The following is a 57671-nucleotide window of genomic DNA, read 5'->3' on the forward strand; positions in this document are numbered from 1 at the left end:
AACTGGTGTGGGACGAGACGGGCCGGCTGCGTACCCATGCCCCCAGCACCTACAAGATCCCGGCCTGTTCCGATCGGCCGCGTATCTTCAATGTCGCGCTGCTGGAGCGCGGGCCCAATCGCGAGGAGACGATCTTTCGGTCCAAGGCGGTGGGCGAGCCGCCGTTTGTGCATGGCGTGGCGGTGCTGCACGCGATCTCTGACGCGCTGGCCAGCCTGGATGGCTATCGGTCCTGCCCCGGGCTGGATGCGCCGGCAACGCCCGAGGCGATCCTGCGCGCGGCCGAGCGGATGCGCGGAGCGACGGTCTAAGCCCATGTCCCGGCTCGCCGACATGATCGCCCGTGCCCGCGCCACCGGATCTGCCGTCGCGCGTGTGACGCTCGTGCAGGCGCGCGGGTCTACGCCGCGCGAGGCGGGGGCGTTCATGCTGGTGACGGCGGGTGCCCTGGCGGGGACGATCGGCGGCGGCCGGCTGGAATGGGACTGCGTGCAGGACGCGCGCGCGCTGCTGGCTTCGGGCGGGGCTTCCGTGGATCGCGTCATCGCCCTGGGCCCCGAGATCGGGCAATGCTGCGGCGGCGCCGTGACGGCCCGTATCGAGCGGCTGGATGACGCGTCCATGGACGCTCTTCTATGCGCGGAGGCGCGCGCGCGTCAGGATCGTCCCGCCCTGCTGCTGTTTGGCGCGGGCCATGTGGGGCGGGCACTGGCGCGGACGCTGGCCCTGTTGCCGCTGCGGCTGATCTGGATCGACGCGCGCGCGGAGGAATTCGGCGACGATGTGCCCGACGGTGTGGAGGTCCGGATCAGCGTCGACTGGGAAGGTGCGATTGCCTCGGCACCGGCTGGCGCGGGGACTCTGGTCCTGACACAGAGTCACGCGCTGGATGCTCTGATCGTGGCCGCCGCGCTGGAGCGGGGCGATTTCCGCTATGTCGGGCTGATCGGCTCGAAGACCAAACGGCGCCGTTTCGAGGCTGGCTTTCGCGATCTGGGCATTGCCGAGGATCGGATCGCGACCCTGGTCTGCCCGATCGGGGATCGCGGCATCCGCGACAAACGGCCGGAAATCATTGCGGCGCTGGTGGCGGCGGAAATCGTCGAACGCCTGTTGCACCCTGCGCAGAGTGAACCATCATGAAAAAGGAAGCGGAACATCGCATGAGCAAACATGATCGGAGTGGGTGGCACGTGGCGCGAGTCGCCTCCGTCCTTCTTGCAGGAGCGGCGTGCCTGTCAGCCTGTGCGGCACCGGCGCGCGCGGCGGAGGAGGTGAAGTTCGTTGTTGTTGCCAACTGGGAGAATGGCGCGGATCGCGGCGACGCGCCGGGCGAGTATCAGAACTGGGTGGAACGGGAGCATCTTGACGAGAAGGTACCGGTTCGGGGGGCGCCGGATGTCGTTCGACGCAACAAGGCGGGACTGTATGGGGTCGTCCTGCGCCATGGGGTGACGGACCTTGCGGCCTTCGTTATCGATCCACGCTTCGATTTTCATCACACCTATTGGCTGTTTACCGGAATTTCGGGCGTCAATCCGAATGCCGCCTCGGTCGGCAGCGTCGCCTGGGCGCGCTGGGTGGTCGACGGCGACGCACTGCGTGAGATCGACGACCGCACGATCCCGAAGGACTGGCCCTATGGCCTGTATGCGATCGGTGCCTCACGCCCCGACACGTTGCCCGCGAATCCCAATCATTACGGGTCGGTGACCGATGTTGCGGAACTGAGCAAGGCCTATACGCTGAACCAGGGGCTGGCACGCTGGGCCTATCAGATCAGCCGCACCGTCGTGCTGGCCGACGATCCGGAGGTTGCGGCACGGCGCAAGGCGTGGGTGGGCTTCCCCGCGGCGCAGAGGCCGCCATCCATCCTGATGGGCGAGACGCTGGGGGCGGAACGCTACTGGCATGGCGCGCCGCGCAATCTCTGGGCCGAGAACTGGGTGAAACTATGGACGAAGGGGCAGGGCCTGTTCGTGATGACGAACGAGGAAAGCCAGACCTACCAGCGTGAAATGCGGACCCTGGCGTCACTGGGCTTCGTGGATGCGAACCGGATCATGCTGCTGCGATCGGGCAGCAATTTTTCCATGCCGCCGCCGGGGGGCGACGTGACCCAGTCCATGGGGGATGAGGGCCCGGGGCAGGCGGTCGCGTTCGATAATAATGAACGGGCCGGCGCGCCGGTGGTCGCGGAAATCCTCGATCATTGGGGGCGGTATCGCGATCATATTCCTTCGGCGCCGTTCTGAGGGGGATTCGGGCGCTGCCCGGATCGCAAGGGGCCTTGAGCCCCTTGACCCCGCTTTGTCTGGAGATCCCGCGGCACCGGACGCCTATCTTCCCTGAATCTGGCTTTCAAGGATCAGGAACACCGAAAATACCATATCGAGGCCGATCAGCATGGGTGTCAGCCGCTGCCACCTGCGTGTCACGATGATGAGGCCAGTATAAAGGAGCAGCCCGAAGGCGAGGCTGACCATGAAATTGCCGGTCATGACGGTGACGAGTACCATCAGGATTGGCGGTAAAACATCGTCCGTCGTCTTGCGGGGCAGAGACGTCAGACCGGCAAGCATGTTCAATCCGACGATCATCAAAGCTGGTGCTGTGGCGATCGCCGGGATCGCCGTGATGAGTGGCCAGAAGAAAGCCGATAGCCCGAATAGCACGCCAACGACAACGCTCGACAAGCCGGTGCGGCCACCGGCTTCAACACCAACCAGCGATTCCAGGTAGGCCGACACGGTGCAGGTTCCGAGTGTCGCACCGACGACGCTGGCGATGCCGTCACTGACGAACGCCGCACGCCCAGGCACGATACGGCCGTCTTCTCGCGCCAGTTGTGCCTGCTGCGTAACGGCCATCATCGTTCCGGTGGCATCGAAGAAATCGCTGAGAAAGAAATAGGCCAGAATTGGAAGAATGATCGGCAATTCTGTCAGAAGGCCGCCGAAATCGAATGGAAACAGGAGGTGTGCCGGATAGGTCGGCCATTCCACGATTCGCGCCGGAAGGTGCATAATGACGTCTCCGTCCGGCTTGTGAAGGAAACATCCCGCGACGGTCAGGGCCAGGATGACGATGAGCATCGCCGCCGGAATGCGCAGTCTCATCAGGAGCGCGGTCGCCAGGAGCCCGGCGGCAACCAATTGGGTCGATGCATTCGCCAACGATCCGAATGTCAGGCCTTCATGTGAGGGTACAGCCAGACCGCCTGTCGTCATGCCGATGCGCGCGATGAAGGCGCCGATGGCAAAACGAATGCCGTGGGCGATGGGTTCGGGAAATCCCAGTACGATTTTCTGCCGCCATTGCGTGAGCGAGAGCAGCGTGAAGATCAGACCGCTGAGAAACACCGCGGCAAAGGCGACGCGCGGCGCGATGCCCATATGGACCACCACGATCTGCGCAAAGACGATGTTGCTGCTCATTGTCGGAGCAAGGGCGATCGGAAGGTTGGCGAACAGTGCCATCAGCAGCGTTCCAAAAGCGGCCGCGGCGATCGTCGTCATGACCATGTCGTGGCGATCCAGGCCGGCTGTCGCCATGATGGCCGGATTGACTGCCAGGATGTAGGCCATCGCGCCAAATGTGCTGAGACCGGCGATGAACTCCCGCATTGCCGTTGTGCGGCGTACGGACAGATGAAAGGTTCGGTCCAGCCGGCTATTATTCCTGGAGATGTGGTCTATCTGATCAATTCGATTCATTATGCGCCGGTCATCGTTCGGGCGATAACCCCTTCCAGGAATTCATGAAGTGGTTCAGTGGTCGCGACAGATCGCCACAACACCCTCTCGCGCGGTATTAAGCGAATTCGGACGCTACGGAAATGCACTGGGCGTAGCCTTTAACGCAACGGCTTGCTGAGTTTTTTCTGCTTCTAAATTGCCGTCCACATCCGCATATTTCGCTAACGAACCGTGTGATGGCTTTTTGCGCTCGTAATTCAATGGATTACAGCATTGGAGAGAGTCGCAGGCATGTCAGATACTCATGGTAATTCCTGGGACACTGTTGCCGATTGACCGGGGGGTGGTCGGGGCAGCTTTCGGCATGCGGGGCGCATCGCCCGGCTGTGCTCTAGAATCTTGAAATATTGGGGGACAGAATGGTGGATCAGAGATTTCGTGTGTGTTTGCTTGCGGCAACAATGCTCGGAAGTTGTGCGATTATGGTGCCTGTGGCGTCGCAGGCGGACGCACCTCAGGTGCGGCGACCTGCCGCGCCGAGTGCGGATAAGAGCGCACACGCAGCGCCGGCACCCAAGTCCGGTGAAGAAATCAATGTTTCCGCCTTCCATTCCGGCGGTGGCGGCATGATGCGTCACGAAACCGCACCGCATTCAGTGCAGACCGTGACCAAACAATATATCGAAATGCAGAGCCCGACGAATACGGCGCTGGATCTTGTCAAGAATCTGCCGAGCATCAGCGTCTCGACCGTTGATTCCTCGGGTATTCTGGGTGGCCAGATCAACAGCCGCAGCCTGACCGATTCCGACATGGGCATCCTGCTCAACGGTGTCCCGGTCGCAACCGCCTATTATCTGAACCAGAATGTCGATTCCGAAAATCTGGATCATGTGACGGTGACTCCGGGATCGGCAGCGATTGAACTGCCCGTGACGTCTGCCGCCGTCGGCGTCATGGATGCGCAGACCTACACGCCGGGGCACAAGTTCGGTGGGCTGATGGATTTTGCGTATGGCACGAACAATCTGTCGCGTGAATTCATGCGTGTCGAAAGCGGTGATATCGGCAATAGCGGCATCCGTGGCTATTTCTCGTTCTCGCATGAGCATGCGCGAAACTGGACCGGCCCATGGACCAACGAGCGGCGTCATCTGGATTTCGGCGCGGTAAAGGATTTCGATAACGGCTCTTCCGTCAACCTGTTCGTTTCCTGGAATCATCAGTTTACCGCAGCGCCGAAATATCCGACGGCTACCCAGTTCTTTAACAAGAAGCACGGGCTTGGAACCTACAATTACCAGGCGACCTACGACCCGTCGAACCCTTCGATGTACGGCGGCCTGGATGGAAACATGTGGGACCAGGTGTTCATCACCACGCCGGTTCACCTGCATCTGCCGGATAATTTCTCGTTCGATTTCAAGCCTTATTACGTCTATAACGGCGGCTACACCTACAATGGCACGTTGTTCAACGCCAATGTCACGCCTGTGACGCTGGGGCCGGATGGCAGTGCCCTGAGTGGCAAGGTGCCGGCGGCGTCCTATTACAGCGTCTTCCGTCCGCATGCGGGGGCCGTCGCCAAGCTCAATTACGATGTCGGCAGGCAGCATCACATCGAACTCGGATACTGGTTCGACTATCAGGACAATCAGGTGGTCAATCGCTATTCGGTCCTGTCCGCGACCGGGCAGCAGGCATTTCCGTACGCGGCGTCCACCGGGCTCTTTCAGGCCGGCTCTCGCTATATGCCCTACCAGGGTGATTCCGGATGGAAGAATCATTCCCTGTTCCTTCAGGATACGTCCAAATTCCTCGACAACAGGCTGGTCGTGAATGCCGGCTTCAAGGTCTCGATGATCAACCGCTGGAGCCAGAATTTCGCGTCCACGGCGCCGAAGGTCCAGAGCAACTTCGTCGTGCCGCTGCCGCAGCTTTCCATCGGCTATCAGATCGACACGCATAACCAGATCTATGTGAATGCCGAAGGCGATTATCGCATGCCAGATCCGGGATCGCTGTCACAGGTCTTCGACGCGGAAGCCGGCCGATATGTCGGAAATCCCTATAACGCGAAACCCCAATATTCCATCAAGGAAGAGCTGGGTTGGCGTTATGACAACCGCTATTTCATGACCGACCTGGAATTCTTTAATTATGCGATCACCGATCGTCTGGTTTCGACAAGTGTCTATGTGAACAACCAGTCCATCGGCACCACGATCAACGCCGGCAACCAGACGGCGCGCGGCTTCGATGCGATGATTTCCGGACACCCGTTCCATCACTGGAGCCCTTATGCGTCGGTCGAATATCTCGACGCGACCATGGATTCCAATTTGCCGGCGACAGGGATGCTCGCGAACGGCCAGACGATTGGCGATTACCTGCCCACCAAGGGGAAGACGGCTGTCCAGGCGCCGCACGTGCTGGCGAATTTCGGATTGACCTATGACGACGGAAAATTCTTCGGGAATGTCGGCGTTCATTACACGTCGTCTCAGTATGCGACCTTCATGAACGACCAGAAAATGCCGGGTTTCGTCACCGATTCGCTGTCGGTCGGCTACCACTTCCCGTCCTTCCGCTTCGTCAAGGCGCCTACGTTCCGGCTGAACTTCAACAATCTGGCCGGTGGGTTCGTCCGGACCGGTGTCAACGGGCTGGTCAATAATGCTGTCGCGGTGCGCGGCGTTCGTGGCAGCATGATCTCCGCCAGCGGTTCGCCGACCTATTATCTCTATCCCCGCTTCAACGTGACCGCGACGCTCTCCATGGCGTTCTGACCCTCCCTGGACCCGGCAGAGCCCGAGACCCTGCCACCCCGGTCATTGGATAACGATCGGGTTTTGGCAGGGATATCCCGGCGCATGCCCTGAAAACCATGCAGGCGGGCAATCTGGCGCATTTTCGCACATGCATGACTCGCACATTCCGGTGTCCGTTCGAAGGAAACGATAGATGAATGGATGCCGGGATATTTGCGGCTGGTGTGGTGGACTGGCGCTCACGCTGCTGCTGTCCACATCGCCACTGGCGACGCGCAGCGCATGTGCAGCGGGCGCGTCGGCGCCGGTCGTGGTGCTCGCGTCCGGTGCGCCTGCCTTCCATGCACTGCCGTCGGGTGTCGAATGGCGCCGTGGCGAAACGGTCGTTCGGGTCACGGCACTGAGCGAGACCATCGTGCGGGTGCGCATCGGCCGCGACGGCAGCCTGCCGGAGGACGCGTCCTGGGCAGTGCGGCCTTCCAGTCGGACCACCTCCGTGCCGATACATGGCATCGACACGCCCAATGCGGCAGGCTTTTCCACGCGTGGGCTGACGGTCCTGGTCGCCCGCGCGAATGGCGGGGTCACGGTCGCCGATGCCAAGGGGCATGTCCCTGCTGGCCGACCCGGGCGCGCCCTTTGTCGCGCACGACAAGGCGGGCTTCGAACTGGTAAAGTCCATTCCCGGCGACGGGCATTATTTCGGCCTGGGCGACAAGTTCGGCCCGCTGGACCGGCTGGGCCGGACGTACGCGATGTGGAACAGCGACAGTTACGCCTACCGGGAGGGGCAGGACCCGCTCTACAAGGATATTCCCTTCTTCATCGGCTTTACCGGCGGCGCGTATTTCGGGATGTTCCTGGACAATACGTGGCGGACGACCTTCGATTTCGGCCATCTCGACCCGGGCAGGCTGCGGATTGCCGCGCCGGACGGGCCGATAGATTATTATGTCATGGCCGGACCGACGGCCAGGGATGTCGAGGTGCAATATGCCCAGTTGACCGGAACGCCGGCGATGCCGCCGCGCTGGGCGCTGGGCTTCCAGCAATCGCGCTGGCGTTATCCGACCGAGAAGGATCTGCGTGGAATCGTCGGGCGGCTGCGCAAGGACCGTATTCCGTCCGACGCGGTATGGATGGACATCGACTACCAGCAGAAATTCCGTCCCTTCACGGTCGATCCGCAGGCCTTCCCCACCTTCGGGAAGATGGTCGCGGATTTCACCGCACGGCACATGCACACGGTGGCGATCACCGACCTGCATGTCGCCGAGCTGCCGAACGCGGGCTACGCCCCCTATGACAGCGGCATGGCGCAGGACCGTTTCGTCAGGACAGCGGACGGCAAGCCCTATGTCGGCCCGGTCTGGCCGGGCCCGACGCTCTTTCCGGACTTCACCCAGGCAGCCACGCGGGCCTGGTGGGGTGGACTCTACAAAGGGTTCGTGCAGCAGGGCATTTCCGGCTTCTGGAACGATATGAACGAACCGGCGGTCTTCTCCTACCCGACCAAGACCATGCCGCTGGACAATCGCCATCGCATCGACGAGCCCGGCTTTGCATCAAGGGTCGCAACCCATGCGGAGTTGCACAATCTCTACGGCATGCAGAATCAGCGCGCGACCTACGAGGGCGTGCTGGCGCTGAAGCCCGGCGAGCGCCCCTTCGTCATGACCCGGGCATCCTACGCGGGCGGCCAGCGCTATGGCGTGACATGGACGGGGGACAATGTCTCGACCTGGAATCATCTGGCACTGGCGGTGCCGATGCTGGAAAGTCTCGGACTGGGTGGCTTCGCCTTTGCGGGGGCCGATATCGGCGGGTTCGCCGGCATCGCGTCGCCCGAATTGCTGACGAAATGGTATGAGGTGGCCATGTTCACGCCGATCGCACGCTCGCATGCGGACCCGTGGAGCCATCCGCAGGAGCCCTGGGCGGACGGCAAGCGGCATGAGGACATCCGCCGCCGCTTCATCGAGGCCCGCTATCGCCTGCTGCCCTACAACGACACGCTGGCCGAGGAAGCCGCGCGTACCGGCGTGCCGATGATGCGCCCGCTCTTCATGGAATTCCCGGCGACGCTGATCGACGGGGCACCGATGGATCTGGCATCGGGGTCGGAATTCATGTGGGGGCGTGCCCTGCTGGTGGCCCCGGCCCCGGCACCGGAATCGCCGGGGGCGTACGATGTGACCCTCCCGCCCGGCGAATGGTACGATTACTGGACCGGTCGGAAAGTGACGGGCCTGCAGACGCTGCGGGTATGGGGCGCTGGCGGCTCCGTGATCGACATGAAAGACATGGACGCGACGACGCCGCACCAGGTTTCCGTCACCCCGCGCCTCGACCAGTTGCCCGTCTATGTTCGCGCCGGCAGTATCGTTCCTCACCAGCCGCTGGTGCAAAGCACGGACGAGACCCCGGCGGGGCCGCTGCAATTGGACGTCTATCCCGGCCCCGATTGTCACGGCAGCGTCTATACCGACGACGGGCACAGCTTCGCCTTCCGCACCGGCGCCTATAGTCGCACGGACCTGACCTGCACGACAGGGGCGGACGATCGTGTCACGGTGACGATCGATCGGCCGCAGGGGACCTATCACCCGTGGTGGACGGCCTATCGCGTCGTCGTTCATGGCGTTTCCCCCCTGGAGGGCCACGCGGTGAATCTCGATGGCCACGATATTGGCGCGGCACCCGCCAGGCCGGCAGACCGGTCATCTCTGGCGGTGACGATTCCCGCCGATGGGCACCGTGCAACGTTAATCGTAAGAAAGATATGAGCCGAAGGCGACGGCAATCGTAACGTGACGGGAAAATGCCGGGCGGAGCCGACGACCACCCCAGCGCGCTGATCGCGCTTGCGTCTCCCTACTCCCGCACCCGCTCGATCTGCGCCCCGCACTGCGCCAGCTTCCGCTCCACGGCTTCATAGCCACGATCCAGATGATAAACCCGGCTCAGGATCGTTTCGCCATGCGCCGCCAGCCCCGCCAGGATCAGCGAGAACGAAGCCCGCAGGTCGGTCGCCATCACCGGCGCGCCCGACAGCGAATGCACGCCGCGAATGATGGCAGACGAGCCATGGACGTTGATACGCGCGCCCATGCGGTTCAACTCGGGCACATGCATGAAGCGGTTTTCGAAGATCGTCTCTGTCACCATCGAGGCCCCTTCGGCGACCGACAGCATGGCCATGAACTGGGCCTGCATGTCGGTGGGGAAGCCCGGATAGGGTTCGGTCATGATGTCCACGCCGCGCAGCGCCCCGGTGCGGCGCACGCGCAGGGCGTCGTCCTCCTGGAACACTTCCACGCCGGCTTCCTCCAGCGTGCGGACCACCGCACCCAGATGATCGGCGCGGCCGCCGACGAGGCGCAGTTCGCCGCCGGTGATGGCGGCGGCGCAGGCATAGGTGCCGCATTCGATGCGGTCGGGCATCACGCTGTGCGTGGTGCCGTGCAGGGCTTCCACGCCCTCGATCGTCAGCGTGCCGGAGCCCGAGCCGGTGATGCGTGCGCCCATGCTGTTGAGGCAGGCGACCAGGTCGGCGATTTCCGGCTCACGCGCCGCGTTGATGATCTCGGTCCGGCCGCGCGCCAGGCAGGACGCCATCAGCAGGTTCTCGGTCGCCCCGACCGAGGCGAAGGGCAGGACGATGCGGTCGCCCACCAGCCCGCGCGAGGCACGGGCGTTGATATAGCCGCCTTCCAGCGAGATCTCGGCGCCCAGCGCCTCCAGCCCCTTCAGGTGCATGTCCACCGGGCGGGTGCCGATGGCGCAGCCGCCGGGCAGCGACACGCGGGCCTCGCCGCAGCGGGCCAGCAGCGGGCCCAGCACCAGGATCGAGGCGCGCATCTGCGACACGATGTCGTAGGGTGCCACGGTATTGGTGATGCGGCCGCCGACGGCCAGCGTGCCGCCGTCGCCTTCGATGTCCTCGACCGTCACGCCGTGCTGTTCCAGCAGGCGGCGCATGGTCGTGATGTCGGCGATGCGCGGCACGTTGCGCAGCACCAGCCGCTCCGACGTCAGCAGGCCGGCGACCAGCAGCTTCAGCGCCGCGTTCTTGGCGCCGCCGATGACGATGTCGCCGCGCAGCCGGTGGCCGCCGTGAATGATGAAACGGTCCATGGCGGGGTGTCCTACATCCGGGGGGTGGCGACGCCGCGCTGGCCCATATATTTGCCCGCACGGTCGGCATAGCTGACCTCGCAGGGCGAGGCACCCTGGAAGAACAGGAACTGGCAGATGCCTTCGTTGGCGTAGATGCGCGCCGGCAGCGGGGTGGTGTTGCTGATCTCGATCGTCACCTGGCCTTCCCATTCGGGCTCCAGCGGCGTGACGTTCACGATGATGCCGCAGCGGGCATAGGTCGACTTGCCCAGGCAGACCACCAGCGTATCGCGCGGAATGCGGAAATATTCTACCGTGTGCGCCAGCGCGAAGCTGTTGGGCGGGATGATGCAGGTCGGCCCGGTGCGGGTGACGAAGCTGTTGGACGCGAAATCCTTGGGGTCGACCAGGGCGTTGTCGACATCGGTGAAGATCTTGAATTCCTCGGCCACCCGCGCGTCATAGCCGTAGGAGGACAGGCCGTAGGAAATCACGCCGTCGCGCTTCTGCTGTTCCACGAAGGGTTCGATCATCCCGCCCTCCTGGGCCATGCGTCGAATCCAGCTGTCGGGCATAATAGGCATGTACGGTCCCTTGCGTCGCGTGGGGCGAATATCGTCTCGTATCTGCCCGACCACTAGCGAAGGCCGGGCCCGACCGCAATCAACTCCCGCTGTTTGTCGTCCCGGCGGCGGGGGCAGGCGTCTCGTCGGCGGCCGTGTCGGCGCGGGCGCGGGATTGCTGCTTGCGGCGGCGCAGGTTCGCCCGCAGGGCCGCGGCCTCGCGCGCCAGGCGCTCCTGCCGCGCAATCTCGGCCTTCTCGGCCTTGGTCAGGGGAGGGGGGGAGGAATCGGTCATTGAAACGGGTCCGTATTCGGAAAGATCAGCGGCCGCGGCGTCGGCCGGCCCACAGTATGACGAGGGATGCCGCCATCAGCAGCGCGCCGGCAATGTCCAGCCCCAGGATGGGCCAGCCCCGGCCCAGCAGCGGCCAGTGCCATTGCGATTGCCCGACTTCCAGCAGGATGCTGGCGCCGAAGCAGAACAGGGCGGCACTCTGGGCCCACGACACCAGGCGCGGCGTGGGGTGCTTGCGCGGCGGGGCGGCGCGGAACGGATCATTCGACATCGGTCTGTAGGGTCGCTTCCTGTAGGGGGGGCGTCTCGTGAAGAGCGTCCCCGGCCGGCTGGGCCACCTGCCAGGCGAACCAGTCCGCCAGGCTCGAGCCCAGGATTTCATCATAGACCGCCAGCGTCGCCTGCTGCATCGCCTGGGTGGTATAGCGGGCCAGCACATGGGCGCGGGCGGCGGCCCCCAATGTTTCGGCCTCGTCCGGCGTCAGGCGCAGCATGGCGCCGATCGCCTCCGCCAGCGCATCGGGGTCGCCGGGCGGTACCAGCAGGCCGGTCTGCCCGTCCACCACGGTTTCCATCGCCGCGCCATGGGCGGCGACCACGACCGGGCGGCCCATCGCCTGGGCCTCGACCACCACCCGGCCGAACGGTTCGGGCTCCAGCGAAGGCACGACCACCACGTCCGCCATCGCCAGCGCCGCCGGCATGTCGGCACAATGGCCGGCGAAGAACACCCGCCCGCGCAGGGCCGGGCGAGCCTGCGCCATCTGTTTCAGGCTGTCGCCGAACCGGTCGCGCCGGCGCGACGGGCCCACGAAGACGCACACCCAGGGGCGCCCGCAACCCCCTTCGGCTTCCATCCGCGCCAGGGCTTCCAGCAGCAGCGCCTGGCCCTTCCAGCGCGTGAGCCGGCCCGGCAGCATGATGATCGCGGCATCCTCGGGCAGGCCCCATTGATCGGCCAGCGCCTGGATGCGGGGGCCGCGTACCACGGCCGGGTCGAAGCGGGCGGTATCGGCGCCGCGCGGAATCACGCGCAGCCGGTCGGGCCCTACCCGGTAGTCGCGGGCCAGACGCCGCGCGATGAAGGCGCTGATGGCGATCACCCGCCTGCCGGACGCCATGACGGCATTATAGCGCCGCTTGCCCGGTACATTCTCGCGATAGACGCCATGCCACGTCGTCACCAGCGGCACGCCGGTCAGCCGGCAGGCCAGCGCCGCCGACCAGCCCGGCGCGCGCGAGCGCGCATGGACCAGATGCACGCCGCGCTCGCGGATCACCTGCGCCAGCCGCCGCGCGTTGAGCAGGATCGAGACCGGGTTCTTGGGCCGCAGGTCCAGCGGCACATGGACACCGCCGGCATAGGCCAGGCGCGGCAGCATGCGGCCGCCGGCACAGGCCGCGAGCGCCACGCCCCCGGCCTGCGCAATGGCCTGGGCCATGTCGACCGTGCCCTGTTCGATCCCGCCGGCATCGAGCGCGGGCAGAACCTGAAGAATGACAGGGCGGGCGACAGGCATGTCCATCCTGCCTCTCTAGCACGAACGGACCGGTCACGCATCGGCCGGGGAAGGTGGCTTTTCTGGAATTATCACGATTACGTGATATGTGATCGTGTAACATCGACACGGGCATCGTCCTTGGGTATAGAGAGGGTCAAGGGGCCGAAGCGCCTCCAAGAAGAGAGAAGAACAAGAAGAATCAAGAAGAGACGGAAACCTTCATGAAGAAGGGCCAGCATTTGCTGTCGTCCCTTTTCCCGGTGCCGCCCTGCCTGTGACCGACCTGTGTCGGCTTCCGGGGGCGGCGCCGGGCTATCCCCTGTTTCCTCTCCCGCTCCCATCCCGTTCGCCCTGCCGCCGCCCGGTGCTGTTTGCATCCCGGACGTTCTGGATTAATCAGGGCACATGACGCGCGTTCTCGTGATCAAGCTTGGGGCGCTGGGCGACCTCGTCCTGGCCTTCGCGCCCTTCGCGGCCATCCGCGCGCGCTATCCCGATGCCGACATCACCCTCCTGACCACCGCCCCGTTCGCGGCGCTGATGGAAGCCGCCCCATGGTTCGACCATGTGGTGGTGGATTCGCGTCCTGCCTGGCGCGACCTGCGCGGCCTGCTGCGCCTGCGCCGGCAGATGGCGGGGTTCGACGCGGTGTACGACCTCCAGACCTCCGGCCGCTCCTCGCGCTATTTCCGGCTGGCCGGCCGTCCGCGCTGGTCGGGTATCGCGGCCGGCGCCTGCTGGCCGCACGACAATCCGCAGCGCGACTTCATGCACACCCGGGCCCGCCAGCGCGACCAGTTGCGCCGGGCCGGGATCGATCAAGTCCCCGACCCCGATCTGTCCTGGCTGGCCGAAGGCGGCCCGATGCTGCCCGGCCCATACGCCCTGCTGGTGCCGGGGGCCGCACCCCATCGGCCCGCCAAACGCTGGCCCGCCGAACGGTTCGGCGCCCTGGCCCGCCTGCTGGCGGCGCGTGGGCTGACGCCGGTCGTCGTCGGCACGGGGGGTGAATCCGCCCTGGCCGCCACCATCCGCACAGCCTGTCCCGAAGCCGTGGACCTGACGGGCCGGACCAGCCTGGTCGAACTGGCGGGGCTGGCCGCGCGGGCCGCGCTGGCGGTGGGCAACGATACCGGGCCCATGCACCTGGCCGCCGCCATGGGCTGCCCCAGTACCGTCCTGTTTTCGCGCGACAGCGACCCGGCCCGCACCGCGCCGCAGGGCCGCACGCCCGGCCAGGTGCGGGTGCTGCGCGTTGACGATCTTGCCCTTCTGAGCGTGGATAGGGTTGCGGCCTCGGTCGCCTGACGCCATTACAGGCTCTTCCTGTTTATCGGAGCATCGACATCATGCCTGCCATCACCCTGCCTGACGGATCCGTTCGCCATTTCGACGGGCCGGTGACGGGGACGAGTGTGGCGGCCTCCATCGGGCCCGGCCTGGCCCGCGCGGCCCTGGCGATGGTGGTCGACGGCGCCGAGATGGACCTGTCGCGCGAAATCGCCCATGACGCCTCGGTGCGCTTCATCACCCGCAAGGACGATGCGGCGCTGGAGATGATCCGCCACGACGCCGCCCATGTGCTGGCCGAGGCCGTGCAGTCGCTGTGGCCGGGCACACAGGTCACGATCGGCCCGTCGATCGAAAACGGCTTCTATTACGATTTCTATCGCAACGAGCCCTTCTCGCCCGAGGATTTCGCGGCCATCGAGGCCCGCATGCGCGAGATCGTGGCGGCCAACGCCCCCTTCGAGCGCGAGGAGTGGCCTCGTGAGGAGGCGATCCGCTTCTTCGAGGCCAAGGGCGAGCGCTTCAAGGCGGAGCTGATCCGCGACCTGCCGGAGAGCGAGACGATCTCGATCTACCGCCAGGGCGAGTGGCTGGATCTGTGCCGTGGCCCGCATATGCGCGGCACCGGCGATATCGGCACCGCCTTCAAGCTGATGAAGGTGGCCGGCGCCTACTGGCGCGGCGACCATCGCAACCCGATGCTGACCCGCATCTACGGCACAGCCTGGCGCGACCAGAAGGAGCTGGACGCCCACCTGCACCGGCTGGAAGAGGCCGAGCGCCGCGACCATCGCCGCATCGGCCGTGAGATGGACCTGTTCCATATCCAGGAAGAGGCCGTGGGTTCGATCTTCTGGCACGCCAAGGGCTGGCGGATCTACACCGCGCTGCAGGACTATATGCGCCGCGCCCAGATCCGGGGCGGGTACGAGGAAGTCCGCACCCCGCAGCTCGTCGACCGCGCCCTGTGGGAGGCCTCGGGCCACTGGGACAAATACCGCGAGCACATGTTCATCGCGACCGTCGAGGATGAGGACAAGACCCTCGCCCTGAAGCCGATGAACTGCCCGTGCCACGTGCAGATCTTCCGCCACGGCCTGCGCTCGTATCGCGAACTGCCGCTGCGCATGGCGGAATTCGGCGCCTGCCATCGCTACGAGCCCTCGGGCGCGCTGCACGGCATCATGCGCGTGCGCTCCTTCACCCAGGACGACGCGCACATCTTCTGCACCGACGACCAGATCGCCGGCGAGACCGCGCGCTTCGTGCGCATGCTGGCCGAAGTCTATGCCGATCTGGGCTTCGAGAGCTTCCGCGTGAAGTTCGCCGACCGGCCCGAGGCGCGCGCCGGCAGCGACGAGACCTGGGACAAGGCCGAGGGCGCGCTGATCGAGGCCTGCCGCCTGGCCGGCGTGGAATATGAGCATAATCCCGGCGAGGGCGCCTTCTACGGCCCGAAGCTGGAATTCGTGCTGCGCGACGCCATCGGCCGCGACTGGCAGTGCGGCACGCTGCAGGTCGATTACGTCCTGCCCGAGCGTCTGGACGCCAGCTATGTGGGCGAGGACAGCGCCCGTCATCGGCCAGTGATGCTGCACCGGGCCATCCTGGGCTCGTTCGAACGCTTCCTGGGCATCCTGATCGAGCAATATGCGGGCCGGTTCCCGCTGTGGCTGGCGCCGGTCCAGGTGGTGGTGGCCTCGATCGTCACCGACGCCGCGCCCTATGCCGAGCAGGTGGCGGCGGAACTGCGCGCGGCGGGCCTGACGGTCGAGACCGACACGCGCAGCGACAAGATCAACGCCAAGATCCGCGAGCACAGCCTGGCCCGCGTGCCGGTGATCCTGGTCGTGGGCCGCAAGGAGGCCGAAGACGGCACGGTGGCCATGCGCCGCCTGGGCGGCGCGGCGCAGGAGGTCCTGTCGCTGGACGCGGCGGTCGAAAGCCTGGCGCAGGAAGCCCTGCCGCCCGATCTCCGCCGGGTGGCCGCGCCCGCGGCATAAGCCGGACTTTTCGTCCCGGACGCGGCCCGCCAGGGTCGCATCCAAGGCAAGAGGGAATGGCGGATGCGGGTCGTCTGCTGCCCGCGCATGGCTGAATCGAACGCCCATGCGACGAGAATGCTTGATCTGGATGGCCTCTTTGGGTCAATAACGGCCAGTCCGGAAAGCCATCGCGCCGTTCCGGCCCTATAGCTGGAACAGGTCCCGGGGGTGGATACCGCCCGGGGCGCGCGGGATGCGGTCACGCTTCATCCCGCAGACGCGGACGCGGCAGGCGAACGCGCCGGTCCTGGCGGGCTCGGGCGACAGATGCTCCGGACATGAAGACAAATACAGGAGCCGACCATAGCCAGACCTCCGATGCCCACTCCGCCTAACCGCGAGGGCCCCCGTGTCAATGAGGAAATCCGCGTTCCGCAGGTGCGTCTGATCGACGCGGAGGGCGAGATGCTCGGCGTCATGCCCACGCGTGATGCTCTGGCACGTGCTTATGCCGTTGGCCTCGACCTGCTGGAAATCAGCCCGAACGCCGAACCGCCGGTCGCCAAGATCCTCGACTACGGCAAGTTCAAGTACGAGCAGCAGAAGAAGCGGAACGAGGCCCGCAAGAAGCAGAAGGTCATCGAGATCAAGGAGGTCAAGGTCCGGCCGAACATCGATGAAAACGACTATCAGGTGAAGATGCGCGCCATGAAGTCGTTCATCGGCGAGGGCGACAAGGTCAAGGTGACCCTGCGCTTCCGTGGCCGCGAGATGGCTCACCAGGACCTCGGCATCAAGGTGCTGGAACGCATCCGCACCGAGATGGACGAACAGGCGAAGGTCGAGCAGATGCCCAAGCTCGAAAATCGCCAGATGATCATGGTGCTCTCGCCCCGCTGAGCGGGACGATCCCCTGACCAAAGAAAAAAAGCCCGGACGTTTGTCCGGGCTTTTTTTATGGCGTGTCGGCGTCCGGCAGCGGTCTCCACTGGGGTCGGGCGGCGCCCGCACCGCGCTTTTTGGCCCGGACCACGGCGGTATCCAGCGCCGAGAGGAAGGTCGAGCGATCCGCGCGGGTGAAGCCACGCCCGCCCTGCATGATCGCCCCCGTGGAGCGCAGGTCCTCCATCAGGTTGCGCATCGCCAGCGCCATGCCGATCGCGTCCGCGTCCAGGATCCGTCCGCGCGGGTCCAGCACGCAGGCCCCCCGCGCCACGCACCGCGCGGCCAGCGGAATATCGGCCGAGATGATGATATCGTGCGCACCCGCCTGTTCGGCGATCCAGTCATCGGCGACATCCATCCCCTGGGTCACCACCACCCGCTCGATCAGGGGAGAGGACGGAATGGCGATCATCCGGTTCGACACCACGAATGTGTGCAGCCCATGCCGCAGCGCCACGCGATAGGTCTCGTCCCGGACGGGGCAGGCATCGGCATCGATGAAAATCCGGGTCACATGTAGGGGCAAACGATCGTCAATCCGGTAGCGATGGTTTCAGAAGGGGGCGGGGCACAAGAAACGTGCCCGAACGGCCACGACCATGCCCTCAGGGCGTGAGCATGAAGGTCGCCGAGGCACTGGCCGAGACATCCTGCTCTTCGGCCGGCGCGCCGGGTGCCACGGGTGCCGAGGCGGCGCGGGCCATCATCATCATCGGCATCGGGCGCGGCATGCCATGGTCGGAGAGCGTGATGGAGCGGATCGAGGCGATCTTCAGCCCCAGCACCTTCGCGGCCGCTTCGGCCCGCTGCCGCACATCGGTCAGGGCGCCGGCCTCGGCCTGGCGGGTCAGGCTCTGGCGCCGGTCGGGCGACAGCGACCAGTCGAGCCCGCTCAGGGCCAGCCCCTTGGCCTGAAGCTGCCCGACCAGGGCCAGCAGCGCCGCGCCGTCGGCGCCTGTCAGGCGGACGGTTTGACGGGCCGTCCAGGCCGGTGCCTTGCCCCCTTCATTATGCTCGGCCGAATAATCCTCGGTCACGGTCGTGATGCCGCCGGCCGCCTTGGCAGCGTCGATGGCCATGCCGGCCAGGGCATTCACGCGCTCCTGCGCCGCCGCGGCACTGGCGGCGCTGGCCTCGGCAAACAGCGTGGCCGTCAGCCGGTCGGGCGCGGCATGGACGGTGCCGGTGCCCGACAGGGTCAGCGCGGTGCCGGCCGGGGCGTGGCGGGGCAGCATCTCCGGCATGCCCGGCCCCGGATCGGGCGGCATGTCCTGGGCGGAGGCGGCGAAGGGCAGCAGGGTTGCGGCGGTCAGGGCAAACACCCCAAGGGCAGGAAGGCGGAACTCGGTCATGAATGCGTGTCTTCCTTCAGCGCCATCAGGGCCCGGCGCAGTTGAACGATGCCCGAACGCACCTTGCCTTCATGGCACAGATGCGTGCCCTGGGCGCGCAGATCGTCGACCTCATGCCGCAGGGGCGGCCCATAGGCGTCGATGACGGCAGCCAGCCGGTTGCAGAATGCGCGGCTGTCGCTGGTGATGATGACGGGGTGATTGGGGTCGGCCGCGCCCCGGCCGCCCGTGGCCAGCGACGCATCCATGTCCGGCGGCGGGGCCATGCCGCACAGGCACAGGCCCATGACCGCCAGTGCCGTGATTGAAAGAGGCTGTGAATTCATGGGCTGGAGCCTAGGGTTCGTCATGTGTCGCCCTTGTGGGGCGATCGTGAAGTCTGCGTCACCCGGGTCGGGACCTGCGTGGGGGCGGCGGCGCGCCGGGGCTGCCGGCCGGTCTTGGGGGCTTCGCGCGGCACCGGCATCACCATCCGCACCGCCAGCCCCGGCTGGCGTGGATACAGGCGCAGCGTGCCGCCATGCAGTTGGACGATCGCCTGCACCAGCGACAGGCCCAGCCCGGCACCGGGCGTATTGCGCGCGGCCTCGGCGCGAAAGAACCGTTCCGAGGCACGGGCCAGGTCGGCCTCGTTCATGCCGATCCCCTCGTCGGTGACGGCGATCGAGACCACGTCGCGCGTCGGCGTGCCCAGGGTCAGCCCCGGCAGCGCCGGCCCCAGGGCGGCGGCCAGGGTCACGGTGCCGCCTTCGGGCGAGAATTTGATGGCATTGTCCAGCAGGTTGGCCACCGCCTGCTGCATCATCGCCCGGTCGCCATGGAAGGGCAGGCTGGGCGGCAGGCGCAACACCAGATGGATATGCTGCTCTTCGGCCACGGCTTCGTACAGGTCGCCGATATCGGTCAGCAGCGGCACAAGGTCGAACGGCGCGAAGGCCGACCGGCGGGACCCGGCCTCGATCTGCGCGATGCGCAGCAGGGCCTCGAACACGGCAGTCACATTGTCCAGGTCGCCCACCGCGCGCTCGACGGCCGCACGCAGCTCGTCCGTGTCGCGGGCATGCAGGGCGGCATCTTCAAGCTGGGTCCGGGCACGGGTGATCGGCGTGCGCAGGTCGTGGGCAATGGCGTTGGAGACCTGCCGCACGCCATCCATCAGCCGCACGATGCGGTCCAGCATCTCGTTGATCGCCTCGGCCACCTGGTCCAGCTCGTCGCCATTGCCCACCAGCGGCATGCGGCGCGACAGGTCGCCATGCGCGATGGCCTGCGTGGTCTGGGCCACCGACTTGATCATGCGGCGGAACATGCTGTGGACCAGCGCGGCACCGCTGATCGCCAGCAGCGTGACCATCATCCACGCCCAGATCAGCGAATCCGTCAGCAGCCGGCGCAGCACCGCCCGCGCCCGCACATCGCGCCCCACCAGCAGGCGAAAGCCCCCGGGCAGGCTGAAGGCATGGATCTGCGCCGTATCGCGCATGCCCGCACGCGTGACTTCCAGCGAATACCACCGGTCGTTGCGCACCACCTGCGCCGGCCATTCCGACAGATTGCCCGCCAGGCGGCGGCCGGTCGGGTCGACCATCAGGTAGATCGCGTCGTCGTCCAGATTCTGTTCCAGCCGGTCGTCGATCGTCAGCGCCAGCGTCGGCAGCCCGCCCTCCGCCCAGCGCTGGCTCAGCGCCCGCGCGTCGGCATTGATCGCGGTTTCCACCTGCCGTTCCAGAAAGCCGATCGTGCCCCACCAGATGAAGGACATGAACAGGATCGACGACAGGGCGAACAGCAGCCCATAGCCCAGCGAGAAACGCAGCCCGGCCGAGCGTGGCAGGCGGAATCGCCGCTGTGACCGTTCCGCGCTGCCCTGGGGCTTGGCTGGAAGCGTCTGCGGGGCAGAGGACATGGCCAGTTCGTGCGTTCCCGCCCTAATCCGCCCGCAGCATGTAGCCGGCGTTGCGGATGGTGTGGATCAGCGGCGTGTCGAAGGGCTTGTCCACCTTCTGCCGCAGGCGCGAGACATGGACGTCGATGACGTTGGTCTGCGGGTCGAAATGGTAGTCCCACACGCCTTCCAGCAGCATGGTGCGGGTCACGACCTGGCCCGCATGGCGCATCAGATATTCCAGCAGCCTGAATTCGCGCGGCTGCAGGTCGATCCGCTGGCCGCCGCGCCGCACGCTGCGCGACAGCAGGTCGATCTCCAGGTCCGCCACGGTCAGGCGCGTCTGCGGCGCGTTGTCGCTGCGCCCGCGACGCGACAGCGCCTCGACTCGCGCCAGCAATTCGCTGAAGGCGAAGGGCTTGGTCACGTAATCGTCGCCGCCCGCCTTCAGGCCCTGCACCCGGTCGTCGACATCGGCCAGCGCCGACAGCAGCAGGACCGGGGTGGTGTTGTTCTGCGCGCGGATGGTCTCCAGCAGGCGCAGCCCGTCGATGCCGCCGGGCAGCATGCGATCCAGGATGATCAGGTCGAAATTCTCGCTGACCGCCAGGAACAGCCCGTCCTTGCCGTTGTCCACCGGCTCGACCAGATGCCCGGCCTCGCGCAGGCCCTTGGCGACGAAATTGCGTACGGTCGGATCATCCTCGACGACCAGGATATGCATGTCGGTCCCGCTCCGCTATGGCTTCGCATCGGCACGGTCGAAGCTCGCTTCTCCGCACCAAACGAGGATCTTACCCCGCATGCGGGGGGGCTGGCCAGAGCGGGCAGGTTGCTAGTCGTCCATGTCCGCCGGGCGGTGGCCGACAATGACCGGTACCGTCAGCTCGGTGCCGCGGCGGCGGATATGCACCTGTACGGTCGATCCCGGATGTTCCGCCGCCACCGCGCGGATCAGCGTCCGCGCGCTGTCGACCGGTTCCTCGCCCACGGTCAGCACGATGTCGCCGGTCCGCAGCTTCGCCTTTTCCGCCGGGCCGCCCCGGTCGATGTCGGTGATGCGCACGCCGGCATGCCCGTCGCCATCGGCCAGGGTCACGCCCAGCCAGCCGCGATCGATATGCCCGCTGCGGCGCAGTTCGGCCACGATGGGGGCCACGATTTCCGACGGAATGCCGAAGCCGATCCCCACCGATCCGCCGGTGGGCGAGACGATGGCGGTATTCAGCGCCACCACCTGCCCGCCCAGATTGAAGGACGGCCCCCCCGAATTGCCCGGATTGATCGGGGCGTCGAGCTGCAGGAAATCGTCGAACGGGCTGGCGCCGATATCGCGCCCGCGCGCCGAGACGATGCCCGCCGTCACCGACGAACCGAGCCCGAACGGGTTGCCCGCCGCCATGATCCAGTCGCCGACATTGACCTGCCTACTGTCGCCCCAGGTGACATAGGGCAGCGGATTCGGCGCCTGGATGGAGATGACCGCGATGTCGGTCAGATCGTCGCTGCCCACCAGCCGCGCCGGATATTCGGTGCCGTCGGACAGCGAGACGGTGATGCGGTCGGCCTCGCCCACCACATGGGTATTGGTCACGATCACGCCGCCAGGGTCGATGATGAAGCCCGACCCGGCGCCGATCATCTCTTCACCGCGCGAGCGCATCCGGTCGCGGAACCGGTGCTCGAAGGGCGTGCCCTTCACGCCCGGCGGCACCGGCTGTCGTTTGGCCCGATCGTCCGCATCCTGCGTCACCGCGATGTTGACCACCGCCGGCACCACCTTGCGCACCAGCGGCGCGAAGGTCAGCGGCCCCGAGGTGACGATTGCAGGCACGGGGGGCGCGAGCAGCGCCGTGTCGTCGGCCCGCGCCGGCCCGCCCGGCAGGGCAACGGCCAGGGCGGACGCAGCGAGGAAAAAGAGCCGGCTAGCCGTCCGCCGCATGGGCTGGGAATCCTGATCAGGGCGCATGGTCGGCGCGTTGTGCTAGGCCCACGATACCGCAGGATAATGTCGCCGTCATGATCGTCCGCCCCGCCGCGCGCCTGTCGGCGGCGCGGCCTCGGCCGGGTTCTCGGGCCAGTCGTGCCGCGGGTAGCGGCCGCGCATATCGCGGCGCATGTCCGCCCAGCCCCCGGTCCAGAAACCGGCCAGGTCCGCCGTGATGGCCTGCGGCCGCCCGGCCGGCGACAGCAGGGCGATCAGCAGCTTCACCTGCCCGTCGGCCAGGCGCGGCGTCGCGCGCAGCCCGTAGAAGGTCTGGGCCCGTGCCGAGGCCGTGGGCACCGGCTGCATATAGTCGATCGGCACCCGCCCGCCCGGCAGGTCCAGTGCGGTGGGCAGGGCCCGGTCCAGCCAGGTCAGGCGCTGATGGTCCAGCCGCGCCCGCAGCATGGCCAGCACATCCAGCGCCGCGACCTCGGACAGGCGGCTCAGCCCGCCCAGCCACGGGGCCAGCCACGTCGCGGCCTCTGCCGCCAGCGCGGTATCGGACAGGTCGGGCAGGTCCTCCTGCCCCGGCAGGGCGCGGGCCAGCGCGACACGGGCCTGGAACTGCCGCGCCGCCGGCGTCCAGCCCAGCGTGGTGTCCAGCCGGTCGGCCGTCTGGCGCAGCAGCAGATCCGCCACTTCGTCGGCCGCGGCCGTTACCGTGCGGTCGCGCAGCACCAGCGCCCCCAGCCGCAGGCGGTGCCGGGCCAGCACCGCGCCGGTCACCGGGTCCAGCGTCGTTTCCACCTGTTCGGTGGCGCGGCGGCGGATGGTCTCGGGCAGATTGTCCGGGTCCAGCTTCGCGGCCAGCCGGATTTCGGCCGCCGTGCGCACATGCAGCGTGGCCACCGCCAGCAGGCCGGAATCCGCCAGCCGGTCGGCGCGCCCCAGCTTCGCCCCACCGCCGCCCGACAGGCGAAAGCTGCCGGCCTCACCCCGCCGCTGGGCGATGCGGTCGGGGAAGGCGGCGGCCAGCAGCGCCGCCGCATCGCCCTGTGCGGCGACATTGGCGCGCAGCCCCAGCCGCCGGCGATACTGGTTCGCCGCCTGGCGGATACGCACCAGCGCGCCGCGATCGGCATCCGGATGGTCGCCGCCCGCGATCAGCTCCAGCCGCAGGGCGATGTCGGCGGGCGGCACGGCAGGGGCGCCCCCTCTGCCGCCCGGTGCCGGGCGGGCGCGCAGCGGGTCGCGTTCTTCCAGCAGCGCGGCCAGGTCGGCGGCCAGCGCGGCCTCGTTCGCATCGCGGGCCGACAGCATCATCGCCGCCAGGCGCGGATGCGCGCCAAGGGCTGCCATCCGCTCGCCTTCCTCGGTGACACGCGCATCCTCGTCCATCGCCCCCAACGCCGTCAGCAGCGCGCGCGCGGCCTCGAACGCGCCATTGGGCGGGGCATCGGGCAGGGGCAGTTGCTCGGGTGGCGTGCCCATGGCGGCCTGCCAGGCGGCGCTATCCAGCCGCAGGCCGGTCAGTTCGGCGTCCAGAATCTCCGGCCGGTCATGCGGGGCCATGCCGCGCCCGGTCGCCTCGCTCCACAGCCGTATCCCCACACCCGGCGCCTCGCGCCCGGCACGGCCGGCGCGCTGGGTGGCGGCGGCGCGCGAGATCCGTACCGTATCCAGCCGCGTCAGTCCGGTACCGGGGTCCAGGCGCGGGCTGCGCCGCCAGCCGCCATCCACCACCACCCGCACGCCGGGCACGGTCAGCGAGGTCTCGGCGATCGAGGTCGCGAGGATCACGCGCCGTCCGGTCCCCGGCCGGGGCCGCAGCACGCGGTCCTGCTCGCCCGGCGGCATCTCGCCATACAGGGGCAGGATCTCGGCCGGCGCACCCGCCAGCGCCGTCTGGGCCCGGCGGATCTCGCCCACGCCGGGCAGGAAGGCCAGGATGTCGCCCTCATGCTCGGCCAGGGCGGCGCGGATCGCGCGCGCCATGGCGTCGGGCAATTCGCGCAGATGGGTGATGTCGCGCGGCGCGTGGTGGATGGTGACCGGAAAGGCCCGGCCCGCGCTTTCGATCAGGTTGGCGCCCATCAGCGCGGACAGGGCGGCACCATCCATGGTGGCCGACATCGCCACCAGCCGCAGGTCGGGCCGCAGGCTGCGCTGGGTATCGAGGCAGAAGGCCAGCGCCGCATCGGCATCCAGCGAGCGTTCGTGGATTTCGTCCAGGATCACGCAGGCCACGCCGTCCAGCGTCGGGTCGGACAGCAGGCGCCGCACCATCAGCCCCTCGGTCACCACCTCGATCCGCGTGCGGTCCGAAACGGCGGATTCCAGCCTGGTGCGATAGCCCACCAGCCCGCCCGCCTCCTCGCCGATCAGGGCCGCCATGCGCTGGGCCGCCGCGCGGGCGGCCAACCGGCGCGGCTCCAGCATCACGATCCGCCCGTCGCCGCGCCACGGCGCATCCAGCAGCGCCAGCGGCACGGTGGTGGTCTTGCCCGCGCCCGGTGGGGCCACCAGCACGGCGGACGGGGTCTCCATCAGGCTGGCGCACAGCTCGGGCAGGATCGCGCTCACCGGCAGTTCGGCCGGAATCGAAAGCCGGGGATGGGCGGGGCTTTGCAGGGCGGGGTCGAATTCCATATCCTGCTTATGCGTCCATGGCCTGGAACCGGCAATCCACTGGCTTGCACCGCCGTTCCGCCACTCGCTCTTCCTGATTTTCCGGAGCCTCCGTTCTTGATCCTGTCCCGGTTCATGTCCGCGTTCGCGGCGCCTTGCCAACCCCGCCCGCTGCTGTCGTGGCTGGTGCCGATGCTGGTCGTCCTGTCCCTCGCCCCCGGCGCCGCGACCCACGCCCTGGCGGCCGAAAGCGCCGCGCAGACGAGCGAGCGCGATGTCGCGACCCTGGTGACCGATACCGACCATTATCGCCCCGGCACGAAGCTGCATGTCGGCCTGCGGCTGCGGCTGAAGCCCGGCTGGCACACCTACTGGATCAATCCCGGCGACGCGGGCGAGGCGCCGACCCTGTCGGTACAGGCCAGCGGTGGCGCCTCCGGGGCCTCCGGCGCCATCGCATGGCCGGCGCCGGAGCGCCTGCGCGACGGACCGCTGATGTCCTACGGCTATACGGGCGACGTACTCCTGCCCGCCGAATTGCAGCCCTCGGGCACCGGCGACGCGCCGATGGTGCTGAAGGCAACCGCCGAGTGGCTGGTCTGTGCCGCGGTCTGCGTGCCCGAACAGGGGCAGTTCACCCTGACCCTGCCGGCCGGCGACCCCGCGCCTTCGGCTGAAGCGCCGCTGTTCGCGCATGCGGCGTCGGCGCAGCCCGTGGCCTCGCCCTTCGCCGCCACCATCGCGCCCGACGGCCTGCTGAGCCTGACGGGCGCGGGCCTGACCCCGGCCGCCGTGCGCGAGGCATGGTTCATGCCCCTCACCACCGGCGCCATCGACCAGGACGCCGACCAGCCGCTGAAGATCGCGGACGGCACGCTGACCCTGGCGCTGAAACCCGGCGACGCCTTCCATGCCGCCCCGACGCTGGACGGCGTGCTGATGCTGAAGGACCCGGCGGGCGAGACACGCGCGCTGTCGATCGCGGCCCGCCCGGGCCCGGCGACGGCCGCCCCGGTCGCCCCTGCGGGCGCGCCGGCCGTTGCAATGCCCCTGCCCGCACCGGAAGGCGCGGCGGGCGGCCCGCGCATGCTGCTGCTGGCCTTCGCGGGCGGGCTGATCCTGAACCTGATGCCCTGCGTGTTCCCGGTCCTGATGATGAAAGCAATGGCGCTGACCCGTCTGGCCGGCGCGCAGACCATGGCCCGCCTGGCCGGGGCCGGGGCCTACGCCGCCGGCGTGGTCGGCGCCTTCATGGCGCTGGGCGGCATCATGCTGACCCTGCGCGCCGCCGGGGCGGTGGCCGGCTGGGGCTTCCAGTTCCAGTCCGCCGCCTTCGTCGCCGCCGTGTGCTGGCTGCTGTTCGCCGTGGCGCTCAACCTGCTGGGCGTGTTCGGCATGGGCAACGGCATCGCGGCCCTGGGCGGGGCAGGGGTCACGCGCGGCGGCTATCTGGGCGACGCGATGACCGGCGTGCTGGCGGTGCTGGTGGCTACCCCCTGCACCGCGCCGTTCATGGGGGCGGCCATCGCGGGCGCGCTCACGGCACCGGCCTGGTTGGCCATGGCGGTGTTCATCGCCATGGGCGCGGGGCTGGCCGCGCCTTACCTGGTCCTGGCCGGGGTTCCGGCGCTGGCGCGCCACCTGCCGCGTCCGGGGGCGTGGATGGATATCCTGCGCCAGGGGCTGGCCTTTCCCATCCTCGCCACCTGTGTGTGGCTGATGTGGGTGCTGGCCCTGCAGGCCGGCGCGACCGCCATCGCGGTGCTGGGCGCCGGGCTGGTGCTGGTCGGGCTGGCGGCGTGGCTGACCGGGCTGGCCCAGGGCATGGCCATGCGCGACGGTCCGGCGCGGCAGATCCGGCTGTGCCGCGCCCTGGCCCTGGCGGCGCTGGCGGTGGCCATGGCGATGCTGCCCGGCCTGCGGGCGGGCCGGGCCGGTGCCGATGCGGGCCTGGTCGCCTCCGGCCCGGCGGGCACCGAGGCCTTTTCGCCCACGCGGCTGGCGGCGTTGCGGGCGGAGGGGCGGCCGGTCTTCGTCGACATGACGGCCGCGTGGTGTATTTCCTGCCTGGTGAACGAGCGGGTGGCGTTGTCATCCGCCCCCGTGCAGGCGGCCTTCCGCGACCGGCATGTGGTCTACATGAAGGGCGACTGGACCAATCGCGACGCCACCATCAGCGCCTTCCTGGAGGCGCATGGCAGGGCAGGGGTCCCGTTCTACGTCTATTACGCGCCGGGCGACGCGCAGGGCCATGTCCTGCCGCAGATCCTGACCAGCGGGCTGGTCCTCGACGCGCTGAAAGGATAGGCGCGGCGGGGGCGGATCGTCTCTCCGCCCCGCCCGTCGGCTCAGTAGCCGTTGCTGGTGTTGGGCGCGCTGGTCGCGGCGCCCGTGGTCGCGGTCCCGGGCGGCAGGGTCAGGTAGCCGGGCTGGGGCGATTTCACGCGCGGCGCCGGGGCGGCGCTGCTGTCGGTGGCCGGGCCGCCAGTCGGGAAGATCGCATTGGGCTCGCTGGGAACCACGGCCGGCGCCGGTGTCGCGGGTGCAGGCGCGGCCGGGGCAGCAACGGCCGCGGGCGCGGCGGCAGTCGGGGCGGGCGCGAGGGAAGCCGTGGCCGGAGCCGCCGCCGCCTCGGGGCTGCCGGGCAGACCGAGCTGCTGCTGCTGGATCGCGCTGGGCGTGGTGCCGGCGGTATCGACCAGCCAGTCCGTCAGATGATGCCGGATCTGGAACTCCAGCTCGACATTCATGTCCTTCATCATCTGCGACGTGATCGCATACAGGTTGGCCGGCGAATCCGCATTGCCGTCGCTGTCCGAAGCCGTCGAGCTGAAGGTGCGCCGGACATGGGCCTCGGCATAGCCCTGGCGCTGGCCGTTGGGGCTGGAGACGTCGAGATGCACGTCCATCTGCCCCTCCAGCGTGCCGCCAGGCTGGTGCAGGATCGAGGCCCGGTCGATGGTGAAGACGGCGCCGCCGGTGCTGCCGGCCGCCATCAGCCGGTCGGTGGCCATCTGGTGCAGCGCCTGGTCGGGCGGTGTGGGCGCGCGGCCGGAAATATCGCCCGGCACCGCGCCCGGCTGCCCGTTATCGACAATGTTGATCGTCGCCACATTCAGGCGCAGCACCGGCAGGTAATCGTAGCGCATCGGCGCGAAATTGGGCGGCGGCGCGTCGCTGCACGCCGCAAGCGGCAGGAGCGGGCAGGCGAGCAGAAGCAGCATGGGCAACCGGGCAGCCCGGCGGGACGGACGCATGAAGGAGTTCTCCGACGGTGGGATCGACACAGGACGTCGGAGAAAACTGCCGCTCCAGCCCTGTCCGGTCAATCCGTTACGGGGCCGCCCACCTCGTCGCGACCGAAGCGGAAGCTGATATTGCAGAACGCGCAATGCATGCTGATGGTGCCGTCCTCGGCCATATGGTCCAGATCCTCGCGGCCGAAGGTCTCCAGGATGCCGGACAGCCGCGCCCGGCTGCACCGGCAGCCGAAGGCCAGCGCGCGGGGGCGGTCGGCGCAGACATCCTCGGAATGGAACAGGCGATAGAGCAGGTCGTCGGACGACAGATTATCGTCCAGCAGTTCCGCGTCGGTCACCGTCGCCGCCAGCGTGACGGCGGTGGACCATGTCTCGTCCTCGTCGCTGTCGGGCGGCGTTTCGGCCGCGATGCCGCCTTCGGTCGCGATGCGTTCCAGGATCAGGGCCGACGCGCGCCAGCCGGCATCGGTATGCGCGCAGGCCAGTCGCACCCAGCAGGCATGCTGCTCACTGGTCTCGAAATAATGGGCGGCCATGTCCGACAGCGACGCACCGGCAATCGCGACGATGCCCTGGTGCAGGTCGGTATCCGGCCCCTGGTCGACCGTAAAGGCCAGATAGCCGCTGCCCAGCAGCCGGGCCGCATCGGCATCCGGCTCGCTCACTGCCAGCGCCGCCACCGCATCGTCGTCGGAATGGGCATGGAAACGCAGCGCGCCGGCATTGGTGCAGTCCGCCACCAGCAGCGAGACCGGGCCGTCCCCCTTGGCCTGGAGCGAGAACGAGCCCTGGAATTTCAGCGCCGAGGCCAGGCCGCCCACCAGCGCCAGCGCCTCGCCCGCCAGGCGCAGCACGATGTCGGGATTGTCGTGCCGGCTCAGCAGCGCATCCGCCAGCGCCCCCAGCCGCACCAGCCGCCCGCGCACCGGCCGCCCGGCCAGATAGAACGGCGTCACCCCCTGCGGGATCACCAGGTCGGGTACATCCGGTCGATGGGCGTCGAGAAAGGCAGGGGTATCGATCATATTGAGATCCGGTTGCGGTGGCACGGCGTGGCCGAAACCGACACCGACACGCGTTGGCGATTGCTGTCTGCCAGATCTTATAGGTGATGATGAACGGAACGTGCCACCTTCAATGCCAGCATGACGTCCTGCGGGGCTTTCCCTTGTCATGCGCATTCACCATGCGCATATTGACCGGGTTGCAAGGAGCCATCCCATGCCGCGTTCGACCGATATCCGGCGTGCCACCAATGTCACGCTGCCGGTCCATCTGCTGACCGAAGCGCGCGCGCTGGGCCTCAATATTTCCCAGGCATGCGAGCAGGGTCTGCTTGCCGCGCTTGCGGCGCGCCGGCGCGAGAACTGGCTCGCGAGGAATGAAGGGGCGATCCAGTCCTGGAATGACCATGTCGAGGCACACGGCCTGCCGCTTGCCGCGTATCGGGCCTTCTGATGGCGCGCCTGGATATCTATCCGATGCCGGGCAAGCAGCGCACGGGCTATGTGGTCGACGTCCAGGCGGAACTCCTGTCCAGACTGGCGACCCGCATGGTCATTCCCCTCCTGCCGGTCGCGGACGCACCCCCGCCGATCAGCGAATTGAATCCCGTTATCGCGATCAAGGACGTGCCGCACGTCCTGCTGACACAGGCCCTGGCCAGCATTCCCGTCTCGGAACTCCGCAAACCCGTGGCTTCCATGGACGCGCATCACGACATCATCACCCGCGCACTGGATACGCTGTTCGTCGGGTTCTGACAGGCCGCCGCCAGCGGGGCTTTTGAAACCGCCTCTTAAATACGGGCGCTGATCTCGGCTTCCACCGCTTCCAGCCGGGTTTCGAAGGCGCGCAGCGCCTCGGGGCCGATTTTTTCCCGCGCCGCCAGCGCCTTCAGCAGCGCCTGCCGGCAGCGGTCATGCGCCGCGTCCAGGTCTTCGGTGCGGGGGGCGTTGGCCAGGCAGTCCAGATAGGCGTTGCGCAGCACCATCACCCCCGGCCCGGAGCAGGGCAGGGTGGCGAAGGCGGCCTCGACGCTGCCTTCCACCCAACCGGGGGTGGACGGAACATCCTCGGTTGTCGTCGGGTGGGCGGGCGTCTCGGCCGGTCCGGTCATCGCGACGGTTCCTCTTCTCCGTAATCCTGCCAATGCTCGCCGCCCAGGGCCCAGACCAGCAGGCCCTTCTGCGCGTGCAGGCGGTTCTCGGCTTCGTCGAACACCACCGAACGGGGGCCTTCGAACACGTCCTCGGTCACTTCCTCGCCGATATGGGCCGGCAGGCAGTGCATGAACAGGGCATCGGGTGCGGCCAGCGCCATCAGCCCCGCCGTGACCCGGTAGGGATCGAAATCCAGCAGCCGCTGCGCCGACCCGCTGTCGGACATGCTGACCCAGGTGTCGGTCACCACGCAATCCGCCCCCGCCACGGCCTCGCGCGGGTCGGTGGTCAGGGTGATGTCGGCGCCGCCCTCCCGGGCCCACGCCACGGCCTCGGTCGACGGCGCGTGGCGGTCGGGGGTGGCGAGGCGCAGGCGGAAGCCGAACAGCCGCGCCGCCTCGATGAAGGAGGTGGCGACATTGTTGCCGTCCCCGATCCAGGCGATCGTGCGGCCGGCGATCGGTCCGCGATGCTCCTCGAACGTCATGATGTCGGCCAGGATCTGCACCGGGTGCGAATGCGGCGTCAGGCCGTTGATGACCGGCACGCTCGACCAGTGCGCCAGTTCGCGCAGCGCCGCCGCATTGCCGGTGCGCAGCACGATGGCATCGACGAAGCGCGACAGCACGCGGGCGGTATCGGCGACGGTCTCGCCGCGCCCAAGCTGCATGTCGGCGGGCGACAGCAGGATCACCTCGCCGCCCAACTGACGCATCCCGACCTCGAAGGACACGCGGGTCCGCGTCGAGGGCTTGGACAGCATCAGCCCCAGCGTGCGGCCCAGCAGCGGCAGGCGCGGGTGCAGCGGGCGCGCCCGTCCATGCTGCATCCGCTTGATGCGGCTGCCCAGGTCCAGGATGGCGCGCAGGGTCGCGCCATCGAAATCGCGCAGTTCCAGAAAGTGGCGCGGCGCGGGGTGCGTGACGGGGGTGGCAGGCAGCGCGTTCATGCCGCGTCCTCCGCCGAAGCAGCCAGGTGGGCCCGCACGCGCAGCGCCGCACGGCGCAGCCGGCGTCCGGCCTCGGCGCAATCCTCCTCGGTCAGCACCAGCGGCGGCACCAGGCGCAGCACATTGTCGCCGGCGGTGACGCTTAGCACGCCTTCATGCATCGCCGCGTCCTGCATCAGCGCAACCGGCGCGATGCAGCGCAGGCCCAGCAGCAGGCCGATGCCGCGCCACTGGGCGAACAGGTCGGGGAACTCACCGACCAGCGCATCCAGCACCTGCCCCAGCTGGGTGCCGCGTGTCTGTACCTGGTCCAGGAAGCCCGGGGCCAGAATCACGTCCAGCACCGTGTTCGCGGCGGTGCAGGCCAGCGGGCCGCCGCCGAACGTGGTGCCGTGCGAGCCCGCCGTCAGGTATTTCGCCGTCGCCTCGGTGGCCAGGATGGCCCCCATGGGAAAGCCGCCGGCAATGCCCTTGGCGGTCGACAGCACGTCGGGCGTCACCCCCGACCATTCATGGGCGAACAGCCGGCCGGTCCGGCCCATGCCGCTCTGCACCTCGTCCATGCCCAGGAACAGGCCGAACTCGTTACAGGCGGCGCGCAGCTCCTGCAGAAAGCGCGGATCGGCGACGTTGACGCCGCTTTCACCCTGCACCGGCTCGATCATGATGCCGGCGGTCTCGGGCGTGATCGCGGCGCGCAGGGCGTTCATGTTGTTCATCGGCACATGGTCGAACCCTTCGACCACGGGCCCGAACCCGTCGAGATATTTCGGATTGCCGGTGGCCGACAGCATCGCCAGCGTGCGGCCGTGGAAGGCGCCGTTGAAGCAGATGATCCGCGTGCGCTCCGGATGGCCGCCATGGGCCTGCGCGCGGCGGATGATCTTGACCATGCCTTCGTTCGCCTCGGCGCCCGAATTGCAGAAGAAGACACTGTCGGCAAAGCTGGCGGCGACCAGCCGCGCGGCCAGCCGCTCGGCCTGCGGCACCCGGTACAGGTTCGACACATGCATCACCCGCGCCGCCTGCCCGGCAATGGCCGCGACCAGCTGCGGATGGTCATGCCCCAGGGACGAGGTCGCGATCCCCGCCCCGAGATCCAGGAATCGTCGCCCGTCCGCCGTGTACAGCCAGGAGCCTTCGCCCCGCTCGAAAGCGAGATCGGCACGGTTGTAGGTGGGCATCAGGGCGGGAATCATGGAGGTCGGAACCTTATCGTTTCGTTGTCCGGCTTCGTCGGATGTCGGTAGGGTTGATCATGTCGAACGCGAAATGGCCCACGCGCCGCGGCGGGTGGGCCATTTCGCCTCCACCCGCATGATGTGGGTTGGCACGGCTTCAAGTCAAATTCTCTGTGCATCACAGGCCGCGCAACGGCCATGCGGCAGGCGGCCCACACGCGCCGGGCCGTGCCCGGCGCGCGTTCTCGACGGTCCTTGAGAGCCTGACCGAAAATGTGGGCTGGCGAGCGAGAGCGGCCCGGAACGGGCCGCGCCCGTCGTGTGTTTCCGAGCATCGGAGCGGAGCGGCCTTGATGGCCGCCCGCCGCGAAGCGCAGGAAACGCGCGCCGGATCGCCGCCAGCGCGCATTTTGGTCAGGCTCAGAGCGAGGCGATCACTTTCAGGCCCACCACGGCCGCATTGGGAATATGCGAGGTCTCACCGGGGCGGATCATGTACTGGAATTCGGGCTGGATCAGCAGCCCCGGATAGGCGTCGATTCCGTAATAGGCCTCGATGACGTGGGAGTCGGTCTGCGGTCCCCGCACCGTGCTGCCCAGCGACAGGCCGGCATCCTGGGCGATCATCTGCCCTTCCCGCTTGCGGTCGCTGACATGATACCAGGAATACAGGATGCCCAGCCGGTCGGTCACCCGCCCCGGGATCAGCCCGTTGAACGAAATGCCGCCATAGGCCTCGTCGGAAATCGACGCCACATGCGGCGTGTTGTGGATGTAGCCGGCCATCAGGTAGCCGCCGGCCATCTGGCCGCGCCCACCCATGCGGTAGATCATCTGGTCGCTTTCGAACCAGAACATGTCCATCGGCGCGCTGCGCTCACGCCCCGGCTGCGCGACCAGCGCGGCCGGCTTGGTCCCCAGCGCGTCCGGGTACCGCGTGGTGTCATGCGCATAGCCGACGACATAATGGCCGGGCAGCTTGTCGTGCGTCAGGAAGGGCTCCCACGTGAATTCCGTCGGCAGCATCAGGCCGGTGGGCGTTTCGCTGGCCCACGCCCAGCCGCTGGGACCGTCGGCCAGCGGCTGGACCTCGTAGGCGCCCACTTGGATGGCCGTGTCGCGCGTGGGGCGGAAGCGCGCCCGCGCGCCCCAGGTCGCCTTGGGATACACGGCAAAGCCGGGGTCGACCTTCAGCGCCACGGGCGCCGAACAGGTGACCATGAACGAGCAGATCAGCGGCGAGGTCGCGAAGACGTGGGTCAGCGACATGCGGCCGAACGTGACGTCGAGCCGATTGTTCAGCATCTTCTTCTCGGCATAGAAATCGACAAGATGCGCCACGACATGGCCCGACAGGCCATAGACCTCCATCAGGTTCACATAGTAATCGCCGACCAGATCATGCGAGACCTCGCGTCCGGCGCGGTTCATCACCAGCGTATGGATGGTCCACCCATCCAGGGATCGTGACATCTTTCCCAGGTCGAAATTCATCTGCAGCGTGAATTCGTGCACGTAATCCATGCCGCGACGGATGCCGCCGTCGATGTCGGCCATTCCTTCTCCCTTGTAGGTCAGGGAGAAGGTGAAGCCCTTTTTCTGCAGGCGCTCGCGGAAAGGCATGATCTGCGGCAGCAGATGCCCGGCGGCCCCGGTCGGCACGTAATAGGGGTCCGCCATGTCGGTGCGGCGCTGGGCATCCACCTCCGACGGCAGCAGCCATGACAGGCCTTCCTGGTCGGTCAGCGCGTCCAGTTCGATCGCATGATGATGGTTGGTGCGATCATAGGCATTCGCGGCACTGGTGCCCGTCGCGGTCTGGCCGGCCTTGGTCGTCCGCACGGTGCTGCGCGGCGGAAACACCACGCCCGGACTGGACGGATCGGTGCCGGTGTCGATCCCTGTCTTGGTGGTGGGGGCCGCAACCTGCGTGGCGGCCTGCGCGGCGGAAAGGGCTCCGGCTTCACCGGCCAACCCGACAAGAGCGGCCAGGCAGACACCGCCGACAGTCAACCGGCGGAACGAATGGGGGAATAAAGTTTCGCCGTTTGTTCTGGCAGTGAAAGTTATCACAACGACGAGGCTCCATTATTGTTATATATTAACCTAACTAACGATAACAAGAACACGATGCTCCGCCTTTTTTCAAGGGGAGGTCCCGTTACATGCCTTGTGCAGACTTGTTATTACATAAAAGCGCCCAGTAAGGCCGCAATAATGGCGGCGCAATACGGCCGACAGCCATATGCAGGCCCGATGCAGGCAAGATCGCGGTTTTTTCAGAATGGGGGCAGGCGCGCATGCCCGGATCGAACCGGCATGAAAACGAAATACCGCCGCCGGAATCAAGCCGGGCAGGGGGCTGCCTTGTACGGTTTCAATTAATTTTTATTCATGTTTTATAACCAGAAATGAACTGGGTGTAATGTTCTCTCCCGCCCTCCCGGGCCACGCTCCCATCATGATGCGGGAGGTACCTGACAGGCATGACGCGACGAAAATTGCCCCTGTGAAGCAGAAATCCTGTTTTTCCTGCTCCGAAAACAGAGCAATCCGGCACCGGTGTAAAATACTTAAACCGTCATCCATCAATACCTGATCGGTATCAATGATCGCGGCGGCATCTTGCTGCGACCCGGCATCCGTCCGGAGAAAAACTAAAAAATATTATAAAAACAAGATGATGCGTTGAAATCTCTTGCAGGATGCCGGGCGGCCGGACCATTGACGCGGCTCCGCATGGCACCGGAAAGCTGGCCATCACAAGCATGTGAGAGGGACTCTCTACCCCGTGGATGCCCTCGCCGCGACCGGATGAAGCAACGCGTCACGCGCAAAAGAGGACGATCAGGTATCAATTAAAAAGTTTTAATAAAAATCGTAACAATGTTTCCCTTCCCGTTATGGAAAGAGCGCGGGAACAGGCGTAGACATCCCGGACATTATCGGGTGGAGGATGAAAGCATTCCCATGCGTCTGCTCCCGATCCGGCTTGGCCCGAACGCGATGCGTGTGACAGCGAAGCCTGCAACCTTGGAACGATAGAATGGACAATACAGCAAATCAGCGATCTATGATCAGTGACGGATGCCGGATTGCGTTCGTCCTGATCAGCCTGGCCGTCGGGCTGGCCCTTGTCGCCGGCGGGTTCCAGCTCGTCACTCTTGGCGGCTCCTTCTATTATTTTCTGGCCGGCATCGCCTATGTGGCGCTGGGCGCGCTCTTCCTGGTCAGGAGCCGGGTCTCATGGGCGCTCTCCCTCTCGGTCGCGATCTTCGTCGCAACGGTCCTGTGGGCGCTTTACGACGCGCCGCAGCTTGCCTTCTGGCCGCTGCTGCCGCGCCTGATGGTGCCTGCCATCCTGTTCATGCTCAGCCTGCTGCTGGCGGCGGTGCTGCCCTATGTGCCGTCGTCCACCCGGCGGATCAGCGCGGGCGGCGGCCTGGCGCTGCTGCTCGGGGTGGTCGTCACCCTGGTCGAAATGTTCTCGCCCCATGGCGGAATCCAGGGCGAGGCGCTGGACAAGAATGCGCGCGTCGCCTCCGCCGTGCCGGCCCAGCCGGACGACTGGCAGTTCTACGGGCGCAACGCCAGCGGCACGCGCTACGTGCCCTATACGCAGATCACCCCGCACAACGTCACCGACCTGAAGGTGGCCTGGGTGTATCACACCGGCCGCCGTACCAAGGGTCCCGGTGCCGGCGTCGATGAAAACACGCCCGCGCAGATCGGCTCGGTCCTGTATTCCTGCACGCCGGAAGACGTGATTTCCGCGATCGATGCCGATAGCGGCAAGCAGATCTGGCGCTTCGATCCGCACGCCCATAGCGCCGAGCATGTCTCGTGCCGTGGCGTGGGCTATTACGACATCACCAAGGATGACAGCCTGACCGATGAGGACCGGCAGGCCGCTTCCGACCAGCCCTGCCAGCAGCGTATCCTGGTCTCGGCCATCGATGCCCGCCTGTTCGCGCTGGATGCCCATACCGGCCAGCTCTGCCCGGGCTTCGGCGAAAACGGTTATGTCGACGTCAAGAAGAACATGGGCCCGACGGAAAACGGCAAGCGCTATCACCCGACGGCGGTGCCGGTCGTCATGGGCCATCTGGCCGTGATCGGCGGCTGGGTGCGCGACATCGTGCATGGCGAGCCCTCGGGCGCGGTCCGTGCCTATGACGTGCGCACCGGCGCCCTGGCCTGGGCGTGGGATGTCGGCAACCCCGACAGCCCGGTTCCGCCCGATGCCGACAGGCAGTTCACGCTGGAAACGCCGAATGTCTGGGCCATCCCGACCTATGACAAGGCGCTGAACCAGGTCTACCTGCCCACCGGCAACGGCCCGCCCGACTATTGGGGTGGTGACCGCGACGCGGTGAAGAACAAGTTCGGCGCGGCCGTCGTCGCCGTCGACGCCACGACCGGCAAGACCAAATGGGTCCGCCAGTTGATCCATCATGACGTGTGGGATTTCGACCTGCCGTCGCAGCCGGTGATGTACGATGTGACCAACCCGCAGGGTGAGAAGGTCCCGTCGCTGATCCAGACCACCAAGACCGGCCATATCTTCGTCATCGACCGCCGCACGGGCGAATTCGTGACCCCGGTCGAAGAGCGGCCCGTCCCGACCACGCCGGCCGCGCAGGGTGAACATCTGTCGCCGACGCAGCCCTTCTCGGTCGGTATGCCCACCATCGGCGCCGATCCGCTGTCCGAGCAGGCGATGTGGGGCGTCAGCACCTTCGACCAGCTCTATTGCCGGATCATGTTCAAGAACTCGGTCTATGAGGGCCCCTTCACGCCGCCCGGCGAGAAGCCCTATATCGAGTGGCCCAGCCTGCTGGGCGGCATGAACTGGGGCGGCATTTCGATCGACGAGGCGAACGACATCATGTTCGTCAATGACATGCGCATGCCGCTGCGGATGATGCTGGTGAACCATGAGGACGCCAAGCATTACAAGATCTCGACCGACGAGGTCCCGGGCTTCATGGGCACGCTGCGTCCGCAGATCGCCGGCCCCTATTCCGGCGTGCGCATCGACATCCTCCAGTCGCCGCTGCAGGTGCCATGCAACACGCCGCCCTTCGGCACCATGAGCGCCATCGACCTGCGCACCAAGAAGCTGCTGTGGCAGGTGCCGATGGGAACGGCCGAGCAGCTCGGGCCGATGGGGATCAAGAGCCACCTGCCGATGCCGATGGGCATGCCCACCCTGGGCGGCCCGACGACGACGGCCTCCGGCCTGCTCTTCTTCGCCGGCACGCAGGATTACTATCTGCGCGCGCTGGACAGCATGACCGGCAAGGAACTGTGGAAGGCCCCGCTGCCCGCCGGCGCGGTCGCGGCTCCGCTGATCTACAAATCTCCCAAGACGGGCAAGGAATATGTCGTGATCTCGGTCGGCGGCGCCAGCCATTCGCCCGACGTGGCCGACGACGTGATCGCCTACGCCCTTCCCGAAGGGACCACTGCCCAGTAAGGCGAGAACAATCGCGCCTTGATCTGAAAGGGTACAGACTTCGCCCCGCCGCACTTGCGGCGGGGTTTTTTTGTCGACGATACCGTTGCGGGCAGAACAAATTGCGGCTCAGTTGCCGCCTTTTTCAAAGTCGAAGCCTCATTGAATGAAAAATCGCAACAAAAGGGTGCGATAACCCGTTAGCCTTGCATGCAGGGAGCGGGCAGGAACGCATCATGAGAACACGGCGTCTCATCTTACTGTTTCTCTGCCTCGCCCTGATTCTCCTCGCCATGTTCCACCGGCGCTGGCTGCCGGCGGCCTACGATCCCACCCGGCCGCTCGATCTCAGGGCGGGCTGGACCTTCATGACGCCCGTAAAGCTCAGCCTGTTGTCCCATTCGCCAGAACTGTGCGATGCGGCCCTTCGCACATCCGCCCTGCATGTTCAGGAACATGCACTCAGCGGTACCGCCGCCTGTCCGCTGCATGACGTCTTTACGGTCAGCGGCCAGGATATTCCCCTGCACCCCGCCAGCTTTCTGGCGTCGTGCAATCTCGCGGTGCGCTGGTCCCTGTTCGAAACCCGGGTTGCCGAACCGGTGACGCAGGATGTGTTCCATACCGGCCTCGGGCGCATCCGGCATGAGGGCAGCTTCGCCTGTCGCGACGTCCGCGACCGGCCCGGTTCCCAGAGCAGCCATGCCACGGCCGACGCGATCGACGTCTCGGCATTCATTCTTGCCGACGGGCGGGAAATTCCGATCAGCGCCTGGAACGAGGCCGGGATCCGCGGCCTCTACCTGCATCGGATGCGCGACAAGGCCTGCCCAATTTTCGGGACTGTCCTGTCGCCCGATTATAACAGCCTGCATGCCGGGCATTTCCATCTGCAGGTCACCGGTTTCGGCCTCTGTCGCTGAGGAAATCTCCCCTGCACGAAAGCGTCTTCACGTTTCGGCGGGTACCGGCGCAGCCTGCGCAATCAGCTTTTCCTGTTTCAGATCGCTCCAGAACGCGGATGGAATCGCGACTTCCATGGATTGCGCATTGGCCTGCGCCTGCGCGGCATTGCGTGCGCCCGGAATGACGGCCGCGACGGTCGGGTTGGCGGCAGCGAACTGAAGTGCTGCCGTGCGCAGGTCGATACCGTGGCGCTTGGCGATGGCATTCATCTGCGTGCGCTTGCGTTCCATGCCGGCCGGAATACTGCCCCCATAATCATAGCGCGCGCGGCCAGCCGCAAAACCGGCATTCAGCGGTGCGCCCACCACGACGGAAATCCCCCGCCGGGCGAGAGCGGGGAGCGTGCGCTCAAGCGCCTCCTGATGGTGGAAGATGGAATATTGCGTCGCCAGCAGAATGATGTCGGGGTTGCCGATGTCCAGCGTGCGGAACGCCGCCTCGGGCGTATTGATGCCAAGCCCCCAGGCCTTGATCATGCCCTCTTCGCGCAGTCTGGTCAGCGCGGGGATCGCGCCCTTGGCGGCCTGCTCGAAATAGCTTGTCCATTTCGCCCCCATGTCCCTGTTCCCGGGGGACAGATCATGGATATAGACGATATCGATCCGGGAAATGCCTAGCCGCTGCAGGCTGTCCTCGATGGATCGCTTCACGCCGTCTGCCGAATAATCGTAGCGATAGGCGAAGGGCGAGGGGTCCTGCCACATTGTCCCGCCGGGCGGCTGGGGGGCCGCCGTCAGCAGCCGGCCGACCTTGGTGGACAGTACGAATTCATCGCGCGGCCTCGTGTGCAGGAAATGGCCGAACCGCCGCTCGCTGAGCCCCAGCCCATACCAGGGCGAGGTATCGAAATAGCGAACCCCGGACGCCCACGCGGCCTCAAGGGCGGCTTCGGCATCCTGGTCCGTGGCGGGGGCGAAGCCATTGCCGATCGGCACCCCGCCGATGCCAAGCCGCGTGGCGGGCCGGAAGCGCTGCCCCGGCTGGCCCGCATTCAGCGGGAGCGCATTCCGGGTCACACGCCCCAGCGTGGGCATGACGTCCCCAGCATGCTGGGCATCCTGCGCGTGCGCGCTGCGGGACATCAGGACCGCAGCACCCCCAAGGGCAGAGATGGCGAGAAGATCGCGTCGGGTTGCTGTCATCGGGCCCTCACATGACATGGACCCCCCTACAATGCCCGTGGCACGGTATCCGTTCCCGATCCTGAGCGGACGAACGAACGGCCCGGCCTTGAAACAGGTCCATGGCGCTCCACGTCCTGACTGTTCGCACCGATCGTGCGCTGGGGCTCGGGGAGAATATCCATGCCCGGAAAAATCGTGACCTGCTTGTGGTTCGACCATGGCGAGGCGCGGAAAGCGGCGGAATTCTACGCGGCCACCTTTCCGGACAGCCATGTCGGGCAGACGCTTCGATCGCCCGCCGATTATCCGGGCGGGCAGGAGGGCAGCGAGCTGACGGTGGAATTCACCGTGCTGGGCCAGGCCTTCGTCGGCCTGAATGGCGGGCGCGGCTTCATGCCGAACGAGGCGGTGAGTTTCCAGGTGATGACCGAAGACCAGGCGGAAACCGACCGCTACTGGGATGCCATCGTCGGGAATGGCGGCAGTGAGAGCGCGTGCAGCTGGTGCAAGGACCGCTGGGGCTTTTCATGGCAGATCGTGCCCCGCATCCTGCTGGCCGCATTGCAGGACCCGGATCGCGCGGCCGCGAAGCGGGCAATGGAAGCCATGATGACCATGGGCCGGATCGACATCGCGCGGATCGAAGCCGCACGAGCGGGCGCCGGCACAGCCTGACGCCCGATGAGGGGGCCGCCCGGCCCCGGATGGCAGGGCGGCCGGCCGCGTCAGGGCGCGCTCGCCTGGTCCAGTGCGGCGATATCCTCCGCGCCCAGCGCCAGCGCGACGGCCTTCGCGAAGCTTTCCACATGGCTGCGCTTCGTGGCGCTGGCGATCGGTGCCGTCACGCCTTCGCGGGCGATCAGCCAGGCCAGCGCCACCTCCGCATCGCTCGCGCCATGGCGGGCTGCGACGTCATCCAGCGCCGCGAGAATCCGCAACCCGCGCGCATCGAGATATTTCCCGATCCCCTCGCCACGCCGGCTCTGCCCCAGATCGTCCTTGCTGCGATATTTCCCCGAGAGAAAGCCCGAAGCGAGACTGTAATAGGTCACGACCCCCAGCCCCTCGCGCAGGCAGAGATCGCGCAGCGGGCCGTCGAAGCTGCTCCGGTCGTAGAGGTTATATTCCGGCTGGAGCACCTGATAGGCCGGCAGATCCTTGGCCCGCGCGACGTGCAGGGCCTCGTCCAGTTGCATGGCGTCGAGGTTCGACGCCCCGATGGCGCGGATCTTGCCGGCCTTCAGCAGCTTGTCATACGCCCCCAGCGTTTCGGCATAGGGCGTGTGCGGGTCGGGCCAGTGGGAGAAATACAGGTCGATCCGCTCCACCCCCAGCCGCGCGAGCGAGGCCTCGACGGCCTGGAGGATCCACGTCTCCGAAAGGCCCTTCTGGCCCGGCACGCCCAGGTCGGAGCCGACCTTGGTGAAGATCTTCACCTTGTCGCGCATGCCGGGCCGCGCCTTCAGCCAGTTGCCGATGATCGTTTCCGACTCGCCACCCTTGTTGCCCGGCGCCCATGCCGAATAGACATCGGCGGTGTCGATGGCATCGAACCCGTGATCGACGAAGGCATCGAGCACGTCGAAACTCGCCTTCTCGTCGATCGTCCAGCCGAAGACATTGCCGCCGAAGACGATCGGCGCGATCTCGAAGCCCGCATGGCCCAGCGAACGTTTCTGCATGGCGTTGGCTCTCCTGTCTTTCTGTTTCAGGAAGGCGGGCGGCGAGAAGGCGCCTGCAGAATCGCGGGGCCCTCCCGTGCCTTCCGCCCGGTCGGAGCACGCATCGCGCCATGGGCCGGGCGGTTCCCCGCTCCGGCCCGCACAGGCTTCAGAACAGCACGTTCAGCGCGGTGCTCAGGACCACGGCATCCTTGAACACCGTCGTCCCGCCGACATGGTTGACATACTGGAAATCGGGCTGAAGCGACACGCCGGTCATCAGATGGGCCGAATAGAAGGCCTCGTAGATGCTTTCATGCCCCTGGATGCCATAGGGCGTGCCGAAATTGGCCCCCTGGAACGGCAGCCCATAGGCTGCCGCCGCTTCCTGCGCCAGCGTGGCGCTGCGGCTGAAATTGGCCCACTGGAAGTTGATGCCGACACTGTCCAGCGGCCGGCCCCACAGATAGCCGGTATCCAGCAGGGCGGCGACCAGATGGTGGTTCATCTGCGACGTCCGGCCGTCGGCGTAGGAATATTGCCCGGCCAGCACCAGCCCGTTCGACTCGCCCGGCCCATGGCGGATCAGCATCTGGTCGGCCATGACCCAGGCCGATGTCTGTCCGCTGTGCCGGCGGGCCGGCAGGCCGCTCACGATCCACGGCCGGCCGTTCACGCCCTCGTACAGATCGTCATAGCGCGAATTGTCGTAGAGGAAGCCGACCTTGTAATGGCCGACCAGCTTGTCGGGCCCGAATTCCGGAATCCAGCCGATCTCGACCTCGGTGCCCAGCTTGCCCAGATTGTCCTGCCCCCAGGCCCAGCCTGAAATGCCGCCATTGTAGGAATGCGGCGACACGGCAAACAGCCCGCCCATGACATAGAAATGACGGGTCGGCATCAGGCGCAGCACCGAGCCGATATTGCCCGACGGCCAGTCGCGCCCCGATGTCAGGTATTTCGTCGGCGTCACGTTGCCGCACAGCCAGACGTTCATGAAGCTGCACACCCAGGGCGAGTTGTTGAAGAACGTCCCGGTCGGAATCCAGCCCACGGCCAGGTCGACCTTGTGCTGAAACCACGATTTCTCGAAATAGGCCCAGACCAGATGCGCCACCACGTTGCCGCGCGCGCCATAGATCTGCTGCACCTGGTTGCCGTTGTCGCCGAACAGCCGGCTGAGATTCTGCCCGTTGCCGTTCACCGCCAGCATATGCAGCCACAGATCGTTGGACCACGCGCCCGCGCCCAGCAGCTTCTGCCAGTCGATATCGACCGTGCCGCCGACCTGGCCGGCCAGCGTGTAGCTCTGCGTCTTGCCGCCCGAGACATTGCCGGAAATGCCCTCATAGAGGGCGAGGGCGACATAGACGCCATGCTTCTGCAGCCAGGGCTGCGCGCCGCCCCAGTCGCCCAACGCATGGGTGGTGCCATAGGGCGCGCCGAAGGACGGGGGCCCGTAGGGCGATTGCAGGAAGCCGGGGATCGTCTGTTCCAGATTGCCGGCCGGCTGGGTATCCGCCGCCGTCTGGCTCGGCCGGGCGAAGGGCGACGTGGCCGGGGCATCCGGGTCGGCGGCCCGGGCCGGAAGGGCGCCCGGCGCCACGAAGGCGGCCGCCAGCGCCAGCGCCAGCGCGGCCAGGCCGGCACGCCGCGTGGCGGTCAGCCGGCGCGAGAGGGCGCGCAGGGCCCGGGCTCCGGGAAAATTGGTCACGCCTTCGCATCTTGTCGGGGCGGATAAGCCAAAACGACAGTCCTTTTCAAGGGAAACGGGGAAAGAGGGGATGGCGGATGGGGCATTGCCGCGTGATTTTGTCCACATCGTCGATATTTCTATGTATTTTTATTGCGGAGTTCTAGCCCAAACCTCGGGTACGCCACGTTTTTCCTTGTCGGGTATGGCGCAAACCCCACGGTACGACATTTTATGTTGTACGGCGCGGCGATTGGAAAGTTCTTATCTTTGTGGCCAATCCTGGGGAATATCATTTTCGTCCGCCCGTGCCATGCACATGAAAGCGTGATTCCGACGCGGGAAAGGGAAACCGGCGCCTGCGCGTCATAAACATGCACGGAGGGGCGCGGTTCCGCATGGCCTCGCACCCTGGCCGCTCCCAGCCCGGCGCCACCCCCTGTCAGAGACGGAATGACCGGTCCTGCCGCCGCAGACGCAGGTCTGGGTGTGGCTGGCGGCGATGGTCGTCTACCGGCCGGTGATCTGGTTCCTCAACAGCGCGCAGCCGGGCCGCCCCGGCAGCGTGGCGATGGTCAACCGCGCCATCGGCATGATGTGGAGTGGGCTGGGGACCGGGATCGGCGTGATGTTCCTCGCCGGCATGATCCTGGCCTGGCGCTGTACGGGGCGGGATGGAGCGCCACGGCCTTCATCTCCGGCCAGGCATGGCTGCGGGCGGTGGCGGTGGGGGCGTTCGCCGGCGCGCCGGCCGTGGCGGCTGCGATCGACAGCCCTGCCATCCTCCTGCTCTACGGGCTGCTGGTCCTGCTGGTCCTGCTGATCCTGCTGCGCCGCGAAGGCGGGGCGGCGTGGCAGATTGACGACGTGATCCACGGCCGCGTGCGGCCGGTCCGCCTTCATCAGAATGCGCCGGGGGACTGAGGCCCGTCCCCCGGCGGCGCGCAGCGGGCGGCGTCAGTCCTGTGGCGGATGGTCGACGCCGTCGCCCACGACCGTTGCCGGCAGGACGGGCAGGATGACCGACGAACGGTGCGTTGCGTCATGCCAGATGGTCTGGTTGGCGATCACCGCCGTGCGCGCCGTGGCGAGCGGCTCCCCTGTATTGGGGTTGGGCGCGAACTGCGGATAGTCGCTGGAGGAAATTTCCAGCCTTATCCGGTGGCCCGGCTTGAACAGGTTGGAGGTCGGCCAGACCTTGATGTGATATTCATAGACCTTGCCGGGAACGATCGGGGTTGGATGACTGAGCGAATCCCGGTAGGCGGCGCGGATGATGCCGTTGTTCAGGTTGATCGCCCGGCCGTCGGGCAGGACATCGATCAGCTTGGCCGTGAAGTCGGTATCTTTCGCGTCCGTCGCCGCGAACAGGTCGACCGTGATCGGGCCGGTGACATCGAGCGCCTCCTTCAAGGGGGCGCTGGTATAGACCAGGATGTCGGGACGCTGCTCGATGGCCGACTGGTCGAACTGTCCCTGCGGCCCCGACGTCCAGGAGCAGCAGGAATGACCGCCCAGGCTGGGAACCGGGTTGGCGGGATTGTAGATGAAGTGATCGGACGGGGAGCCGGCGGGTTTGTCCAGTGTCAGGCTGCCGTCGCCCATCGAGGAATTCGCCCGTCCCTCGCTGCCCAGATACCAGGTGCGGTATTGCGTGCCCGCGACGGGGAAGGACGTTGCCGTGTGCCACCGGTTTTCGCCCATCGTGAAGTAATCGACGCGCGGACCGTCGGTGTAGCCGTTATCCTTGCCTTTCAGCACATGGTCGAGGAAGCGGACGGTCAGTTCGTTGACGGGGCTGTTCGCGACGGGCCCGATATCCTTCAGCATGGGGCTGACAACCGCGTCGGGGCGTCCCCAGCCGATATGTTCCCACGGGCCGAGCACGAGCCGCTGGTTGGCGCGCGCCTGCGCGCTGCCGCCCGACACTCTCATGCCGTTGAAATTGTTGATGGCACCGGTCAGGAACGAATCATACCAGCCGTCGAAGGCCAGGACGGGTACCTTGACGCGGTCGTAATGGGTGCGGATCTGAAACGCCTCCCAGAAACTGTCGCGTGTCGGGTGGGCGACCGTATCGTAGAAATAGGGGGCGACCTCGGGCTTTTCCGGATGAAGCGGCGGGAAGGCACCGTAGGGCGTGAAGGACAGCCAGGTGGACGGGTTCTTGCCATCGGCGAAGAGCGCCTTCGACAGGTCCTTGTCGCCGCGATTGGCGGCGGCGGAGGAGGCGATGGTCTCCATCATCCAGGGCGTGATGAAGGCCAGGCGGAAGGCGCCGTCCTCGTAGCTCCAGCCATCGTAGTAATCGTCGCCCGTGTTGGAGGGGATGATGGCCTTCAGTGCCGGCGGCGTCGCGGTGGCGGCCAGCCACTGGGTCGCGCCGACATAGGAAGAACCGTACATCGCGACCTGCCCGTCCGCGCCCGGCAGCGCGGCGGCCCATTGCACGGTGTCGTACCCGTCGTCGCGATCATAGCGATATTCATAGAACGTACCGCCGGATTTTCCCTGTCCCCTGATGTCCTGGACAACGACGATGTAGCATTGCGACGCGAACCAGGCGGGTGACTGGAAGCGCGAAGGCTGCACCTGCGCGGCCTCCTTGCCGTACTGGGTGCGCATCAGCAGGACGGGCACCTTCCCGGTGGTGGCCGGGGTGTAGACATCCGCGCGGAGAATGGTGCCGTCGCGCATCTTCGCCGGAACATTCGATGTCTTGGTGACGGCGCAGGCTCCGCTCCCCTCACTGGTCGGCCAGGGGCCGGACGCGGCCAGGGAGGGGGTGACGAGGGAGGGGGTGGCGAGGGCGGTCGAGGCCATCATGGCGGCGAGGCCCAGGAAGGAAAATCGAGACATGGTGCGTCTTGAACCCTTGAATGAAATCAGAAGCCGGTGCTGAGCGATGCGATGGCGGCCACGCCGCCGGCGCTGAGATAAAGCGGCGAGGAGCCGGCGATGGTGGTGCCGCGAATGCCCTGCGTGGGTTGCGCGTTGGTGGAGATGCTCTGGAACCCGGACAGGTAGTTCTTGGCTCCGATATTGACGACGTTGAGCTGGAATTGCGGATGCTCGGCAAACCACAGTTTGCGCATACGATAGCCGAGCGTGATGTTGGCGGTCTCGTAGCCGGGAATCTTCTCGTCGTTCATGATCGTGGAGTATTGGGAACTGACGTAATTGAACGCAAAGTTTCCGAAGACCGAACCATCGTCATACGAAATCCCGACGGCGGCCGAGAATTCGGGGCTCTGCACGGCGCGCTTGCCGCGCGTGGGCAGCAGGTCGTTGCCCTTTATGATATTGTTATCCGTCGTCGCGTGCAGATACTGGGCGGAGACATAGGGGCTCCAGTGATGCCAGGGGCGCAGGCCGATTTCGCCCTGTGCGCCGCGCGACGTCTTGCCACCCGCCTCGATCGGCGAGGGGAGGGGAATGCCGTTGATATATTGCGACGAGGTGATCTGGTTGTTGGTGATGTTGTAGTTGAACAGAGAGAGGGCGACGTTGACCGTCGAATAGTGGCGATAGCCGATTTCCTCGCCGATCGCATATTCACCCTTGAGCGACGATTGCTTCGAGGCCGGATTGGGGCTGGAGGTGGAGAAGACCTCGCCATAGACCTGAACGGAGGCGGGCGCGCGGTAGGAGGTCGTTCCGTCGATATAGATCTGGTCGTTGGGCGTGATCTGGTAGCTGGCGGAAACCTGGGGCAGGGGTTGGGAATAGCTGCCACCGACATTGTAGTGGGTGACGCCAGGGATCAGGTTGGTCGCCCAGCGGGTGATCATCAGATAGCGCAATCCGGCATCCAGCGTCAGTCGCCCTCCCAGAAGCTTCAGCTCGTCATCGATGAAGATCTCGTTCATCTGATGCTTGAAATTCATGTCGAGCGTTCTGTACTCGCGGCCGTCGGGAAGGGTGACCATGTATTTGCTGTATCGGTTGGCGATGCCGCCGTCATAACCGACGGGCGCGTAGTAGATGGGCTCTTCCAGGGCGATATAGCTGTAGATATATCCGGCGCGGAAGGTATTGGTTCCGGCTTTCCACGTCAGGGCCGCGTTGAGGAACCCCGTCTTCTGCGGAACGGGGTTGATGCTGGAGGCGGTCATGACGCCATTGGTCTGGTAGGGCAGGTTCAGGTCGGGAATGGCCTGGTTCCCGAAATACGAGCCCTGGTTCTTTATATTTACACCTCCGAAATAGAACTCGGAATAGTTCATGTAGGCAGGTGTGATGTCCAGCGTCGTGGAGCGGCTCAGCTTCAGCTTGATCGGGGCGATCAGCACGGTCGACCGGCGCTGGTACTGCTGCAGGCCGATCCAGTTCGTATTCCCCGGGAAATATTCCTTCGTATAGTTGAAGGATGTCCCATATTGTTCCCACTGCGTCAGCGTCACGGGGCGGTAATTCCCCTGCTGCCAGTTGTCGTAGGAAAAGGTCAGGCCCGCACTGCTGCCTTCGCCCCAGTTCTTGATAAGTTTCGAATCGACATGATATTTCTTGAAGACGCCCGATCCGCGCCACTGGTCGTTGGTGGTGGAGGAGAAGGAGGCGAACGCCTTGACCCCGCTATGGCCGATCTCACCCGTGTCGTAGCGGATATATTCCCGCTGCAGGGATTTCGAGCCGAAGCTGAAATCGACCATGCCGCCCCGGTGATCCTGCGGGCCGCGCAGGGCGACGGTCACCAGGCCGCCGACATCGTTATAGACCGGCGCGCCGATATCGGGCGCGCCCTGGGCGACCGTGACGGACTGGATGTTGTCGGTATCCACCATCGCCTGTGTATAGGGCGTGTAGTTGATGCTGTCGTTCAGCGGAATCCCTTCATAGACGAAGCCGATTTCCGCCTGCTGCAGGCCCCGGATCGACATGGCGGTGTTCGATTGGCCCAGCGGGTCGGTGCTGGCGGAAATGACGCCCGGCAACGCGGAAATCATGGCGATCGCGTTGCCGGTCGGCGCCTGCTTGGCGATGAAATCGCGCGTCACCGTGCTCTGCGAGCGTGCCAGGGTCTGCCGCGCCATCAGGCCGCCGCCGGGCGTGGTGTTGGTCACGCCGTTGGCCGTGCGCATGCCGCCGATGACCGAGACGTCTTCGCCCCTGGCGGCCTGGATACCGGCGGGCGGCTTATGCGCGGCCGCCGGGGTTGTTGCCTTCGCCGGCGCGGCGGTGGCCGGCGTGGCGTGCCGTGAAACGGGATGAGGGGGTGCGTGCCTGGAATCGTACGGCACGCGGGCCTGCGCCGTGACGGAAATCAGGGTGGTCGAGACAAGGAGCAGGGCAAGGAGGGGGCTGGGCGAGCAGGACAAGGGAAGGTCCTCAGATTGGGCGGGTAGCCGGGAATTTTTCCTTCGCACACTGTTTTGGTTTCGAAAGGGATCGTCAAATAACGAGTTTTCTGCTTTATTATAAATCTTATGAATATCTCGCGGATAGACCTGAATCTGGCCCAGGTGTTCCTCGCCCTGTGGCATGAACGCAGTGTCAGTCGCGCGGCGGAGCGGCTGGCCCTGACCCAGCCGGCTGTCAGCGCGTCCCTGCGGCGCCTGCGCGCCCTGTGCGGTGACGAGCTGTTCGTCAGGACGCGCTACGGCATGCAGCCGACGTCCCGGGCGACGACGATGGCCTCGATCCTGGAGGAATGCGTCGATACGTTGCGCGGCGCCCTGGGGCAGCGGGGTGAGTTCAATCCGGCGTTTTCGTCGCGCAGCTTCGTGGTCGGCTGCGATGGCGGTCTGGATTATGCGCTTGGACCGCACCTGATGGCGAAAATCAGGGAGGTGGCGCCAAACGTGACGCTGACGGCCCGGGCCGTTCCGGCCGATACGATGAACCTGACGCTGGACCGCCGGGAAATCGACCTTGCCGTCACGATCTATCCGTTGACGCGCCCTGATTGCGTCACGCTGTCCCTGGCATCGTACCGCATGGTGTGCGTGGGGGACCCGGAATTCGTCAATCTGCCCGAGACCCTGCGGCTCGAGGAACTCTGCGTGTGGGATCAGATCCTGATCGAAGGCGCGCGGCAGCATAGCGTGTTCGACCACGCCCTGCGCAATCTGGGATTCAGCCGGACCATCCGTACGGTGGTGCCGTCTTTCGGACATCTTCCGTTGTTTCTGCGAAAGGCGCGGACGGTGGCCGTGGTGCCCGAATATATAGCCCATGCGTTCCGCGAGATGACCGGGCTGTGTGTTGCCGGCCTGCCCGATATCGTGGGGCCGCGCGAGATCCGTCTGCTGTCCCCCGTCGCGAACAGGAACGATGCCGGGCTGTGCTGGCTTCAGGGCCTGGTTCTGGACGCGCGCCATGTCTGGTCCGTCTGAAACGAAAAACCGGGCGGAACGTTCGAAACGACATGATGACGGGTTGCTGGTCGCGGACGAAGGGGGGCGGTTTTCGCACGTGACGGGGGCATTGCGACCTGCAAGGATCGGGAAATGACCGCCTATCCCGCCGATTTCCCGACCCTGAGCCGGGCCGCCGCTCTTTCCACCCGGCGCGAACGCCATGCCGGCGGCCGCGCCCTGCGGCATAGCCTGCCGCGCGGCGCCCATGCCGACTGGACGCCGCCGCCCGGCCGCGCCGACCCGGTCGCGATCCTGGAACGGCAGGGGGCGGACCGGATCGCCGGCCTGCTGCCCATCCGCCATCAGCGCATGGCGGCCTCGCCCTTCGCCTTCCTGCGCGGCGCGGCGGCGGTGATGGCGGCGGACCTGGCGCAGACGGTCTGGACCGGCCCGCGCGTGCAGGGCTGCGGCGACTGCCACCTGGCCAATTTCGGCGCCTATGCCTCGCCCGAGGGCGCCCCTGTCTTCGACATCAACGATTTCGACGAAACCCTGCCCGCCCCCTTCGAATGGGACATCAAGCGCCTGGGGGCATCCCTGGTGCTGGCGGGGCAGGAGACCGGCCTGTCGGACAAGGCGGCGCGCGCGCTGGCCGTTCTGGCGGCACAGGCCTACGCCACCGAGATGGCGCGCCTGGCCCCGCTGACGCCGCTGGAGATCTGGACCAACCGGATCGACCTCGCCGCCGCGATTGACGCGTTCGACGACAAACGGGCGCGGCGGCGCGCGGGGATGCTGCTGGCCGAACGGATGGACAGCGCGCGCCGCCATTTCGGGCTGGTGGCCGACAATGGCGGCACGCCGTCACTGCGCGAAAAGCCGCCGCTGGTGATGCGCCTGCCCGAGCATGACGAGATCGTGCGTGGCGCCTTCGCCCGCTATGTCGCCACCCAGCCGCCCGAGCGCGCCATCCTGCTGGCGCAGTACCGCCTGCGCGACGTGATCTTCAAGGTCGTGGGGGTGGGCAGCGTCGGCACGTTCTGCGCCATCGGCCTGTTCACCACCGCCGATGGCGACAGCCTGCTGCTGCAGATCAAGGAGGCACAGGATTCCGTGCTCGCGCCCTTCGCCGGGGTTTCGGCCTTCCGCAACCAGGGGCAGCGGGTGGTGGCCGGCCAGCGCATGATGCAGGCGGCGTCGGATGTCTTCCTGGGCTGGACCCACACGCAGGACGAGGCCGAGGATGCGCATTACGATCTCTCGGGCGCCGGCCGGCAATTCTATGTCCGCCGCCTCAAGGATTCCCGCCTGGCCGCCATCGGCACCGAAGTCGCGCAGGACGGGCTGGCCGATTACGCGCCACTCTGCGGCCGCACGCTGGCCCGCGCCCACGCCCGCACCGGCGATGTGGTGGCGCTGTCGGCCTATCTGGGCCGGGGCCGCGCCTTTGCCGATGCGATCGGCGGCTTCTCGCTGCTCTATGCCGCACAGACCCACCGCGACTGGGCGGCGTTCCGGGCAGCGATCGCCGCCGGGCGCCTGCCGGCGGGGAATGGAGGGGTCTGAATCATGACGGCCGGAACCGGGCCGCAAGACGGGGCCGCGCCGCCTGGGGGCCTGCTGGCACGCCTGCGGGCGCAGGGGCCCAGGGCGGCGGCGGCCCTGCGCGCGCCTGGCGGGTGGCACGACGCGCTGGCCGGGCTGACGCTGGCCTCGATGAACATCCCGCAGGTCCTGGGCTATGCCGCCATTGCCGGCATGCCGGCGGTCACGGGCCTGTATACGGTGCTGCTGCCGCTGGTGGCCTTCGCCCTGCTGGGGTCGTCGCGGCATCTGGTGGTGGCGGCCGATTCCGCCACCGCCGCCATCATCGCCAGCGGGCTGGCGGGCATGGCGGCGGCGGGCAGCCCGCGCTACGTGGCGCTGGTCGGCGCGGTGGCGTGGCTGGTGGCGTCGTTCCTGCTGGGCGCGCGGCTGTTCCGGCTGGGCTTCCTGGCCGATTTCTTCTCGCGCACCGTGCTGGTCGGCTTCCTCACCGGGGTCGGGGTGCAGGTCTGCATCGCCATGTCGCGCGACATGCTGGGCGTGACGGCCCCGGCGCATAATCCGCTGGCGCAGCTGCTGCAGGTCGCGCGCGGGCTGCCGGGGGCCAGCTTCCTGTGCGCCGGGCTGTCGCTGCTGGTGGTGGCGCTGATCCTGGCGGGCGGCCGCCTGCTGCCGCGCGCGCCGATGGCGCTGGTCGCGGTGGTGGGCGCCATCGTGGCCAGCCGGGCGCTGGACCTGGCGGGGCACGGGGTAGCGGTCATCGGCCCGATCGCCGGCGGCCTGCCGTCGCTGCGCCCGCCGAACGTGACGTGGAACCAGATGCTGGCCCTGCTGCCGGTCGCAGGCTCCTGCGTGGTGGTGATCATCGCGCAGAGCGCCGCCACCTCGCGCGCCTTCGCCCTGCGCTGCCACGAAGAGGTGGACGAGAACGCCGACATACTGGGCCTGTCCGCGGCCAACGCCGCCGCCGCGCTGACCGGGGCCTTCGTGGTCAATGGCAGCCCCACCCAGACGGCGATGGCGCTGCGGGCGGGCGCGCGCAGCCAGCGGGCGCAGCTTGTCTTCGCGCTGGCCACGCTGGTCGTGCTGCTGGTGCTGACCGGCCCGTTGCGCGACCTGCCGCGCTGCGTGCTGTCCGCCATCGTCTTCGCCGTCGCCGCGGGCATGATCGACTGGCGCGGCCTGCTGGCCATCCGCCGCGAGAGCCCCGGCGAATTCCAGCTGGCCCTGGCCACCGCCGCGGCCGTGGTGGGGGTGGGGGTGGAACAGGGCATCTTCCTGGCGATCGCGCTGTCGCTGTTCCGCCATGTCCGCCACAGCTACCGCCCGCACAGCATGGTACTGCTGGTGGATGACGCCACCGGCATGCTGGAGCCGGTACCGGTCGGCCGGGGCATGCAGACCGAGCCCGGACTGATCATCTATCGTTTCGGCGCCGACCTCTTCTATGCCAACTGCTCCCGTTTCGCGGACGATGCGCGGTTGCTGGCCGACAGTGCGCCGGCCCGGCTGCGCTGCCTGATCGTCGATGCCAGCGCGATCACCGACCTCGATTTCTCGGCCGCCGGCACGCTGCGCGACCTGCTGGCGGAGCTGCGCGGGCGAGGCGTGCGCGTGCTGTTCGGCCGCGTTTCGCCCTATCTGCGCGCCGACATGGACCGGCACCGGATCACGGCGGTCGCCGGAGCGGACGCCTATTTCACCGCCCTGCATCCCGCGATCCGCGCCGGCCGCGCCATCGTCCAGGCGGCCGGGGAGATTTGATTGTCCTCATGATCGAACATGGCTGTCACCCGGTTCCCGAGGCGGCCAAGGTCGGCTATGAAAGTTAACGGGGGATGTACGGGGTTTGATGGCGCGTGGTGGACGATTTTCATGACGTCATGGCACTGGCGATCGAGGGGAGCGGGACCGGCATCTGGGACCGCGACGTCATCAGCGGTACAATCAGGTATTCAGCCGGCTGGGCCGAAATACTGGGTTATGCGCGCGACGAGATCTCGGCACGGGTAGAGGACAGCTACGGCCGCGTGCATCCCGACGACCTGGCCTATGTCCAGGCGACCATGCAGGATCATTTCGAGGGGCGCACATCGGTCTACGAGGTCGAGCACCGGCTGCGCTGCAAGGATGGCAGCTACAAATGGGTGCTGAGTCGCGGCATGGTCATCAGCCGCGATGAGCAGGGCCGGGCGCAGCGCATGGTCGGCACGACCGCCGACATCACCTCCACCCATCTCATGGCCGAGCGGCTGCGGCAAACGACCAATCTGGTCGCCAACCTGACCAACAAGATCCCCGGGCTGATCTTCGAGTCCCGGCGCGCGCCCGACGGCGTGGCCCGCATGACCTATGTCAGTTCCGGCATCGGCGAGATCTTCGGGCTGACGGCCGAAGATGTGGCGATCAGCACCGCGGCCATTCATGACCGTATCCATCCCGACGACCGGGCGATGTATCATGCGTCGCTGGATGCATCCCAACGCGATCTTGTGTCCTGGCAATGCATCTTTCGTGTCGACCTGCCGGCGCGGGGACTCTGCTGGCGGCAGATCGATGCCCGGCCGGCCCGGCTGCCGGATGGCGACACGCTGTGGCACGGGCTGGTGACGGACGTGACCGAGCGCATGGAGATGGAGCAGCAGCTTCACGACCTGGCGCGGCTGGATCATCTGAGCGGCCTGGCAAACCGGCGGGCTTTCCTGGAACGGATGGAAAAGACCTGGTCCGCCCTGATGCAGGAACGGCACGACCGGGTGGCGGTGATGATGATCGACGTCGATCATTTCAAATCGATCAACGACCGGTACGGCCACGCGGCGGGCGACGAGGTGATCCGCCATGTCGCCGCGATCATGTGTTCCGTCCTGCGGTCCAGCGACATGACCGGACGCATGGGGGGCGAGGAATTCGCCGTCTGCCTGCCCGGTCTCGGCCTGGAGGAAGCCGGTCGCATCGGCGACCGCCTGCGGGCCGAGATCGCGGAAACGCAGGCCTGGTTCGAGGACATTGCCATTTCGCTGACGGTCAGCATCGGCATTGCCCCGATGCTGCCCACCGACAGGAACGGCGAGCAGGTTCTGGCGCGGGCGGACAAGGCTTTGTACGCGGCCAAGCAGGCGGGCCGAAACCGGCTGGCCTTCGCCGAGAACACGGACTGAGCGGCGGCATGGGGCATGACAGGCGGCGTGCCGGGGGCGGGTCGTGACGGCCGGACTCGGGGCGGGGCTGGGATACGGCGTGGCGGCCGGTGCGTTCTGGGGGCTGGCGTTCCTGGCACCGGCGCTGGCAGGCGATTTCACGCCGGTGCAGATCTCGATCGGCCGTTATCTGGCCTATGGCGCGTTCTCGCTGCTGGCGCTGGCGCCGCGCTGGCCGACGGTGCGCGCGATGGTCGGAGCGCGGGAAATCCGGGCCCTGTTCGTGCTCGGCCTGCTGGGCAACATCCTCTATTACGTGCTGCTGTCCTATGCGGTGCGGCTGGGCGGGATCGCCGCCACCTCGCTGATCATCGGCCTGCTGCCGGCGGTGCTGACGCTGATCGGCAGCCGTGACGACGGCGCGGTGTCGCTGGGGCGGCTGGCGCCCTCGCTGCTGTTCAGCCTGGCGGCGATAGGCTGTATCGGCTGGGGGGCGATCGGCGTGGCCGGCCAGGCGGCGCCCGGGGCGCCCCTGCTGGGCTGGCTGTGCGCCCTGGGCGCGATGCTGTCCTGGGCGGCCTATGCCGTCAGCAACCAGCGCTGGCTGGCGCGGCTGGGCCACATCTCGGCACAGGACTGGAACCTGCTGACCGGGGCCGCCACCGGCATCCTGGCGGTGCTGGCCGCGGGGCCGGCCTTCCTGCTCGGGGTGCCGGGCACGGCCGGCGGATGGGACTGGGCGCGGTTCGTGGCCGTGGCGGCTGGCAGCGGCCTCCTGGTGTCGATCGTGGGCAATGCCTTCTGGAACCGCATGAGCCGCCTGCTGCCGCTGACGCTGGCGGGACAGATGATCCTGTTCGAAACCCTGTTCGCGCTCCTCTACGGTTTCCTGTGGGACCAGCGCCTGCCGACCGCGATCGAAATTGCGGCGATGCTGCTGGTCTGCGCCAGCGTGCTATCCGGCATGGCCGTCCACCGCCCGGCCGCCGGAATCCCGGCCACCGCGCCCGAACCATCCTGATCTTCACAGGCTACTTGAAAAGCCGGTCTGCCGAGCCAGAGTGCCGCGGAGCGGCACGCCCGGCGTGTATTTTTGAGCATCGGAGCGGAGTGGCCTTGATGGCCATGAGCACCGAAGCGCAGGAAATGCGCGTCGGATCGCCGGCAGACCGGCTTTTCAGGCAGCCTGGTCGTCCAGGTGGCGGTACATCACATGACAATCCACCGGCCCCAGCGTGGCGTGGCGATAGGCGCCGGGCAGGGTGCCGACGATCAGGAACCCGTGCCGGCGCCACAGCCGCACCGCAACCTGGTTGCTGGCCACCACCATGTTGAACTGCATGGCCGCAAATCCCATCCGCGCGGCCTCGGCCAGCGAATGCGCGCACAGCGCGGCCGCCACACCCTGCCCGCGCGCCGCCGGCGCCACGATATAGCCGGCATTGCAGACATGGTCGCCCGGCCCGGCGGCATTGGGCTTGATGTAGTAGCTGCCCAGGATGACCCCATCGCGCTCGGCGACGAAGGTAGCGCGCGGCGCCTCGCCCCATAGGGCCCAGCCCGCCGCGCGGTCCAGTTCGGGGTCCAGCGCATAGGTTTCGCGCGCGCGGGCAATGTCGCGCAGGACGGGCCAGACCGCATCGAAATCGGCCGGGATCATGGGGCGGATCAGCATGGTCTTCCATCGCGCCCTTTCCCCCGGGGCGTCAAGGCGGGGCGGGCGGTTCGTCTCCCGTCCGCTCGGGCAGGCGGCAGGTGGCGAAATAGCCGCGTTTCTCGTCGTCGCGATAGGCGGCCAGCAGGCAGAGGACGATCGACAGGCCCAGCACCGGAAAATAGACGATCGAGCCCGGCAGGCCCGGCAGGACCGGGGCGGCGGTGCCCAGCGCCAGATAGACCGGCGGCAGCAGGGCGGCGGCCAGGTTGCCGATCATCCACGCCACGACCATCGTGGCACGGGGGCGGGCGGGGCTCATGCGGCATCTCCCTGCGCCAGGGCGATGGGGGGCGCGGTGTCACGCCGGCTGGTATCGGCGCCGGCAAACAGCCGGGCCACGCGGCGGGTCTCGGCCACCGGATGGGGGGCCAGAAGCGACAGGGCGACATAGGTGGCGGCATTGACCGCCAGCCCGATCACGCCCGAACTCAGCCCCCCGACATGGGCCGCCGCGCCGTGGAAGAATGTTTCCAGCAAAATGGCGGTGGCAAAGCCCGCGACCATGCCGGCGATGCCGGCGGTGGCGGTGCCCCGGCGCCAGAACAGCCCGCCATATTGCGCAACCGCAACCTGGATGATCCCCTGATAGGACAGCAGCGCCAGCATCGACAGATGCGCGATGGGCAGGCAGGCGATCCCGGCCGCCAGCGCGGTGGCGACGACCATGGTTCCCTTCGCCGTCAGGATCGACGTCCGGTAGGGCAGGGTCCGCCCCGCCCCCACGATGTCGTTGGCAACCTGCGTGCCCATGGCCTGGATGATGGCATCCACCCCGCCCATCGTCGCCGCCAGCATCACCGTGCCGGCCAGGCCCAGCCCCACCGGCCCGGCCGCCAGGCGCGCCACCTCGAACCACGCCATGTCCGCCTCGCCATGCAGGCCGGGCAGGGCGGCGGCCATCAGCCCCATCACCACCAGCGCCATCGAGAACAGCATCGACAGCGGCGCGCTGAACACGCCCGCGCGCAGCATGCTGCGCACGCTGTCGGCCGTGTAGAGCCGCACGAAGATCGGCGGCCAGCACCAGCCGCCGAGCGTCCCGGTCAGGATCATCGAGAACAGCGTCAGCGGCCCCCCGCCATCGCCGCCCACGCCCGGCACGCGCAGCATGTGCGCGGGCAGGTGGGAAGGCGACAGGCCCTGGCCGGCCATCCAGGCAATCAGCCCCAGGATCAGCGCCGTGCCGCCGACATAGGCGACGATGCCCTGGTACATGTCGGAAATGACCAGGCCGCGCATGCCCATGCGAATGGTCCAGACCTGACGCACCAGGATCAGCGCCACGCCGCAGGCCACCGACTGCCCCGGCGTCAGCCGCCCCATCGACAGGGCGGAGAACATCGCGCCCAGCCCTTTGAAACCCAGCACCAGCCAGGGCATGATCGACAGCACGCTGATGACCGAGGACGTGACCGCCAGCGCCGTGGAATCATAGCGCAGCCGCAGCAGGTCGGCCTGGGTCTTCAGGTCGTTCGCCGCCCCCCACAGCCACACCCGCCGCGCCATCAGATACATCAGCAGCACGGTGAGCAGGCTGTAGATCGGCATGTAGAAGG

The 57671-nt window shown here is 67.0% G+C and carries 46 protein-coding genes and 1 pseudogene (1 of these 47 running past the window's edge); 20 read left to right on the forward strand and 27 right to left on the reverse strand.

What is annotated here, in order from left to right:
- The 3 genes and pseudogenes from HLH35_RS14730 to HLH35_RS14740 all read left to right on the forward strand — a co-directional run.
- Positions 1-311: pseudogene (locus HLH35_RS14730) on the forward strand (xanthine dehydrogenase molybdopterin binding subunit); the annotation flags it as partial.
- 4 nt (positions 312-315) lie between these two features.
- A complete protein-coding gene (xdhC, locus tag HLH35_RS14735) occupies positions 316-1143 on the forward strand; it encodes a xanthine dehydrogenase accessory protein XdhC (protein WP_182979868.1) in 828 nt (275 codons plus the stop codon).
- A gap of 20 nt (positions 1144-1163) precedes the next feature.
- Positions 1164-2255: a purine-nucleoside phosphorylase gene (locus HLH35_RS14740; protein WP_182979869.1), complete on the forward strand. Its 1092-nt coding sequence runs from the start codon at positions 1164-1166 to the stop codon at positions 2253-2255.
- 84 nt (positions 2256-2339) lie between these two features.
- Here HLH35_RS14740 and HLH35_RS14745 read toward each other — a convergent pair whose 3' ends face one another.
- Complete coding sequence (locus HLH35_RS14745) at positions 2340-3716, reverse strand: NCS2 family permease (RefSeq protein WP_182979870.1); 1377 nt, start codon at positions 3714-3716, stop codon at positions 2340-2342.
- A 608-nt stretch (positions 3717-4324) separates the two neighbouring features.
- Here HLH35_RS14745 and HLH35_RS14750 point away from each other — a divergent pair.
- Complete coding sequence (locus HLH35_RS14750; protein WP_246385127.1) at positions 4325-6487, forward strand: TonB-dependent receptor; 2163 nt, start codon at positions 4325-4327, stop codon at positions 6485-6487.
- 590 nt (positions 6488-7077) lie between these two features.
- Complete coding sequence (locus HLH35_RS14760) at positions 7078-9255, forward strand: TIM-barrel domain-containing protein (protein ID WP_182979872.1); 2178 nt, start codon at positions 7078-7080, stop codon at positions 9253-9255.
- An 88-nt stretch (positions 9256-9343) separates the two neighbouring features.
- Here the strand turns inward: HLH35_RS14760 and murA are convergent, their stop codons facing one another.
- The 5 genes from murA to HLH35_RS14785 form a co-directional block, all read right to left on the reverse strand.
- A complete protein-coding gene (gene murA / locus HLH35_RS14765) occupies positions 9344-10606 on the reverse strand; it encodes a UDP-N-acetylglucosamine 1-carboxyvinyltransferase (protein ID WP_182979873.1) in 1263 nt (420 codons plus the stop codon).
- A gap of 11 nt (positions 10607-10617) precedes the next feature.
- On the reverse strand, positions 10618-11172 hold the full coding sequence (gene dcd, locus HLH35_RS14770) for a dCTP deaminase (RefSeq protein ID WP_182968609.1): 555 nt from the start codon (positions 11170-11172) through the stop codon (positions 10618-10620).
- A 79-nt stretch (positions 11173-11251) separates the two neighbouring features.
- Positions 11252-11446 (reverse strand): hypothetical protein, encoded by a 195-nt coding sequence (locus HLH35_RS14775; RefSeq protein ID WP_182979874.1) that lies wholly within the window; start codon positions 11444-11446, stop codon positions 11252-11254.
- Positions 11447-11471: 25 nt separating this feature from the next.
- Positions 11472-11717, reverse strand: coding sequence for a hypothetical protein (locus HLH35_RS14780; protein WP_182979875.1), 246 nt, complete (start codon positions 11715-11717; stop codon positions 11472-11474).
- Positions 11707-12972, reverse strand: coding sequence for a glycosyltransferase family 4 protein (locus tag HLH35_RS14785; protein ID WP_182979876.1), 1266 nt, complete (start codon positions 12970-12972; stop codon positions 11707-11709). Before HLH35_RS14785 ends, HLH35_RS14780 begins: the two co-directional genes overlap by 11 nt.
- 381 nt (positions 12973-13353) lie before the next feature.
- Between HLH35_RS14785 and HLH35_RS14790 the strand changes: the two genes are divergently transcribed.
- The 3 genes from HLH35_RS14790 (at position 13354) to infC (ending at position 17123) form a co-directional block, all read left to right on the forward strand.
- The gene (locus HLH35_RS14790; protein WP_182979877.1) at positions 13354-14256 is read left to right on the forward strand and encodes a glycosyltransferase family 9 protein; all 903 of its coding nucleotides are present in this window, start codon (positions 13354-13356) and stop codon (positions 14254-14256) included.
- Positions 14257-14297: 41 nt separating this feature from the next.
- A complete protein-coding gene (gene thrS, locus HLH35_RS14795; protein WP_182979878.1) occupies positions 14298-16241 on the forward strand; it encodes a threonine--tRNA ligase in 1944 nt (647 codons plus the stop codon).
- Positions 16242-16601: 360 nt separating this feature from the next.
- Positions 16602-17123, forward strand: coding sequence for a translation initiation factor IF-3 (gene infC / locus HLH35_RS14800; RefSeq protein ID WP_114725527.1), 522 nt, complete (start codon positions 16602-16604; stop codon positions 17121-17123).
- A gap of 55 nt (positions 17124-17178) precedes the next feature.
- On the opposite strand, the gene HLH35_RS14805 is transcribed toward infC, so the two are convergent.
- The 7 genes from HLH35_RS14805 to hrpB all read right to left on the reverse strand — a co-directional run bounded on the left by HLH35_RS14805 (position 17179) and on the right by hrpB (position 24981).
- Entirely contained in the window at positions 17179-17682 is a 504-nt protein-coding gene (locus HLH35_RS14805; RefSeq protein WP_182979879.1) for a YaiI/YqxD family protein, read from the reverse strand.
- A gap of 91 nt (positions 17683-17773) precedes the next feature.
- A complete protein-coding gene (locus HLH35_RS14810) occupies positions 17774-18520 on the reverse strand; it encodes an SIMPL domain-containing protein (RefSeq protein WP_182979880.1) in 747 nt (248 codons plus the stop codon).
- Positions 18517-18846, reverse strand: coding sequence for a hypothetical protein (locus HLH35_RS14815; protein ID WP_182968618.1), 330 nt, complete (start codon positions 18844-18846; stop codon positions 18517-18519). Before HLH35_RS14815 ends, HLH35_RS14810 begins: the two co-directional genes overlap by 4 nt.
- A gap of 20 nt (positions 18847-18866) precedes the next feature.
- Positions 18867-20426, reverse strand: coding sequence for a sensor histidine kinase (locus HLH35_RS14820; protein ID WP_182979881.1), 1560 nt, complete (start codon positions 20424-20426; stop codon positions 18867-18869).
- A gap of 22 nt (positions 20427-20448) precedes the next feature.
- The gene (locus tag HLH35_RS14825) at positions 20449-21129 is read right to left on the reverse strand and encodes a winged helix-turn-helix domain-containing protein (RefSeq protein ID WP_182968620.1); all 681 of its coding nucleotides are present in this window, start codon (positions 21127-21129) and stop codon (positions 20449-20451) included.
- 111 nt (positions 21130-21240) lie between these two features.
- On the reverse strand, positions 21241-22347 hold the full coding sequence (locus tag HLH35_RS14830; RefSeq protein ID WP_182979882.1) for a S1C family serine protease: 1107 nt from the start codon (positions 22345-22347) through the stop codon (positions 21241-21243).
- Positions 22348-22422: 75 nt separating this feature from the next.
- Entirely contained in the window at positions 22423-24981 is a 2559-nt protein-coding gene (gene hrpB / locus HLH35_RS14835) for an ATP-dependent helicase HrpB (RefSeq protein WP_182979883.1), read from the reverse strand.
- 171 nt (positions 24982-25152) lie between these two features.
- Here hrpB and HLH35_RS14840 point away from each other — a divergent pair, with 171 nt between their 5' ends.
- The gene (locus HLH35_RS14840) at positions 25153-27267 is read left to right on the forward strand and encodes a protein-disulfide reductase DsbD family protein (protein ID WP_408870132.1); all 2115 of its coding nucleotides are present in this window, start codon (positions 25153-25155) and stop codon (positions 27265-27267) included.
- A gap of 41 nt (positions 27268-27308) precedes the next feature.
- Here HLH35_RS14840 and HLH35_RS14845 read toward each other — a convergent pair whose 3' ends face one another.
- Both HLH35_RS14845 and hslO read right to left on the reverse strand, forming a co-directional pair.
- Positions 27309-28217: a hypothetical protein gene (locus tag HLH35_RS14845; protein ID WP_182979884.1), complete on the reverse strand. Its 909-nt coding sequence runs from the start codon at positions 28215-28217 to the stop codon at positions 27309-27311.
- A 68-nt stretch (positions 28218-28285) separates the two neighbouring features.
- On the reverse strand, positions 28286-29245 hold the full coding sequence (gene hslO / locus HLH35_RS14850; protein WP_182979885.1) for an Hsp33 family molecular chaperone HslO: 960 nt from the start codon (positions 29243-29245) through the stop codon (positions 28286-28288).
- 196 nt (positions 29246-29441) lie between these two features.
- Between hslO and HLH35_RS14855 the strand changes: the two genes are divergently transcribed.
- On the forward strand, positions 29442-29678 hold the full coding sequence (locus HLH35_RS14855) for a type II toxin-antitoxin system CcdA family antitoxin (protein WP_182979886.1): 237 nt from the start codon (positions 29442-29444) through the stop codon (positions 29676-29678).
- Complete coding sequence (locus HLH35_RS14860) at positions 29678-29983, forward strand: CcdB family protein (protein ID WP_182979887.1); 306 nt, start codon at positions 29678-29680, stop codon at positions 29981-29983. Before HLH35_RS14855 ends, HLH35_RS14860 begins: the two co-directional genes overlap by 1 nt.
- A 35-nt stretch (positions 29984-30018) precedes the next feature.
- Here the strand turns inward: HLH35_RS14860 and HLH35_RS14865 are convergent, their stop codons facing one another.
- From HLH35_RS14865 to HLH35_RS14880, 4 genes are all read right to left on the reverse strand, one after another.
- Entirely contained in the window at positions 30019-30339 is a 321-nt protein-coding gene (locus HLH35_RS14865; RefSeq protein WP_182979888.1) for a hypothetical protein, read from the reverse strand.
- Entirely contained in the window at positions 30336-31331 is a 996-nt protein-coding gene (gene argF, locus HLH35_RS14870; RefSeq protein WP_182979889.1) for an ornithine carbamoyltransferase, read from the reverse strand. Before argF ends, HLH35_RS14865 begins: the two co-directional genes overlap by 4 nt.
- Complete coding sequence (locus HLH35_RS14875) at positions 31328-32530, reverse strand: aspartate aminotransferase family protein (protein WP_182979890.1); 1203 nt, start codon at positions 32528-32530, stop codon at positions 31328-31330. The genes argF and HLH35_RS14875 overlap by 4 nt, the downstream gene beginning before the upstream one ends.
- Positions 32531-32932: 402 nt before the next feature.
- The gene (locus HLH35_RS14880; RefSeq protein WP_408870131.1) at positions 32933-34525 is read right to left on the reverse strand and encodes a carbohydrate porin; all 1593 of its coding nucleotides are present in this window, start codon (positions 34523-34525) and stop codon (positions 32933-32935) included.
- A 1060-nt stretch (positions 34526-35585) separates the two neighbouring features.
- On the opposite strand from HLH35_RS14880, the gene HLH35_RS14885 reads away from it, so the two are divergent.
- A complete protein-coding gene (locus HLH35_RS14885; RefSeq protein ID WP_246385129.1) occupies positions 35586-37991 on the forward strand; it encodes a membrane-bound PQQ-dependent dehydrogenase, glucose/quinate/shikimate family in 2406 nt (801 codons plus the stop codon).
- Between the two features lie 215 nt (positions 37992-38206).
- Positions 38207-38893, forward strand: a complete 687-nt coding sequence (locus HLH35_RS14890) for an extensin-like domain-containing protein (RefSeq protein ID WP_182979892.1) — start codon at positions 38207-38209, stop codon at positions 38891-38893.
- A 27-nt stretch (positions 38894-38920) separates the two neighbouring features.
- Here the strand turns inward: HLH35_RS14890 and HLH35_RS14895 are convergent, their stop codons facing one another.
- A complete protein-coding gene (locus HLH35_RS14895; protein WP_182979893.1) occupies positions 38921-40078 on the reverse strand; it encodes an aldo/keto reductase in 1158 nt (385 codons plus the stop codon).
- 162 nt (positions 40079-40240) lie between these two features.
- On the opposite strand from HLH35_RS14895, the gene HLH35_RS14900 reads away from it, so the two are divergent.
- The gene (locus HLH35_RS14900) at positions 40241-40735 is read left to right on the forward strand and encodes a VOC family protein (RefSeq protein WP_182979894.1); all 495 of its coding nucleotides are present in this window, start codon (positions 40241-40243) and stop codon (positions 40733-40735) included.
- A gap of 50 nt (positions 40736-40785) precedes the next feature.
- Here the strand turns inward: HLH35_RS14900 and HLH35_RS14905 are convergent, their stop codons facing one another.
- Positions 40786-41742, reverse strand: a complete 957-nt coding sequence (locus HLH35_RS14905; RefSeq protein WP_182979895.1) for an aldo/keto reductase — start codon at positions 41740-41742, stop codon at positions 40786-40788.
- 148 nt (positions 41743-41890) lie between these two features.
- Positions 41891-43435 carry a carbohydrate porin gene (locus tag HLH35_RS14910; RefSeq protein WP_338029365.1) on the reverse strand — a complete coding sequence of 515 codons (1545 nt, stop codon included), beginning with the start codon at positions 43433-43435 and terminating at the stop codon, positions 41891-41893.
- Between the two features lie 432 nt (positions 43436-43867).
- Here HLH35_RS14910 and HLH35_RS14915 point away from each other — a divergent pair, with 432 nt between their 5' ends.
- Positions 43868-44338 carry a hypothetical protein gene (locus HLH35_RS14915; protein ID WP_182979897.1) on the forward strand — a complete coding sequence of 157 codons (471 nt, stop codon included), beginning with the start codon at positions 43868-43870 and terminating at the stop codon, positions 44336-44338.
- Positions 44339-44371: 33 nt separating this feature from the next.
- On the opposite strand, the gene HLH35_RS14920 is transcribed toward HLH35_RS14915, so the two are convergent.
- Both HLH35_RS14920 and HLH35_RS14925 read right to left on the reverse strand, forming a co-directional pair.
- Positions 44372-46273 (reverse strand): CocE/NonD family hydrolase, encoded by a 1902-nt coding sequence (locus HLH35_RS14920; protein ID WP_182979898.1) that lies wholly within the window; start codon positions 46271-46273, stop codon positions 44372-44374.
- 26 nt (positions 46274-46299) lie between these two features.
- Positions 46300-48732: a TonB-dependent receptor gene (locus HLH35_RS14925; protein WP_246385130.1), complete on the reverse strand. Its 2433-nt coding sequence runs from the start codon at positions 48730-48732 to the stop codon at positions 46300-46302.
- A 108-nt stretch (positions 48733-48840) separates the two neighbouring features.
- On the opposite strand from HLH35_RS14925, the gene HLH35_RS14930 reads away from it, so the two are divergent.
- From HLH35_RS14930 to HLH35_RS14950, 5 genes are all read left to right on the forward strand, one after another.
- Positions 48841-49749 (forward strand): LysR family transcriptional regulator, encoded by a 909-nt coding sequence (locus tag HLH35_RS14930; RefSeq protein ID WP_182979899.1) that lies wholly within the window; start codon positions 48841-48843, stop codon positions 49747-49749.
- A 114-nt stretch (positions 49750-49863) separates the two neighbouring features.
- Positions 49864-51279: a DUF2252 domain-containing protein gene (locus tag HLH35_RS14935; RefSeq protein WP_182979900.1), complete on the forward strand. Its 1416-nt coding sequence runs from the start codon at positions 49864-49866 to the stop codon at positions 51277-51279.
- A 3-nt stretch (positions 51280-51282) separates the two neighbouring features.
- Positions 51283-53022, forward strand: a complete 1740-nt coding sequence (locus HLH35_RS14940; protein WP_182979901.1) for a SulP family inorganic anion transporter — start codon at positions 51283-51285, stop codon at positions 53020-53022.
- 95 nt (positions 53023-53117) lie between these two features.
- The gene (locus tag HLH35_RS14945; protein ID WP_338029366.1) at positions 53118-54419 is read left to right on the forward strand and encodes a sensor domain-containing diguanylate cyclase; all 1302 of its coding nucleotides are present in this window, start codon (positions 53118-53120) and stop codon (positions 54417-54419) included.
- A gap of 43 nt (positions 54420-54462) precedes the next feature.
- Positions 54463-55419 carry an EamA family transporter gene (locus HLH35_RS14950; protein WP_182979902.1) on the forward strand — a complete coding sequence of 319 codons (957 nt, stop codon included), beginning with the start codon at positions 54463-54465 and terminating at the stop codon, positions 55417-55419.
- A 156-nt stretch (positions 55420-55575) separates the two neighbouring features.
- Here the strand turns inward: HLH35_RS14950 and HLH35_RS14955 are convergent, their stop codons facing one another.
- The 3 genes in view from HLH35_RS14955 to HLH35_RS14965 are tightly spaced (at most 31 nt apart) and all read right to left on the reverse strand, a layout consistent with a single transcriptional unit that may run on beyond the window.
- Entirely contained in the window at positions 55576-56073 is a 498-nt protein-coding gene (locus tag HLH35_RS14955; RefSeq protein ID WP_182979903.1) for a GNAT family N-acetyltransferase, read from the reverse strand.
- 31 nt (positions 56074-56104) lie between these two features.
- Positions 56105-56374, reverse strand: a complete 270-nt coding sequence (locus HLH35_RS14960; protein WP_182979904.1) for a hypothetical protein — start codon at positions 56372-56374, stop codon at positions 56105-56107.
- A protein-coding gene (locus tag HLH35_RS14965; RefSeq protein ID WP_182979905.1) for a sodium:solute symporter family protein crosses the window boundary here: on the reverse strand, positions 56371-57671 show its 3' portion. Its footprint extends 214 nt past the window's final position; only the last 1301 of its 1515 coding nucleotides appear in the window; its start codon lies off the right edge, out of view; its stop codon occupies positions 56371-56373. Before HLH35_RS14965 ends, HLH35_RS14960 begins: the two co-directional genes overlap by 4 nt.

Source organism: Gluconacetobacter asukensis (genome assembly GCF_014174375.1).
In the GTDB taxonomy this organism is placed as follows: Bacteria; Pseudomonadota; Alphaproteobacteria; order Acetobacterales; family Acetobacteraceae; genus Gluconacetobacter; species Gluconacetobacter asukensis.

Excerpts from the sequence above, each read along its gene's own strand:
- xdhC (WP_182979868.1), top strand. The coding sequence starts at position 316 with ATGTCCCGGCTCGCCGACATGATCGCCCGTGCCCGCGCCACCGGATCT.
- HLH35_RS14740 (WP_182979869.1), top strand. The coding sequence starts at position 1,164 with ATGAGCAAACATGATCGGAGTGGGTGGCACGTGGCGCGAGTCGCCTCC.
- HLH35_RS14745 (WP_182979870.1), bottom strand. The coding sequence starts at position 3,716 with ATGAATCGAATTGATCAGATAGACCACATCTCCAGGAATAATAGCCGG.
- HLH35_RS14750 (WP_246385127.1), top strand. The coding sequence starts at position 4,325 with ATGATGCGTCACGAAACCGCACCGCATTCAGTGCAGACCGTGACCAAA.
- HLH35_RS14760 (WP_182979872.1), top strand. The coding sequence starts at position 7,078 with ATGTCCCTGCTGGCCGACCCGGGCGCGCCCTTTGTCGCGCACGACAAG.
- murA (WP_182979873.1), bottom strand. The coding sequence starts at position 10,606 with ATGGACCGTTTCATCATTCACGGCGGCCACCGGCTGCGCGGCGACATC.
- dcd (WP_182968609.1), bottom strand. The coding sequence starts at position 11,172 with ATGCCTATTATGCCCGACAGCTGGATTCGACGCATGGCCCAGGAGGGC.
- HLH35_RS14775 (WP_182979874.1), bottom strand. The coding sequence starts at position 11,446 with ATGACCGATTCCTCCCCCCCTCCCCTGACCAAGGCCGAGAAGGCCGAG.
- HLH35_RS14780 (WP_182979875.1), bottom strand. The coding sequence starts at position 11,717 with ATGTCGAATGATCCGTTCCGCGCCGCCCCGCCGCGCAAGCACCCCACG.
- HLH35_RS14785 (WP_182979876.1), bottom strand. The coding sequence starts at position 12,972 with ATGGACATGCCTGTCGCCCGCCCTGTCATTCTTCAGGTTCTGCCCGCG.
- HLH35_RS14790 (WP_182979877.1), top strand. The coding sequence starts at position 13,354 with ATGACGCGCGTTCTCGTGATCAAGCTTGGGGCGCTGGGCGACCTCGTC.
- thrS (WP_182979878.1), top strand. The coding sequence starts at position 14,298 with ATGCCTGCCATCACCCTGCCTGACGGATCCGTTCGCCATTTCGACGGG.
- infC (WP_114725527.1), top strand. The coding sequence starts at position 16,602 with ATGCCCACTCCGCCTAACCGCGAGGGCCCCCGTGTCAATGAGGAAATC.
- HLH35_RS14810 (WP_182979880.1), bottom strand. The coding sequence starts at position 18,520 with ATGACCGAGTTCCGCCTTCCTGCCCTTGGGGTGTTTGCCCTGACCGCC.
- HLH35_RS14815 (WP_182968618.1), bottom strand. The coding sequence starts at position 18,846 with ATGAATTCACAGCCTCTTTCAATCACGGCACTGGCGGTCATGGGCCTG.
- HLH35_RS14820 (WP_182979881.1), bottom strand. The coding sequence starts at position 20,426 with ATGTCCTCTGCCCCGCAGACGCTTCCAGCCAAGCCCCAGGGCAGCGCG.
- HLH35_RS14825 (WP_182968620.1), bottom strand. The coding sequence starts at position 21,129 with ATGCATATCCTGGTCGTCGAGGATGATCCGACCGTACGCAATTTCGTC.
- HLH35_RS14830 (WP_182979882.1), bottom strand. The coding sequence starts at position 22,347 with ATGCGGCGGACGGCTAGCCGGCTCTTTTTCCTCGCTGCGTCCGCCCTG.
- hrpB (WP_182979883.1), bottom strand. The coding sequence starts at position 24,981 with ATGGAATTCGACCCCGCCCTGCAAAGCCCCGCCCATCCCCGGCTTTCG.
- HLH35_RS14840 (WP_408870132.1), top strand. The coding sequence starts at position 25,153 with ATGCTGGTCGTCCTGTCCCTCGCCCCCGGCGCCGCGACCCACGCCCTG.
- HLH35_RS14845 (WP_182979884.1), bottom strand. The coding sequence starts at position 28,217 with ATGCGTCCGTCCCGCCGGGCTGCCCGGTTGCCCATGCTGCTTCTGCTC.
- hslO (WP_182979885.1), bottom strand. The coding sequence starts at position 29,245 with ATGATCGATACCCCTGCCTTTCTCGACGCCCATCGACCGGATGTACCC.
- HLH35_RS14855 (WP_182979886.1), top strand. The coding sequence starts at position 29,442 with ATGCCGCGTTCGACCGATATCCGGCGTGCCACCAATGTCACGCTGCCG.
- HLH35_RS14860 (WP_182979887.1), top strand. The coding sequence starts at position 29,678 with ATGGCGCGCCTGGATATCTATCCGATGCCGGGCAAGCAGCGCACGGGC.
- HLH35_RS14865 (WP_182979888.1), bottom strand. The coding sequence starts at position 30,339 with ATGACCGGACCGGCCGAGACGCCCGCCCACCCGACGACAACCGAGGAT.
- argF (WP_182979889.1), bottom strand. The coding sequence starts at position 31,331 with ATGAACGCGCTGCCTGCCACCCCCGTCACGCACCCCGCGCCGCGCCAC.
- HLH35_RS14875 (WP_182979890.1), bottom strand. The coding sequence starts at position 32,530 with ATGATTCCCGCCCTGATGCCCACCTACAACCGTGCCGATCTCGCTTTC.
- HLH35_RS14885 (WP_246385129.1), top strand. The coding sequence starts at position 35,586 with ATGATCAGTGACGGATGCCGGATTGCGTTCGTCCTGATCAGCCTGGCC.
- HLH35_RS14890 (WP_182979892.1), top strand. The coding sequence starts at position 38,207 with ATGAGAACACGGCGTCTCATCTTACTGTTTCTCTGCCTCGCCCTGATT.
- HLH35_RS14895 (WP_182979893.1), bottom strand. The coding sequence starts at position 40,078 with ATGACAGCAACCCGACGCGATCTTCTCGCCATCTCTGCCCTTGGGGGT.
- HLH35_RS14900 (WP_182979894.1), top strand. The coding sequence starts at position 40,241 with ATGCCCGGAAAAATCGTGACCTGCTTGTGGTTCGACCATGGCGAGGCG.
- HLH35_RS14905 (WP_182979895.1), bottom strand. The coding sequence starts at position 41,742 with ATGCAGAAACGTTCGCTGGGCCATGCGGGCTTCGAGATCGCGCCGATC.
- HLH35_RS14915 (WP_182979897.1), top strand. The coding sequence starts at position 43,868 with ATGACCGGTCCTGCCGCCGCAGACGCAGGTCTGGGTGTGGCTGGCGGC.
- HLH35_RS14920 (WP_182979898.1), bottom strand. The coding sequence starts at position 46,273 with ATGTCTCGATTTTCCTTCCTGGGCCTCGCCGCCATGATGGCCTCGACC.
- HLH35_RS14930 (WP_182979899.1), top strand. The coding sequence starts at position 48,841 with ATGAATATCTCGCGGATAGACCTGAATCTGGCCCAGGTGTTCCTCGCC.
- HLH35_RS14935 (WP_182979900.1), top strand. The coding sequence starts at position 49,864 with ATGACCGCCTATCCCGCCGATTTCCCGACCCTGAGCCGGGCCGCCGCT.
- HLH35_RS14940 (WP_182979901.1), top strand. The coding sequence starts at position 51,283 with ATGACGGCCGGAACCGGGCCGCAAGACGGGGCCGCGCCGCCTGGGGGC.
- HLH35_RS14955 (WP_182979903.1), bottom strand. The coding sequence starts at position 56,073 with ATGCTGATCCGCCCCATGATCCCGGCCGATTTCGATGCGGTCTGGCCC.
- HLH35_RS14960 (WP_182979904.1), bottom strand. The coding sequence starts at position 56,374 with ATGAGCCCCGCCCGCCCCCGTGCCACGATGGTCGTGGCGTGGATGATC.